General features: G+C 62.2%; 61 protein-coding genes (2 of these 61 only partly in view). 27 read left to right on the top strand and 34 right to left on the bottom strand.

Features of this window, described 5'->3' with window-relative positions; all coding sequences use genetic code 11:
* The 11 genes from era to folK all read right to left on the bottom strand — a co-directional run.
* On the bottom strand, positions 1–726 hold the 5' portion of the coding sequence (gene era, locus ACU0FH_RS05185; RefSeq protein WP_446193658.1) for a GTPase Era. Its footprint begins 180 nt before the window's first position; 726 of the gene's 906 nt are visible here — the first part of the coding sequence; the start codon lies at positions 724–726; its stop codon lies beyond the left edge, outside the window.
* A 64-nt stretch (positions 727–790) separates the two neighbouring features.
* On the bottom strand, positions 791–1,561 hold the full coding sequence (locus tag ACU0FH_RS05180) for an enoyl-CoA hydratase-related protein (RefSeq protein WP_446193657.1): 771 nt from the start codon (positions 1,559–1,561) through the stop codon (positions 791–793).
* Between the two features lie 94 nt (positions 1,562–1,655).
* A complete protein-coding gene (gene rnc, locus ACU0FH_RS05175) occupies positions 1,656–2,339 on the bottom strand; it encodes a ribonuclease III (protein WP_446193656.1) in 684 nt (227 codons plus the stop codon).
* Positions 2,336–3,172, bottom strand: coding sequence for a signal peptidase I (gene lepB, locus ACU0FH_RS05170; protein WP_446193655.1), 837 nt, complete (start codon positions 3,170–3,172; stop codon positions 2,336–2,338). Before lepB ends, rnc begins: the two co-directional genes overlap by 4 nt.
* 166 nt (positions 3,173–3,338) lie before the next feature.
* Positions 3,339–3,755: a holo-ACP synthase gene (acpS, locus tag ACU0FH_RS05165; RefSeq protein WP_238371581.1), complete on the bottom strand. Its 417-nt coding sequence runs from the start codon at positions 3,753–3,755 to the stop codon at positions 3,339–3,341.
* Complete coding sequence (locus tag ACU0FH_RS05160; RefSeq protein ID WP_446193654.1) at positions 3,752–4,381, bottom strand: LysE family translocator; 630 nt, start codon at positions 4,379–4,381, stop codon at positions 3,752–3,754. Before ACU0FH_RS05160 ends, acpS begins: the two co-directional genes overlap by 4 nt.
* Entirely contained in the window at positions 4,374–5,123 is a 750-nt protein-coding gene (locus ACU0FH_RS05155; RefSeq protein ID WP_446193653.1) for a pyridoxine 5'-phosphate synthase, read from the bottom strand. The genes ACU0FH_RS05160 and ACU0FH_RS05155 overlap by 8 nt, the downstream gene beginning before the upstream one ends.
* 97 nt (positions 5,124–5,220) lie before the next feature.
* On the bottom strand, positions 5,221–5,880 hold the full coding sequence (locus ACU0FH_RS05150) for a DUF2062 domain-containing protein (RefSeq protein WP_446193652.1): 660 nt from the start codon (positions 5,878–5,880) through the stop codon (positions 5,221–5,223).
* Between the two features lie 30 nt (positions 5,881–5,910).
* Positions 5,911–8,043: a RelA/SpoT family protein gene (locus ACU0FH_RS05145; RefSeq protein WP_238371585.1), complete on the bottom strand. Its 2,133-nt coding sequence runs from the start codon at positions 8,041–8,043 to the stop codon at positions 5,911–5,913.
* 22 nt (positions 8,044–8,065) lie between these two features.
* Positions 8,066–8,419, bottom strand: a complete 354-nt coding sequence (gene rpoZ / locus ACU0FH_RS05140; protein WP_088633149.1) for a DNA-directed RNA polymerase subunit omega — start codon at positions 8,417–8,419, stop codon at positions 8,066–8,068.
* Positions 8,420–8,540: 121 nt separating this feature from the next.
* Positions 8,541–9,110, bottom strand: a complete 570-nt coding sequence (folK, locus tag ACU0FH_RS05135) for a 2-amino-4-hydroxy-6-hydroxymethyldihydropteridine diphosphokinase (RefSeq protein ID WP_446193651.1) — start codon at positions 9,108–9,110, stop codon at positions 8,541–8,543.
* A 134-nt stretch (positions 9,111–9,244) separates the two neighbouring features.
* On the opposite strand from folK, the gene ACU0FH_RS05130 reads away from it, so the two are divergent.
* From ACU0FH_RS05130 to rnhA, 5 genes are all read left to right on the top strand, one after another.
* Positions 9,245–9,820, top strand: coding sequence for a LabA-like NYN domain-containing protein (locus tag ACU0FH_RS05130; RefSeq protein WP_088633147.1), 576 nt, complete (start codon positions 9,245–9,247; stop codon positions 9,818–9,820).
* 207 nt (positions 9,821–10,027) lie between these two features.
* Entirely contained in the window at positions 10,028–10,978 is a 951-nt protein-coding gene (gene ispH, locus ACU0FH_RS05125) for a 4-hydroxy-3-methylbut-2-enyl diphosphate reductase (RefSeq protein ID WP_446193650.1), read from the top strand.
* Positions 10,975–11,427, top strand: a complete 453-nt coding sequence (locus ACU0FH_RS05120; RefSeq protein ID WP_238371588.1) for a DUF3429 domain-containing protein — start codon at positions 10,975–10,977, stop codon at positions 11,425–11,427. The genes ispH and ACU0FH_RS05120 overlap by 4 nt, the downstream gene beginning before the upstream one ends.
* The gene (locus ACU0FH_RS05115) at positions 11,424–12,011 is read left to right on the top strand and encodes a class I SAM-dependent methyltransferase (RefSeq protein ID WP_446193649.1); all 588 of its coding nucleotides are present in this window, start codon (positions 11,424–11,426) and stop codon (positions 12,009–12,011) included. Before ACU0FH_RS05120 ends, ACU0FH_RS05115 begins: the two co-directional genes overlap by 4 nt.
* Positions 12,004–12,456 (top strand): ribonuclease HI, encoded by a 453-nt coding sequence (rnhA, locus tag ACU0FH_RS05110; protein ID WP_446193648.1) that lies wholly within the window; start codon positions 12,004–12,006, stop codon positions 12,454–12,456. The genes ACU0FH_RS05115 and rnhA overlap by 8 nt, the downstream gene beginning before the upstream one ends.
* Positions 12,457–12,465: 9 nt before the next feature.
* Here rnhA and ACU0FH_RS05105 read toward each other — a convergent pair whose 3' ends face one another.
* The 5 genes from ACU0FH_RS05105 to def (ACU0FH_RS05085) all read right to left on the bottom strand — a co-directional run bounded on the left by ACU0FH_RS05105 (position 12,466) and on the right by def (ACU0FH_RS05085) (position 16,987).
* Positions 12,466–13,944 carry a caspase family protein gene (locus ACU0FH_RS05105; protein ID WP_446193647.1) on the bottom strand — a complete coding sequence of 493 codons (1,479 nt, stop codon included), beginning with the start codon at positions 13,942–13,944 and terminating at the stop codon, positions 12,466–12,468.
* 466 nt (positions 13,945–14,410) lie between these two features.
* Positions 14,411–15,337, bottom strand: a complete 927-nt coding sequence (gene fmt, locus ACU0FH_RS05100; RefSeq protein WP_446193646.1) for a methionyl-tRNA formyltransferase — start codon at positions 15,335–15,337, stop codon at positions 14,411–14,413.
* Between the two features lie 140 nt (positions 15,338–15,477).
* Positions 15,478–15,972 carry a peptide deformylase gene (gene def / locus ACU0FH_RS05095; RefSeq protein ID WP_446193645.1) on the bottom strand — a complete coding sequence of 165 codons (495 nt, stop codon included), beginning with the start codon at positions 15,970–15,972 and terminating at the stop codon, positions 15,478–15,480.
* On the bottom strand, positions 15,969–16,469 hold the full coding sequence (gene def / locus ACU0FH_RS05090) for a peptide deformylase (RefSeq protein ID WP_446193644.1): 501 nt from the start codon (positions 16,467–16,469) through the stop codon (positions 15,969–15,971). Before def (ACU0FH_RS05090) ends, def (ACU0FH_RS05095) begins: the two co-directional genes overlap by 4 nt.
* Positions 16,469–16,987, bottom strand: coding sequence for a peptide deformylase (gene def / locus ACU0FH_RS05085; RefSeq protein ID WP_446193643.1), 519 nt, complete (start codon positions 16,985–16,987; stop codon positions 16,469–16,471). Before def (ACU0FH_RS05085) ends, def (ACU0FH_RS05090) begins: the two co-directional genes overlap by 1 nt.
* A 93-nt stretch (positions 16,988–17,080) precedes the next feature.
* Here def (ACU0FH_RS05085) and ACU0FH_RS05080 point away from each other — a divergent pair, with 93 nt between their 5' ends.
* Positions 17,081–18,271: a MalY/PatB family protein gene (locus ACU0FH_RS05080; RefSeq protein ID WP_446193642.1), complete on the top strand. Its 1,191-nt coding sequence runs from the start codon at positions 17,081–17,083 to the stop codon at positions 18,269–18,271.
* An 18-nt stretch (positions 18,272–18,289) separates the two neighbouring features.
* Here the strand turns inward: ACU0FH_RS05080 and ACU0FH_RS05075 are convergent, their stop codons facing one another.
* Positions 18,290–18,640 carry a hypothetical protein gene (locus tag ACU0FH_RS05075; RefSeq protein ID WP_446193641.1) on the bottom strand — a complete coding sequence of 117 codons (351 nt, stop codon included), beginning with the start codon at positions 18,638–18,640 and terminating at the stop codon, positions 18,290–18,292.
* 215 nt (positions 18,641–18,855) lie between these two features.
* Here ACU0FH_RS05075 and ACU0FH_RS05070 point away from each other — a divergent pair, with 215 nt between their 5' ends.
* Complete coding sequence (locus ACU0FH_RS05070) at positions 18,856–19,833, top strand: glutathione S-transferase family protein (RefSeq protein WP_446193640.1); 978 nt, start codon at positions 18,856–18,858, stop codon at positions 19,831–19,833.
* Here the strand turns inward: ACU0FH_RS05070 and ACU0FH_RS05065 are convergent.
* Complete coding sequence (locus ACU0FH_RS05065) at positions 19,830–20,192, bottom strand: response regulator transcription factor (protein WP_446193639.1); 363 nt, start codon at positions 20,190–20,192, stop codon at positions 19,830–19,832. The genes ACU0FH_RS05070 and ACU0FH_RS05065 overlap by 4 nt on opposite strands.
* 189 nt (positions 20,193–20,381) lie before the next feature.
* Here ACU0FH_RS05065 and ACU0FH_RS05060 point away from each other — a divergent pair, with 189 nt between their 5' ends.
* From ACU0FH_RS05060 to ACU0FH_RS05045, 4 genes are all read left to right on the top strand, one after another.
* Positions 20,382–21,344 carry a threonine-phosphate decarboxylase gene (locus tag ACU0FH_RS05060; RefSeq protein WP_446193638.1) on the top strand — a complete coding sequence of 321 codons (963 nt, stop codon included), beginning with the start codon at positions 20,382–20,384 and terminating at the stop codon, positions 21,342–21,344.
* Positions 21,341–22,264: an adenosylcobinamide-phosphate synthase CbiB gene (gene cbiB / locus ACU0FH_RS05055; protein WP_446193637.1), complete on the top strand. Its 924-nt coding sequence runs from the start codon at positions 21,341–21,343 to the stop codon at positions 22,262–22,264. The genes ACU0FH_RS05060 and cbiB overlap by 4 nt, the downstream gene beginning before the upstream one ends.
* 28 nt (positions 22,265–22,292) lie before the next feature.
* Positions 22,293–23,462: a lytic murein transglycosylase gene (locus tag ACU0FH_RS05050; protein ID WP_446193636.1), complete on the top strand. Its 1,170-nt coding sequence runs from the start codon at positions 22,293–22,295 to the stop codon at positions 23,460–23,462.
* 102 nt (positions 23,463–23,564) lie between these two features.
* Positions 23,565–24,044 carry a VOC family protein gene (locus ACU0FH_RS05045; RefSeq protein WP_446193635.1) on the top strand — a complete coding sequence of 160 codons (480 nt, stop codon included), beginning with the start codon at positions 23,565–23,567 and terminating at the stop codon, positions 24,042–24,044.
* A gap of 6 nt (positions 24,045–24,050) precedes the next feature.
* Here the strand turns inward: ACU0FH_RS05045 and smc are convergent, their stop codons facing one another.
* Positions 24,051–27,506, bottom strand: a complete 3,456-nt coding sequence (gene smc, locus ACU0FH_RS05040) for a chromosome segregation protein SMC (RefSeq protein ID WP_446193634.1) — start codon at positions 27,504–27,506, stop codon at positions 24,051–24,053.
* Positions 27,507–27,640: 134 nt separating this feature from the next.
* Positions 27,641–28,030, bottom strand: a complete 390-nt coding sequence (locus ACU0FH_RS05035; RefSeq protein WP_446193633.1) for a hypothetical protein — start codon at positions 28,028–28,030, stop codon at positions 27,641–27,643.
* Between the two features lie 206 nt (positions 28,031–28,236).
* Here ACU0FH_RS05035 and ACU0FH_RS05030 point away from each other — a divergent pair, with 206 nt between their 5' ends.
* Positions 28,237–29,007, top strand: coding sequence for a FadR/GntR family transcriptional regulator (locus ACU0FH_RS05030; RefSeq protein WP_446193632.1), 771 nt, complete (start codon positions 28,237–28,239; stop codon positions 29,005–29,007).
* Between the two features lie 64 nt (positions 29,008–29,071).
* Here the strand turns inward: ACU0FH_RS05030 and ACU0FH_RS05025 are convergent, their stop codons facing one another.
* The 5 genes from ACU0FH_RS05025 to ACU0FH_RS05005 all read right to left on the bottom strand — a co-directional run bounded on the left by ACU0FH_RS05025 (position 29,072) and on the right by ACU0FH_RS05005 (position 31,702).
* Complete coding sequence (locus tag ACU0FH_RS05025) at positions 29,072–29,632, bottom strand: F0F1 ATP synthase subunit B (protein ID WP_238371607.1); 561 nt, start codon at positions 29,630–29,632, stop codon at positions 29,072–29,074.
* A 5-nt stretch (positions 29,633–29,637) separates the two neighbouring features.
* Entirely contained in the window at positions 29,638–30,207 is a 570-nt protein-coding gene (locus ACU0FH_RS05020; RefSeq protein WP_446193631.1) for a F0F1 ATP synthase subunit B', read from the bottom strand.
* Positions 30,208–30,287: 80 nt separating this feature from the next.
* Positions 30,288–30,524: a F0F1 ATP synthase subunit C gene (locus ACU0FH_RS05015; RefSeq protein WP_088633125.1), complete on the bottom strand. Its 237-nt coding sequence runs from the start codon at positions 30,522–30,524 to the stop codon at positions 30,288–30,290.
* An 85-nt stretch (positions 30,525–30,609) separates the two neighbouring features.
* On the bottom strand, positions 30,610–31,368 hold the full coding sequence (locus ACU0FH_RS05010) for a F0F1 ATP synthase subunit A (RefSeq protein WP_446193630.1): 759 nt from the start codon (positions 31,366–31,368) through the stop codon (positions 30,610–30,612).
* Between the two features lie 4 nt (positions 31,369–31,372).
* The gene (locus tag ACU0FH_RS05005) at positions 31,373–31,702 is read right to left on the bottom strand and encodes an AtpZ/AtpI family protein (protein ID WP_238371610.1); all 330 of its coding nucleotides are present in this window, start codon (positions 31,700–31,702) and stop codon (positions 31,373–31,375) included.
* Between the two features lie 229 nt (positions 31,703–31,931).
* Between ACU0FH_RS05005 and ACU0FH_RS05000 the strand changes: the two genes are divergently transcribed.
* Entirely contained in the window at positions 31,932–32,261 is a 330-nt protein-coding gene (locus ACU0FH_RS05000) for an ArsR/SmtB family transcription factor (protein WP_446193629.1), read from the top strand.
* Between the two features lie 123 nt (positions 32,262–32,384).
* On the opposite strand, the gene ACU0FH_RS04995 is transcribed toward ACU0FH_RS05000, so the two are convergent.
* A complete protein-coding gene (locus ACU0FH_RS04995; protein ID WP_446193628.1) occupies positions 32,385–33,332 on the bottom strand; it encodes a DMT family transporter in 948 nt (315 codons plus the stop codon).
* Entirely contained in the window at positions 33,320–34,198 is an 879-nt protein-coding gene (locus tag ACU0FH_RS04990) for a LysR family transcriptional regulator (RefSeq protein WP_446193682.1), read from the bottom strand. The genes ACU0FH_RS04995 and ACU0FH_RS04990 overlap by 13 nt, the downstream gene beginning before the upstream one ends.
* 190 nt (positions 34,199–34,388) lie before the next feature.
* Between ACU0FH_RS04990 and ACU0FH_RS04985 the strand changes: the two genes are divergently transcribed.
* From ACU0FH_RS04985 to trmD, 10 genes are all read left to right on the top strand, one after another.
* On the top strand, positions 34,389–34,973 hold the full coding sequence (locus ACU0FH_RS04985; protein ID WP_446193627.1) for an FMN-dependent NADH-azoreductase: 585 nt from the start codon (positions 34,389–34,391) through the stop codon (positions 34,971–34,973).
* A 269-nt stretch (positions 34,974–35,242) separates the two neighbouring features.
* Complete coding sequence (gene ffh, locus ACU0FH_RS04980) at positions 35,243–36,763, top strand: signal recognition particle protein (protein WP_446193626.1); 1,521 nt, start codon at positions 35,243–35,245, stop codon at positions 36,761–36,763.
* Between the two features lie 85 nt (positions 36,764–36,848).
* Complete coding sequence (locus ACU0FH_RS04975; protein WP_088633120.1) at positions 36,849–37,388, top strand: GNAT family N-acetyltransferase; 540 nt, start codon at positions 36,849–36,851, stop codon at positions 37,386–37,388.
* Positions 37,385–37,915, top strand: a complete 531-nt coding sequence (locus ACU0FH_RS04970) for a GNAT family N-acetyltransferase (RefSeq protein ID WP_446193625.1) — start codon at positions 37,385–37,387, stop codon at positions 37,913–37,915. Before ACU0FH_RS04975 ends, ACU0FH_RS04970 begins: the two co-directional genes overlap by 4 nt.
* Positions 37,912–38,511 (top strand): GNAT family N-acetyltransferase, encoded by a 600-nt coding sequence (locus ACU0FH_RS04965; protein ID WP_446193624.1) that lies wholly within the window; start codon positions 37,912–37,914, stop codon positions 38,509–38,511. Before ACU0FH_RS04970 ends, ACU0FH_RS04965 begins: the two co-directional genes overlap by 4 nt.
* Positions 38,512–38,643: 132 nt before the next feature.
* Positions 38,644–38,943 carry a chorismate mutase gene (locus tag ACU0FH_RS04960; protein ID WP_238371617.1) on the top strand — a complete coding sequence of 100 codons (300 nt, stop codon included), beginning with the start codon at positions 38,644–38,646 and terminating at the stop codon, positions 38,941–38,943.
* 43 nt (positions 38,944–38,986) lie between these two features.
* On the top strand, positions 38,987–39,373 hold the full coding sequence (gene rpsP, locus ACU0FH_RS04955) for a 30S ribosomal protein S16 (RefSeq protein WP_238371618.1): 387 nt from the start codon (positions 38,987–38,989) through the stop codon (positions 39,371–39,373).
* A gap of 66 nt (positions 39,374–39,439) precedes the next feature.
* Entirely contained in the window at positions 39,440–39,970 is a 531-nt protein-coding gene (gene rimM, locus ACU0FH_RS04950) for a ribosome maturation factor RimM (RefSeq protein WP_446193623.1), read from the top strand.
* Positions 39,970–40,785, top strand: a complete 816-nt coding sequence (locus ACU0FH_RS04945; protein WP_446193622.1) for a hypothetical protein — start codon at positions 39,970–39,972, stop codon at positions 40,783–40,785. Before rimM ends, ACU0FH_RS04945 begins: the two co-directional genes overlap by 1 nt.
* On the top strand, positions 40,769–41,581 hold the full coding sequence (gene trmD / locus ACU0FH_RS04940) for a tRNA (guanosine(37)-N1)-methyltransferase TrmD (protein WP_446193621.1): 813 nt from the start codon (positions 40,769–40,771) through the stop codon (positions 41,579–41,581). The genes ACU0FH_RS04945 and trmD overlap by 17 nt, the downstream gene beginning before the upstream one ends.
* A gap of 4 nt (positions 41,582–41,585) precedes the next feature.
* Here the strand turns inward: trmD and ACU0FH_RS04935 are convergent, their stop codons facing one another.
* A complete protein-coding gene (locus ACU0FH_RS04935; protein WP_446193620.1) occupies positions 41,586–44,081 on the bottom strand; it encodes a pre-peptidase C-terminal domain-containing protein in 2,496 nt (831 codons plus the stop codon).
* A gap of 419 nt (positions 44,082–44,500) precedes the next feature.
* Between ACU0FH_RS04935 and rplS the strand changes: the two genes are divergently transcribed.
* The 4 genes from rplS to ACU0FH_RS04915 all read left to right on the top strand — a co-directional run bounded on the left by rplS (position 44,501) and on the right by ACU0FH_RS04915 (position 47,777).
* The gene (rplS, locus tag ACU0FH_RS04930) at positions 44,501–44,884 is read left to right on the top strand and encodes a 50S ribosomal protein L19 (RefSeq protein WP_446193619.1); all 384 of its coding nucleotides are present in this window, start codon (positions 44,501–44,503) and stop codon (positions 44,882–44,884) included.
* An 11-nt stretch (positions 44,885–44,895) separates the two neighbouring features.
* The gene (gene rpmE / locus ACU0FH_RS04925) at positions 44,896–45,117 is read left to right on the top strand and encodes a 50S ribosomal protein L31 (RefSeq protein WP_088633110.1); all 222 of its coding nucleotides are present in this window, start codon (positions 44,896–44,898) and stop codon (positions 45,115–45,117) included.
* Positions 45,118–45,238: 121 nt separating this feature from the next.
* Positions 45,239–46,843: a sulfotransferase gene (locus tag ACU0FH_RS04920; RefSeq protein ID WP_446193618.1), complete on the top strand. Its 1,605-nt coding sequence runs from the start codon at positions 45,239–45,241 to the stop codon at positions 46,841–46,843.
* A 124-nt stretch (positions 46,844–46,967) separates the two neighbouring features.
* Positions 46,968–47,777: a division plane positioning ATPase MipZ gene (locus tag ACU0FH_RS04915; protein WP_446193617.1), complete on the top strand. Its 810-nt coding sequence runs from the start codon at positions 46,968–46,970 to the stop codon at positions 47,775–47,777.
* Positions 47,778–47,786: 9 nt separating this feature from the next.
* Here ACU0FH_RS04915 and ACU0FH_RS04910 read toward each other — a convergent pair whose 3' ends face one another.
* The 6 genes from ACU0FH_RS04910 to ACU0FH_RS04885 all read right to left on the bottom strand — a co-directional run.
* The gene (locus tag ACU0FH_RS04910; RefSeq protein ID WP_238371627.1) at positions 47,787–48,488 is read right to left on the bottom strand and encodes an ABC transporter ATP-binding protein; all 702 of its coding nucleotides are present in this window, start codon (positions 48,486–48,488) and stop codon (positions 47,787–47,789) included.
* 3 nt (positions 48,489–48,491) lie between these two features.
* Positions 48,492–49,235 (bottom strand): ABC transporter ATP-binding protein, encoded by a 744-nt coding sequence (locus ACU0FH_RS04905; RefSeq protein WP_446193616.1) that lies wholly within the window; start codon positions 49,233–49,235, stop codon positions 48,492–48,494.
* Position 49,236: 1 nt separating this feature from the next.
* Complete coding sequence (locus ACU0FH_RS04900) at positions 49,237–50,196, bottom strand: branched-chain amino acid ABC transporter permease (protein ID WP_446193615.1); 960 nt, start codon at positions 50,194–50,196, stop codon at positions 49,237–49,239.
* Positions 50,197–51,120: a branched-chain amino acid ABC transporter permease gene (locus tag ACU0FH_RS04895; protein ID WP_446193614.1), complete on the bottom strand. Its 924-nt coding sequence runs from the start codon at positions 51,118–51,120 to the stop codon at positions 50,197–50,199.
* A 67-nt stretch (positions 51,121–51,187) separates the two neighbouring features.
* Positions 51,188–52,369 carry an ABC transporter substrate-binding protein gene (locus ACU0FH_RS04890; RefSeq protein WP_446193613.1) on the bottom strand — a complete coding sequence of 394 codons (1,182 nt, stop codon included), beginning with the start codon at positions 52,367–52,369 and terminating at the stop codon, positions 51,188–51,190.
* A 108-nt stretch (positions 52,370–52,477) separates the two neighbouring features.
* Positions 52,478–54,327 carry the 3' portion of a benzoate-CoA ligase family protein gene (locus tag ACU0FH_RS04885; RefSeq protein WP_446193612.1) on the bottom strand. Its footprint extends 874 nt past the window's final position, so only the last 1,850 of its 2,724 coding nucleotides appear in the window; its start codon lies off the right edge, out of view — the gene reads right to left on this strand; it ends in the stop codon at positions 52,478–52,480.

The following is a 54,327-nucleotide window of genomic DNA, read 5'->3' as shown; positions in this document are numbered from 1 at the left end:
GCCCTTGTGGCCGTCGCGGACGACGTAAATGACCTGATCGATTTTTGCGCTGCCGTCCTTGCGGTCTTCCCAGTTCTCGGTTTCCACCGTCATCTGGTAGGGCAGTTCCTGATGCAGGCGCAAGGTGAGCTTTTCACGGGTCATTTCGGCGGCGATCATCCGCATGGGCAGATCGGCGATCTGGTCTTCGGGGTAAAGCCACGGGCCTTCGGGAAGCTGCTGCGCGAGCCATTGGCGCAGGGCATCGACGCCGTGGCCCTTTTCCGCCGAGATCATGAAGGTTTCGGCGAATGCGTAGCGGTCGTTCAGGGCTTTGGTCAGGCCGAGCAGGGTTTCGGACGCCACCCGGTCGATCTTGTTGATGGCAAGCGCGACGGTACGGCCCTGACCGATGTCGGCAAGGCCTTCGAGAATGCTCTCGACGCCCTCGGTGATACCTCGATGTGCCTCGACCATGAGGACGACAACGTCGGCATCGGCGGCCCCGCCCCAGGCGGCGGCGACCATCGCGCGGTCGAGCCTGCGGCGCGGTTTGAAGAGGCCCGGCGTGTCGACGAACACGATCTGCGTGTCGCCCTCCATGGCGACGCCGCGAATACGGGCGCGGGTCGTCTGCACCTTATGGGTGACAATGGAAACCTTGGCCCCGACCATGCGATTGAGCAGAGTGGACTTGCCCGCGTTGGGCTCTCCGATCAGGGCGACAAATCCCGCGCGTGTGCTCATCATGTGATCCTTTTCTCTCGAAGCGTCGGCGTTACCGGAGAAACACGTGCTACGCCAGCGCCTTCTACCGCTTGGGTTCCTTCTCGATCCGTTCCGGATCCATGAAATGGTCGATCATCACCGAAGTCGCATGCACATAGGCCAGTTCCAGCGGCATTTCGAGCTGGCGGTGGAGCGTCTGCTTGCCCGCCGCGATAGCGGGCTGATGGCGGGTGGCGAGCCGGGCAGCGAAGTCGTTGACAAAAGGCAGAAGCTCATCGGCCGGCATCGAGCGGTTGATCAGCCCCGTGGCGCGGGCCCAGTCGGCATCGAACATCTCGCCCGAAAGCGCCATTTCCATCACCTGTTTGCGCCCGATCACCCGCGCGACCGCAACGGCCGGGGTCGTGCAAAAACCGCCGTTGTTGACGCCCGGCAGGCAGTAACGCGAGGCGTCCGATGCAAAGGCGAGGTCGCAGGCCGCGACCAACTGCAAACCGCCCGCCGTCGCAACTCCTTCGACCGCCGCGATGGTGGGTTTCGGGCAGAGCGTGACGGCCTTCATCATCGCACCGCAGCTGTTGAAAAGCTGTTCGAGATAGGCGCGTCCCTTGTCACCATCCTCACGGTGGCGGGCGATTTCCTTGAGATCATGACCGGCGCAGAAGATGGAACCCGGTCCGTGGATCACGACGACCCGGACCGACGTGTCCTCTGAGGCGCGGTGGATGCTGCGGTGCAAGGCCGCAATCATGCCGAGAGACAGCGGGTGGGCCTTACCGCCCCCGAGAGTCAGCGTCAGCACACCATCGGCCAGCGACTCGGAGACGAGATCGGGCGGGGACATCTGGTTCATCGCAACATACTTTCCTTGGGCAATCCACCGGAATGGTCAGCGCATCCGGCTGACCCCAGATTGCCCGCATTCCCCGGCCACTGGCAAGCCTTGCTCAGCCCTTGTCGAGCTTGGTCATCAGTGCGGCGGCGGCGGCCTGCTCGGCCTGCCGCTTGGATCCGGCGCTGGCGCGGGCCTCGGTGCCGTCGCTAAGCCGCGCAGCAATGGTAAAAACCGGGGCATGATCGGGGCCGTCGCGCGAGATCTGCGTGTAGGTTGGCGGGGTATCGCCCCGCGCCTGTGCCCATTCCTGCAAAGAGGTCTTGGCGTCGCGGGCGTCTTCCTCGACATTTGTGATGCGATTGCCCCAGAGCCGCAGGATCATGTCCCGCGCCGCATCGAAACCCGCATCGCGATAGACCGCCGCAATCACCGCCTCGATGGCATCGCCCAGCAGTGCCTGTTTGCGTCGACCACCGGAAAGCATCTCCGATCGGCCCAGTTTCAGCACCTCGCCAAGGCCCACCTCACGCGCCACATCGGCGCAGGTTTCCTTGCGCACCAGCGCGTTAAAACGCGGGGCCAGCTGGCCTTCGGTCGCGCCCTTGTCATGTTCGAGCAGGGCGCTGGCCATGACCAGCCCGAGCACGCGGTCGCCTAGGAATTCCAGACGCTGGTTATCCTCACGCGTGGGGGAAGAGACCGAACCGTGAGTCAGTGCCCGTATCAGCAAGTCGGGCTTGGTGAACCGATGCCCGATCCGCCCCTCAAAGGCACGCAGTTCGGCCGAAAGTTTCACTCGATCCCCTTGAAGAACCGGTCACCCCGCCATGTCCAAAAGAACAGCATCGACCGTCCGGCAGAGGAGAACATGATCCGGTCGGCGCGACCGATCAGGTTTTCATAAGGTACGTAGCCGACGCCTCCCGCGGTCTGCGGTACACGGCTGTCGGTGGAGTTGTCACGGTTGTCACCCATGAAGAAGTAATGGCCTTCGGGCACCGTATAGATGCCAGTGTTGTCCAGCCCCATGTTGCCGACATTCAGGATCGGGTGGCTGACACCGTTGGGCAGGGTTTCGATCTGGCGCGACTTGGTGCAGACAGCGCCCATGCCGACCGGCGCGTTTTCGCAGCGCGGGGGCGAGCCTTCGGGACCCTGACGTTCCATGATCTCTTCGAAATCACCGTCAGCCTTCAGCTCGACCGGGGTATCGTTGATAATCAGCACGCCATCTTTCACCTGGATCCGGTCGCCGGGCAGCCCGACCAGGCGCTTGATGAAATCGCTGCCGTTGACCGGGTGACGGAACACGACCACGTCTCCCCGTTCGGGTTCGCCACCGAAGATGCGGTCATTGTCGCCCTTCATCCAGCCGCAGATATCCTCGGCGTCAATGTTGATCCCGATCTGGGGGATCTTCACGCTCGGACAGGAGGCATAGGAATAGCCATAGGCCATCTTGTTCACGAAGAGGAAATCGCCGATCAGCAATGTCTCTTTCATCGACCCTGACGGAATCCAGAACGGCTGGAAGAACAGGGTACGGAAAATCCCGGCGATGAGCAGCGCATAGACGATGGTCTTGATCGTCTCGATGACGGAATTTCCTGACTTCTCTTTGCTGGCCATTCGGCTCTCCGGGGCTCGATAAGGTTCGCGGGCTACATGCGGCTGCGCCCCGCCGGTGTCAAGGCAAAGCCCGTCCCTGCGTTACATGGTAGCGCCGGGAACGGGCCGGAAACGCCGGGGGGTACCGATGTCTGCCCTTTGATCCGGACAAGGCGGACAGGTATGCTCAAGATCCGGCCTTTTCCGGCAGGGGCCTTGCTTCGATTACCACCATCGCCTGCGCCCAAGGGTGATCGTCGGTCAGCGTGACATGGATGATGGCCTCGTGCCCTGGCGGGGTCAGTTCCTCAAGCCGCGACTTGGCCCAGCCTGTTACCTCCATCACCGGCTGGCCGGTGCGCAGGTTCTTGACCGACATGTCCTTCCACGCGATGCCCATGCGCAGCCCGGTGCCCAGCGCCTTGGAACAGGCTTCTTTCGCCGCCCAGCGTTTCGCATAGGTGCCGGGCGTATCCGCGCGACGTTCCGCCTTGGCCTGCTCGATATCGGTAAAGACGCGGTTGCGGAACCGGTCGCCGAACCGCTCGAGCGTGGCCGAGATTCGGTCGATATTGGCAAGATCCGTGCCGATTCCGATGATCATGTCAGACGCGCCGTCAGGATCTTGAAGCTTGCCGCGCCGAAAAGCACCGCGAATGTCAGTTCAAACCAGCGTTTGGCCCGCGCATAGCCCAGAGCCACCGGACGCCATGAAAAGACCAGCGCATAGCCAAGGAACACCACCGACGAGGCCGAAACCAGCGACAGGAACAGCCGCCAGACCGACGCCGTTCCCGCATCCGGTGCCAGCGCGATGGCATAGATCGCGCCCCAGCTCAGGATCGCTTTGGGATTAGTCAGGTGCAGCAGCAACCCCTTGTATAAGAGAGACTTCTGTCGCCCGGGCGTCACCGGCACAACCGGGTCGCCGCGCCATGCCGAACGCAAGGATTTCACCGCCAGATACATAAGATACGCGGCCCCTGCATATCGCAGCACTTCGAAGAGCCACGCGTTCGCGACCATCACCGCCGAAAACCCGAGCGCCGCCGCGATGCCCCATGTGGCCGAGCCCATCAGTACGCCCAGCGCGATGGTCACCCCTGCCCTGCGGCCGAGTTGCATGGAGGTGCCCGAGATCGCCAGCGTTGCCGGACCGGGGCTGCCGCCCGCCACCATCCAGCCGGTCAGCACCGCCGAAAGCGGCAGGATCAGCGCCGGGTCAGCCATCGCGCGCTTCGTCCATCAGGCGGCGCATCTCGGTAATGGCGGGTTCCAGCCCGCGAAAGATCGCCTCGCCGATCAGGAAATGCCCGATGTTCAGCTCGCGCACCTCGGGGAAAGCGGCGATCGGTTTGACGGTGTCATAGGTCAGACCATGTCCCGCGTGCACCTCAAGGCCCAATGAGTGCGCAAAGGCGGACATCTCGCGCAACGCTTCAAGTTCACGGTCGCGGTGCTCGATCCGGCCCTCGGCATCCGCGTCGCAATAGGCGCCGGTATGCAGTTCGATCACCTCGGCCCCGATGCGATGCGCCGCCTCGATCTGGCGCTTATCAGCGGCGATAAAGATCGACACGCGGCACCCGGCCTCGCGCAGCGGCGCAATGAAATGCGCCAGCCGGTTTTCCTCACGGGCGACTTCCAGCCCACCCTCGGTCGTCCGTTCCTCGCGTTTTTCCGGCACGATGCAGACCGCATGCGGCTTGTGTCGCAGGGCAATCGCCTGCATCTCGGGCGTGGCGGCCATCTCAAAGTTCAGCGGCACGCTCAGCGTCGCCATCAGCCCGTCAATATCCGCATCGCTGATGTGACGCCTGTCTTCGCGCAGGTGTGCGGTAATTCCGTCGGCCCCGGCGGCTTCCGCGATACGCGCAGCGCGCAGCGGATCAGGATAGGCACCGCCCCTTGCATTCCGCACTGTCGCAACATGGTCGATATTCACCCCGAGGCGCAGCTTTTCCCGCGTCATGGCCGACTCCTTCATGGTCATTTCGCGGCCAAACTAGTGAGTCATGCGCAGAAGGTGAACACCTCTTCACAAGCGCGGCAAGCATAGGTGAACCGGCTTACTCGACGCCCTGCCCGCGCGGATCATGCTGTGCGGCAGCCTTTTTCTTGATCGCCTCGAACTTGGCCTTGATCGCGCCCTTGCGGCGCTTCTTGTAGGCCCGGATCAGCGGTAGCGACAGGTAGGCCGCCACCAGCCCGGCCACGATCCCCGGTAGCAGCCCGCCAATCAGGTAGGGAAAGAAGACCTCGTGGTAGAACACGCTCAGCCCGTGCCAGTCAGCGGTACGCTCGGTGAACAGGGCAAAAAAGTTGTCCTTTAGGTCATCCGCCGCGTCGACGAACTTGCCACCAAAGGAACGATGTGCCCGGTCGTCAAAGTTCGTCCCCAGGATGAAATGCCCCATCTTCAGCGAGATCAGACCAATCGGCACATAGGTCAGCGGGTTGCCGAAAAACGTGCCCATAAGCGCGGCAAGAATGTTGCCCCGGCACAGCTTGGCCACGATGGCCGCCACGATAAAATGCATCCCGTAAAACGGCGTGAAAGTCGTGAAGACGCCCGCGCCGATGCCCCTTGCGATGCGCTCTGGCGTGTCTGGCAGACGGCGGACCCGGTGCTTGACGTAAAGAGCGGCACGGGTCCAGCCCCCACGCGGATACAGAAAGTCCGAGGTCGCGCGCAAAACGGAGCGTCGGTCACGGCGTCTGAATACCAAGGGGACGTCCTTCTTGATCCCGAGTTAAAATTATCCGGCCCTGGCCGGTACCTGGGCTTTCTCGCGGTAACGTTCAACCGCAGCGACATCGCTATCCGCTTCGAGTGTCAGCATTAAGGAGTGAAGTTGTTCAGCGTCCCTTAATTCCACGTCGATCATAAGGCGATAAAAGTCGGGCTTTCGATCTACAAACACAAGATTCGAGATATTTGCCTTCTTTTCCCCAATCAATGTGCAGATGCGGCCCAAAACACCAGCATCATTGCCGATGGTAAGATCAATGGTCGCACCATAAACCGCCGGATGCGTGCCGCCCTGCCACTGCAGATCGACCCAGCGTTCCGGCTGGTTTTCGTACTCGCTCAACCTGTCGCAGTAAATCGCATGGACGACCACACCTCTGCCGCGAAAAGTGATTCCCACGATCCGTTCGCCGGGCAGCGGTTGACAGCAGGTGGCGCGTTCAAACGATTGCCCCGGCTCAAGACCGACGACCGCGCGGCGCGGTGAAATCTGATCGTCCTCAGAGCGGATCAGGTCGGGATAAACCGCCTGCACCACGTCGTGCGAGGTCAGCTCGGCGCTACCCAGCCGCGCCAGCAGCTCGCGCCGCCCGTCGATGCGCAGGTGTTTCGACGCGGTCTCAAGCACCTTGTCCGTCGCCTTGCGCCCCACATGTTCGAAAGCCGCGCGCGCAAGTTCCTTGCCGAGCTTCACGAACCGGTCGCGGTCGACCTCGCGCAACGCACGTCGGATCGCCGTCCGCGCCTTGCCGGTCGTGGCGATCTCAAGCCAGCTGACCTGCGGCACCTGCCCCTCGGCGGTAATGATCTCGACCGACTGCCCGTTCTTGAGCCTTGTCCAGAGCGGCACGCGGATACCGTCCACCTTGGCCCCGACGCAGGCCGAGCCGATCCGGGTATGAATCGCATAGGCGTAATCAATCGGCGTCGCCCCGCGCGGCAGCTTGATCACATCGCCCTTGGGCGTGAAACAGAACACCTGGTCGGAATACATCTCGAGCTTGACCGCCTCGAGGAAATCCTCGTGATTCTCCTCGGCATCGAATTGCTCGGTCAGCGACGAAATCCAGCGCGCCGGATCGACGGCAAAGGGGTTCTCGCTGCGCACCCCGTCACGGTAGGACCAGTGCGCCGCCACCCCGGTTTCGGCCACGTCATGCATCTGCCGGGTGCGGATCTGCACCTCGACCCGCTTGCCGTCCCGGCCCGACACGGTGGTGTGGATCGAGCGATAGCCGTTGCTTTTCGGCTGGCTGATGTAATCCTTGAACCGTCCCGGCACCGCGCGCCAGCGCTGATGGATCGCGCCCAGCGCGCGATAGGCGTCTTCCTCGTCCAGCGTGATGATCCGGAACCCGTAGATGTCCGAGAGCCGGGAAAACCCCTGCTTCTTTTCCTGCATCTTGCGCCAGATCGAATAGGGCTTTTTCGCGCGACCGAACACTTCGGCTTCGATCCCTGCCTTCTCCAGCTCGTTGCGCATATCGCGGGTGATACGGGGAATTACGTCACCGGATTCCCGCTGCAAGGTGATGAACCGGCGGATGATCGATTGCCGCCCTTCCGGATTCAGCACCCTGAACGACAGATCCTCAAGCTCTTCGCGCATCCACTGCATCCCCATGCGCCCGGCCAGCGGGGCGAAAATGTCCATGGTTTCGCGCGCCTTTTGCAGCTGCTTGTCGGGGCGCATCGACTTGATCGTGCGCATGTTGTGCAACCGGTCGGCCAGCTTGACGAGGATGACCCGCAGGTCCTTGGACATCGCCATGAAAAGCTTGCGGAAATTCTCGGCCTGCTTGGTCTCGACGCTCGAAAGCTGCAGGTTCGTCAGCTTGGTGACGCCATCGACCAGTCCGGCCACCTCGTCGCCGAATTTCTGCGCGACCTCGCCATAGGACGCCTTGGTGTCCTCGATCGTGTCATGAAGCAGTGCGGTGATGATCGTCGCATCATCCAGCCGCTGTTCCGTCAGGATCGCGGCAACCGAAACAGGATGGCTGAAATAGGGCTCGCCCGAATGCCGGAACTGCCCTTCGTGCATGGACGCCCCATAGGCATAGGCGTCCCGCAGCCGTTGTACGTTTGTCTTGGGATTGTAGTTGCGGACCAGCTCGATCAGATCGTCTGCTGAAATCATCTGCCCCGCATCCTAACGCCGCTCAGCCCTGGCCTTGCGCTTCCATAAGAGCCCGAAGCAGTTTTTCCTCGGACATATCGTCATCCGCCGGCTTGTCGGCCTCGGCCCCCATCAGCAACGCCATCGAATCCTCTTCGGGTTCGTCGACCTCGATCTGGCTCTGGTTGCTTTCGATCAGGCGCTCGCGCAGGTCGTCTGCACGCTGGGTTTCATCCGCGATTTCACGCAGGGACACGACAGGGTTCTTGTCGTTGTCACGATCCACGGTCACGGCGGACCCTGCCGAGATCTCACGCGCCCGATGGGCTGCGAGCATCACCAGTTCGAACCGGTTCGGAACCTTGTCTACGCAGTCTTCAACCGTCACGCGGGCCATTGTATAATCTCCAGCTTCGCAATTTGTCTGTACAGAGATAGCGTATCTAGGACGGAACGCGCTGGAACACAAGGCGATAAGCTTCACGAATGCGGGTTCTCCGCTGCCCGCACGCTTGGTTTTAAAGGGGCCGGACGGCCTCGCGATCCGCTTCCGGCAGGTCAGCCGCCATCTCGCGCACGGTGGCGTCGAGGACGGGATGGCGCCAGTCCGGACAGAGATCCATCATGGGAACAAGGACAAAGGCCCGGTCCTGCATCCTTGGATGCGGCAGGATCAGTTGATCAGGCGCGTTTTTTTGCTGCATTTCCAAAGGGAGATCCCGCCACACCTGATGCGATTTCACGTCAGGCGCGACATTCTGCCCCACGAACAGCAGATCAAGGTCGACAGTTCGAGCGCCCCAGCGGTCCCGCCTTTCGCGACGAAAGTCGTTTTCCACCGCATGTAATTGATTCAACAATCCTTCTGCCGGAAACTTAGATTCAATAAGAATAACAGCGTTAACAAAATCTGGCCCCGCGCCAGCCGGAAAACACGGCGTCGCGAAAAACCTGCTTACTGCGCGAATCATTACGCCTCGATTGGCCAGCCGCTCGACCGCGCTGACCAGCGTCATCGAGGGATTCATTTCCCCAAATGGCAGGTTGCCGCCGAGCGCAACGCAGGAAACTGACCGGAATCCGTTCATTTCTGTCACCCGTTCATGATGTCTTTACCCTTGCGGTCAGACATAGTTTTCTTATTTTATTAGGACCGCTTCGCCGATTTTAGCACTCACTCACGGAACTCCAAGGTGGGGCGGATTACCGGAAGGACAACTTGATGTTTTACAAAGACGAACGGCTCGCGCTGTTCATCGATGGTTCGAATCTTTACGCAGCGGCCAAGGCTCTGGGTTTTGATATCGACTATAAATTGCTTCGTCAGGAATTTATGCGGCGAGGCAAAATGCTGCGTGCGTTTTATTATACCGCACTGCTCGAGAACGATGAATATTCCCCGATCCGCCCCCTTGTCGACTGGTTGCATTACAATGGTTTTTCCATGGTGACAAAACCGGCCAAGGAATACACCGACAGCCTCGGACGCCGTAAGGTCAAAGGCAACATGGATATCGAACTGGCAGTCGACGCGATGGAACTCGCACCGCGGGTCGACCATATCGTGCTCTTCTCCGGCGATGGCGACTTCCGTCCGCTGGTCGAAAGCCTCCAGCGTCAGGGCGTGCGCGTCTCCGTGGTTTCCACGATCCGCAGCCAGCCCCCGATGATTTCCGATGACCTGCGTCGTCAGGCCGACAACTTCATCGAACTCGAAGAGCTGCGCGATGTCATAGGACGTCCGCCGCGCGAAACGCCCGAAGAAGCGACCCGTGTCGCAGCCGCAGGCGCAAAGTAAGTAAAGGTCTGGCCACCCCGGAACCGGCAACTCACCCGGCACCGTATCAGCCACGCCATATCCATAGCCCGTCGCAGCCAGAATGGCAGCGTTTCGCGTTGAACCCCGGTTCGACGCGAAACGGGTTTGGGGACACCAATTATTCTCCGACGCAGGTGGTGGACGACGCCGCTCTGCCGGTTTACCCCTGTTGCCAAGGAGAACCCGATGACGAAACCGCCTCTCACTCTCTATCTTGCTGCTCCCCGTGGCTTTTGCGCCGGGGTCGATCGCGCCATCAAGATCGTCGAGATGGCCATCGACAAATGGGGTGCCCCTGTCTACGTCCGGCACGAAATCGTCCATAACAAATACGTGGTCGACGATCTCAAGGCCAAGGGCGCGGTTTTTGTCGAGGAACTCGAAGACTGCCCCGACGACCGCCCGGTGATCTTTTCCGCCCATGGTGTCCCGAGGGCCGTTCCGGCCGAAGCCGCCCGGCGCGAGATGATCTACGTGGACGCCACCTGCCCGCTGGTCTCCAAGGTTCATATCGAGGCCCAGCGCCACGCCGAGAACGGGCTCCAGATGATCATGATCGGCCATGAGGGCCACCCCGAAACCATCGGCACCATGGGCCAGCTCCCCGCGGGTGACGTGTTGCTTGTCGAAACAGTGGACGATGTGGCCCGCGTCGAGGTGCGCGATCCCGAACAGATCGCCTATGTCACCCAGACCACGCTCAGCATCGACGATACCGCCGAAATCGTCGCCGCGCTCAAGGCCCGGTTCCCGTCCATCGTCGGCCCGCACAAGGAAGACATCTGCTACGCGACCACCAACCGGCAGGAAGCGGTCAAGGCCATCGCCCCGCGTGCCGAGGCGATGCTGGTGGTCGGTGCCCCGAACTCCTCCAATTCCAAGCGTCTGGTCGAAGTCGCCGCCCGCAACGGCTGCGGCTATTCGCAGCTTGTCCAGCGCGCCACGGACATCGACTGGCGCGCCATCGAGGGCATCTCGACCCTTGGCCTGACCGCCGGCGCCTCGGCCCCCGAAACCTTGGTCAACGAGGTGATCGACGCGCTCGGTACCCGGTTCGACGTAACCGTGGAAATGGTTGAAACCGCCATCGAAAACGTGGAATTCAAAGTTCCCCGCGTGCTCCGCGTCCCGGCATGAGAAACGTTCCCACGACCGCCCTGCTGCTTGGCCTTGCCGGGCTGATCCCCTTTGTCTGGGGCGCGCTGACCTATCTGAATGCCGGTCTTGCCAACTGGGGCGCCTCGGCGCTGGGGCCGCGATTTGTCGGGCCATACATCCAGCTCGCCTATGGCGCGGTTATCCTCAGCTTCATGTCCGGAGTGCTCTGGGGCTTTGCCTCCAAGACCAGCGGCGCCCGTGCTGCCATTGGCTATGTGCTGTCGGTGATCCCCGCACTCTGGGCCTTTTTCATGACCGGCGGCGGCCCTGTCAGCGCCGGACTCAACCTGATTTTCGGCTTTGCCGGGTTGCTGCTGCTCGACATGGCCTTTGCCTCGTGGGGTCTGGCCCCGCGCTGGTGGATGCCCCTGCGCCTGCTGCTTACGGCCGTCGTCATCGCCTGCCTCGCTGTTGGAGTATTTCTATGAGCGATCAAAGAACCCTCGACGTCTATGCGCGCAAGGCGTCCGATTACAGTGCCATGACCAACGAATACGAAGCCCCGCAGCTTGCCGGTTTCATGGCCGACCTTCCCCCGGGCGGGCATGTGCTCGACCTTGGTTGCGGCCCCGGCAAGGAAGCCGCGGCAATGGCGCGAGCGGGCTTCAAGGTCACGGCAGTGGACGCGGTGCCGGAAATGGTCGAACTCGCCAGCGCCTACTCCGGAGTCGAGGCGCGCTGCGAAACCTTCGACGATCTCTCGGACGAAGACATCTACGACGGCGTCTGGGCCAATTTCAGCCTGCTCCACGCCGCGCGTGAGGATATGCCGCGCCACCTCGCCGCGATCCACCGCGCGCTGAAAACCGGCGGGCGTTTTCACATCGCCGTCAAGACCGGGACCGAAGCGAAACGCGACCGGCTCGACCGGCTCTATACCTATTTCACCGGCCCCGAGCTGACCGGGCTTCTCGAATTCGCGGGGTTCACCTGCACCGCCTCCGAAGCGGGCCGCTCCAAGGGGCTCGACGAAACCTATGCCGGATGGATCGCGATCTCTGCCCATGCCTGAACTTTTTGCCTATACAGACGGGGCCTGCTCCGGAAATCCCGGTCCGGGCGGCTGGGGTGTTCTCATGCGCGCGATGGACGGTGACCAGATCGTCAAGGAACGCGAGCTCAAGGGCGGCGAGGCCGCGACCACCAACAACCGCATGGAACTGTTGGCCGCGATCAACGCGCTCGAGGTGCTCGAAAGGCCCAGCCAGCTAACCATCGTGACCGACAGCAACTACGTCAAGAACGGCATCACCAGTTGGATTCACGGCTGGAAAAAGAATGGCTGGAAGAACGCGGCGAAAAAGCCGGTGGCCAACGCCGAGCTGTGGCAGAGGCTCGATACCGCGCAGGCCCGGCACAAGGTCACGTGGAAATGGGTCAAGGGCCATGCCGGTCACCCGGAAAACGAGCGGGCCGATGAACTGGCCCGCTCGGGAATGAAACCCTTCAAATCATAAGCCGCTGCCTCAAGGGCACTGGTAGAACTTGGCCCGGTTTCCCCGGCATTCCGCCAGATTGGTGCCCGCTTCCGGCAGCAGCTTCGTGCGGCGCGGCTCGATACTGCCGTCCGGCAGGGCCGGCTGGCGCGGCGAGGTCCTCGGCGCGGGGTCCTGCACCAGCGGCTCGGGCTTCGGCGGCTTGGGCGTGGTCCTCGGCGGGGTGTGGCGCACAACCACGGGCGCCGGGCAGTCCACATCCGGGTTTTCCTCGACACGGGCCAGCGCCTCTTTCAGGGCATCTTCGCTGGTCCCCGGGTCGCGCGGCACGTCGACACCCGATTGCTCGATAAAGCGATCGATCGCCGCCTTCGATCCACGCCCGATGATCCCGTCGATTGCCCCGCGATAGCACCCCGCATCGCCCAGCAGCCGCTGCAACCGGCGCGCCGCCTCGTCACGGCTCAGGATGGACTGGACTGGCACGATGACCAGCGTCCGCGACTCGCCCTCCTGCTCGGGCAGGGCCGCGATCTCGCTGCTTTCCTCGGGATCGGTCGCCGGGGTGAAATAGGCATCCGCCTCGCGCAGGGCCTCGCGCTTTTCCAGTGCAAAGGCATAAAGCGGGTGATCCGCCTGATCCTGATAACGCACGAGGAATTCGTTCCAGTCTTCAAAGGTGCCGTCCCGGTCGATGCGGACGAAATCCTCGCTGATGCCCGGCGTGGCTGGGGCAGCCTGAACCGGTGCGCGATCGCTGTTCGGGTTGATGACAAACTCACCTCCCCCAAGCAAGGCATAGACAAAGGGCGCCGCATCTGGGACTGACTTGCGCATCTTGTCCCGCACCCGGCCCAGCAGCCGGCGCACATCGGTCGGCGGCTCCTGCATCGCGGCAAGAAAGGCAGTGGTAAAGGGAGAATTCTCACCGGCGACGCCATCCGGGGTAATACCGCCCGCCGCCGCCGCATAGGCGATCAGCGTATCGGACTGCGCCGTCTCGACCCGGCCAAGCCCGCTTGAAACGCTGCGCCCCCCGGTCGAAGACTGCATCCGCGTGACAAAGGGGTTGTTCCGGCAGGCGTCCAGCACCACCATCCGCAGTTTGCCCGCGCCGGATATCTGGCCCAGCACAAGGTCGAGATCGACCATCTCAAGCTCCGCGTCGCGAGCGTCTTCAAGCCGGGCATCCACCGGGATCAGGTAGTTGCGACCGCCGACCTCGATACCGTGCCCCGCGTAATAGACCAGCGCCATCTCGGCAGCATCCGCGCGCTGGCGAAAATCGCGCAGCGCATCGCGCATCTCGTTGCGGGTCAGGTCTGTGGCTGCGATCACGTCGAACCCCTGACGGGCCAGCGCCTGCGCCACATCCCGGGCATCGTTATGAGGATTATCCAGCCGCGCCACCGCGCTGTACTCGGCATTGCCGATCACCAGCGCCACCTTGGAGGCCGCGGCGGAAAGAGGAACGATCAGAAGGAAAAGGACAATCAGAAAATGTTTCATGGCTCTCATGAACCGAAAAGCGGTCCAAGCCTCTCGTGGGTTGGGAAGGGTCTGAATTGTACCCCGATTACATCATGAGTGGTCGCAACTGTCTGTGAACCGGGTCACCCAGTCAAATTGCTGTTTTGAGGTGCGCTCTTATGGGGAAGCTCAGGTAAACGTTTGATGGGCGCAAACCGGCTCTCAGTTACGCGACCGTTCGGGCGCCGCAAGTTCAGGAGGAGCGACAAAACCTGTACTGTGGCGGCCGAAACTTTGACCAGCCTCTACAATTAAGCAAAGCAGGCTATTTGCAACCTCGGCGGCTCAAACAGCAAATTTCCGCTTCGCCGCACTCGGGGTTCTTCTCAGGTCTTGCAAAGCTTACTCGAACCAGCCCCCAAATTCGGGAAAATCACAGTGAAGATCAGATATTGCCCTGCGGCGAATGCCGCCGTCGAGAACCCTCGGGCATAACGGCCAACTATCAGCTCTCGCCCAACTGGCTCCCCACCGGAACTGGACGACCGCGCAGAAACGTCTCTTCGTCCTGCGCGCCTTTGCCCGCGCGTTGCAGGCGTTTCAGGTGTAGAAGTCCCGTGCCGCAAGCGACGGTAAGACCCGGCCCGACGACCTCACCGGTCCCCGCGCCTGTGGGAGGTTCCTGCGGCAGGACCTCGGAATCGAGCAGTTTGATCCGTTCGCCATCGATCAGGCACCAGGCCCCGGGAAAGGGCGAGAGACCGCGAATCTGCCGGTCGATTGCGACCGCGTCACCGCTCCAGTCGACCCGCGCCTCGGCCTTGTCGATCTTGGCGGCGTAGGTCACGCCCTCTTCCGGCTGCGGCACGGGCGTCAGGCCATCGATATCATCCAGCGCGCGCAGGATCAGACTGGCCCCCATCGCGCTGAGGCGGTCATGCAGCTTTGCGGTGGTATCATCGGCGGTGATTTCCGTCGCCTCGCGGAGCAGCACCGGACCGGTATCCAGCCCCGCTTCCATCTGCATGATGCAAACTCCGGTTTCGGCGTCGCCCGCCATGATCGCCCGATGGATCGGCGCGGCCCCGCGCCAGCGCGGCAAGAGCGAGGCGTGGATATTGAGGCACCCGTGCCGGGGCGCGTCCAGCACCGCCTGCGGCAGGAGCAGACCATAGGCGACGACAACCGCGATCTCGGCATTGAGCGCGGCAAGCGCGTCTTGCTCTTCGGCTGATTTCAGCGAAACCGGGTGGCGTACTGTCAGACCCAGTTCCTCGGCGCGCTGCTGCACCGGGGAGGGACGGTCTTTTTTGCCGCGCCCGGCGGGCCTCGGAGGCCGGCAATAGACGGCGGCGACGTCGTGGCCTGCCTCGACCAGCGCATCAAGCACCGGGACCGAGAAATCGGGGGTTCCCATGAATATCAACCGCATCGTCCCAGCTCCTGCCTGTTCGGGGCGGGATGTAGCAGGGCGCGCGTTCGGATGCTACCGTTGGAAAAAAATGCGCCCCTGCGGGGCCCATGCCTCCGGCGGGGATATTTTGAGACCCAAAGAAGGGGGAGGTCGCGTGTTCAGCCGAGCTTGCGCGCCTTACGCAGGAGCATGTCGCGTTTGACCTTGCTGAGATTTTCGAAATACATCCGCCCCTGCAGATGGTCGATCTGGTGCTGGACGCTGGTGGCGTCGAGCGCGACGAAGTCCCGTTCGGTCGTGGCGCCGGTTTCGTCCATGTAGCGGACCGTCACGGCACGGGGACGCTTTATCTTGGCCGATACCCCGGGCAGGTTGGGGCTTGCCTCTTCGTGTTCGCGCAACTCGACGGAGCGGTGCAGGATCTCGGGGTTGGCAAGGCGGATCGCGCCGCCGCGCTCGCGAGAGGTATCCACCACCGCAAGTTGCAGCATCACGCCGATCTGCGGCGCGGCAAGGCCGACGCCGGGCATCGCCTCCATCGTGTCGATCATGTCCTGCCAGATCGCGCGGATCTCATCGGTGATGGCTTCGACCGGTTCTGCGGCGGTGCGCAGGCGCTTGTCTGGCCAGGGCAGGCAGCGGCGGGCGGTCATGCGCGGGACTTTTCGTAAGCCGCGCGGGCGAGATCGGCTTCGCTATCCGGCAGCCGGTCGAAGGTGACCGTCCCGTTCAGGTGGTCAAGTTCGTGCTGCACGCAGGCGGCGGCAAAGCCCTGGAACCGCTGCTGCCGTGCGGCGCCGTTCGGATCTGTCCAAGCCAGCTCCACCCATTCGGGGCGGGAAACGTCGACGAGGATACCGGGGATCGAGAGGCAGCCCTCCTGCCCGCTGGCGAGCGTCTCGGAGTGATCGGTGATTTTTGGGTTTATAAAGGCCATCGGCGTGGGCTTGTCTTCCTTCCACGTGGTATCGGTCACGAAGATCCGTTTCGTCACGCCGATCTGCGGCGCGGCGAGGCCGCGGCCCGGCGCGGCATACATGGTCTCGAACATATCCGCAATCAGGTCGGAGAGGTCCTCTTCCGCGCCGACTGGGGTGCTTGTTTCCGACAGGACCGGATCGGGCCAAAGGCGGATCTTGCGCAAACCCATCAGCCGCGCGCCTTTTCGCGCTTCAGCTTGACCATCTTGCGGGTGATCATCTGGCGTTTCATCGGTTTGAGGTAGTCGATGAACAGCTTGCCGTTCAGGTGGTCGATTTCGTGCTGCACGCAGGTGGCCCAGAGACCATCGAAACCAGCCTTTTGCAGCTTGCCGTCGCGATCCAGCCAGCTCACCTCGACCTCGGCGGGGCGAGTCACCTCGGCATATTGCTCGGGAATAGACAGGCAGCCTTCCTCGTAGACCGAGGTTTCCTCGGAAGAGGCAGTCACCTCGGGGTTGAACATCACCATCGGTCGGGGCGCTTCGCCCTCTTCCTTGACGCAGTCCAGCACGATCAGGCGCGAGAGCACGCCGATCTGCGGCGCGGCCAGCCCGATACCCGGCGCGTCATACATGGTTTCCAGCATGTCATCCGCCAGCTTGCGCAACTCGTCAGACATATCGTCGACGGGGGCGCAGACCTTTTTCAGGCGGGGATCGGGATGGATCAGGATATCTCGCTTCATGCAGGCGATTTAGGCGATTGCCCCGGTCTTCGCAACGCCCCTTGCGTCTGGCGCAGGGCGGGATAGCTTGTCCGTCAAATCGCAGGAGCCCTTATGACTACGCAAGACCCGTCCGTATTTGACGAGATTATCGAACGCCGCGGCACTGACAGTGCCAAATGGGACCGCATGGAGAAGGTCTATGGCGTGCCTTCCGATACCGGCCTGCCCATGTGGGTGGCCGATACCGATTTCCGCGCGCCGCAGGTGGTGCTCGACCGGTTGCAAGAGGCGGTCAGCCACGGGATCTTCGGCTATGCGGACAATTCGGATGAATTCAACGCCGCGATCCAGTGGTGGATGAAGAACCGGCACGGCTGGGAGGTCGAGGCCGACTGGATTTTTGCCACGACCGGGATCGTGAATGCCGTTGGCATGTGCCTAGACGCCTTTACCGCCCCCGGCGACGGGATCGTCTTGTTCACGCCTGTTTACCATGCCTTTGCCAAGGTCATCAATGCGGCCGGGCGTCGGGTGGTCGAACTCCCGATGATCGAGGAAAATGGCCGTCACAAGATGGATTTCGCCGCCTATGACGCCTTGCTGGACGGCTCGGAAAAGATGGTGATCCTCTGCTCGCCTCATAACCCGGGCGGCACCGTCTGGACCCGCGAAGAGCTTTGCCAGCTGGGCGATTTCGCGAAACGGCATGACCTGCTGCTGGTCTCGGACGAAATCCACCATGATCTGATCTATCCCGGCGAAAAGCACCTGCCGATGCCGGTGGCCGATCCTTCGGTCATCGACCGGCTTCTGATGCTGACCGCGCCCTCGAAAACGTTCAACGTCGCGGGACTGCACACCGGCAATGTCATCATTCAGGACGAAACTCTGCGCGATACCTTTGCCGCACGCATGCGGGCCATCAACCTGTCCGGCAACTCGCTTGGCAACTTTGCGCTGGCCGCTGCCTATTCGCCCGAGGGCGCTGAATGGGTTGATGCGCAGATGGCCTATCTCGACGAGAACCGCAAAATCTTCGACGAAACGATCAACAGCATTCCCGGGCTGAAATCCATGCCGCTGCAGGCGACCTACCTGTCATGGGTGGATTACGCCGATACCGGGATGAGCGCCGAGGAGTTCTATCGCCGGGTGGAACAGGATGCACAGATCGCGGTGAACCACGGCGACACCTTCGGAACCGGCGGTGAAACCTGCGCGCGGTTCAACATCGGCACCCAGCGGGCGCGGATCGAAGACGCCTGCACGCGGCTGAAAAAGGCCTTTGCCGACCTTCAGTAAGATACGGCTGCCGCGTCCCTATTCCCCCGGCAGGTACGCCACCGGGGTCTTGGGGTCGCGGTAGAAATCCAGCGGCGCGGTATCATGCGCCAGTGTCGAGCGTTTGAACTCGTAGCGCATTTCGCCCAGATCGGCCTCGGAGGCCACAATCAGGCACTGGTAGAGATGCTCGGCCCCGTCATAAAGGTCGACCAGCCCGCGCAGCGGCGGTACCGTCGCCTCTTCGACCGAAAATCCGTCACGCCAGAGATGCAGCACGGGATAAATCTTGTCCCCCACATGCACCCTCAGACGCGATTTGCGGCGCATCCCGGCAAGGCGCGCGGCATTCATTTCGTCCTGAATGGTTTTTGGCACAAAGTTTTCCATGGCACGACACTCCCCAGATCGACGCTATAAGGATGCGCCGAAGTCAGAATAAATCAACTGTTCACTTAACGATTGTCTGTTTCCGAAACATGACAACCGCGGAGTTTTCCGACCCGCATGTGCATGCGCGCAACCTGTCTGCGCGCTCACCGACAGTGGGGTTTTGGCCCGGACGCTCTATTTATCTGGCCAAAGCTGATCTCAAGGAGGAAGACATGGGCGTTCTGGTCGATGGAAAATGGCAGGACAAATGGTACGATACGGAATCAACGGGCGGCGAATTCAAACGCGAAGAATCCAGTTTTCGCAACTGGGTCACCGCGGATGGCAGCGCCGGTCCCGCCGGCGAGGGCGGCTTCAAGGCCGAATCGGGCCGCTACCATCTCTATGTCAGTTTCGCCTGTCCCTGGGCGCACCGGACGCTGATCTTCCGCAAGCTGAAACAGCTTGAAGATCACATCGACATTTCCGTGGTGCACCCGGACATGCTCGAAAAGGGCTGGACTTTTTCCACCGATTTTCCCGGCGCGACGGGCGACAAGCAGTTCGATCTCGACTACCTGCACGAGGTCTACATCAAGGCCGTGCCCGACGTGAACGGCCGCGCCACCGTGCCGGTGCTCTGGGACAAGAAGACCGGCCAGATCGTGTCGAACGAAAGCTCGGAAATCATCCGCATGTTCAACTCGGCCTTTAACGAGGTCACCGGCAATACCGACGACTATTGGCCCGAGGACCTGCGCGAGGCCATCGAACCGGTGAACGACCGGATCTACAACACGGTAAACAACGGGGTCTACAAGGCCGGGTTCGCCACCACACAAGACGCCTACGAAAAGCCGGTGCATGAACTGTTCGACAGTCTCGACTGGCTCGAAGAGCGCCTGTCCGAAAACCGCTACCTCATGGGCGACAAGATCACCGAGGCCGACTGGCGGCTGTTCCCGACCCTGATCCGTTTCGATCCGGTCTACCACCTGCATTTCAAATGCAACCGGCGCCGGGTGATCGATTATCCCAACCTCTGGGCCTACACGCGCGAGCTTTACCAGTGGCCGGGCGTGTCAGACACCGTGGTCTTCGATCATTTCGTGCGCCACTACCACTACAGCCACGACACGATTAACCCGAACCGGATCATCCCGATTAACCCGGTTCTGGATTACAACGAACCCCACGGTCGCGGCGATTAACGCTCCGAGGCGTAATGCTCGACCATCGCCGCCAGATCCTCTGGCGGCGTTTCGCTCTGCACATAGGCGCAGGCGTTGCAGCTATGGGCAAAGATCGACCCGTCCGAGAAAAAGCTGGTGTTGGTGACAAAGATCACCCGTGCCTCCGGTCGCCGGTAGCTGGCGAAATCCGAAATCGCCAGCGCGCTGCCATTTTCCAACACAAGGTCCAGTACCATGATGTCGAAATCCGATTTTTGCAACTCGAAGATCGCATCCTCCTGACTGTGAACCAATGTCACCTCCGCCCCCTGGCGGACCAGGTGACCGCGCCACAGCTTGCCAAGCTCGGCATTGGATTCGACGATCAGAACCTTCATAACCCGATCACGTACCTGTCTGGTTCAATTGTGATGGCGCTCAAGCCACGCCTTTGGTGATCTGCCCATACCGTTAACAATTGCTTAATGGTGAACACATAGGGCAATTTTCTTAACCAAGCCTTGTCATTCCGGCGGGTTTCCGCTTTCAAAACCCGACATTCTCCTATTCACGAAAAGGAAGATAGCATGGGTGGTCCGATAAAGACACTCGGAAAGCCCCAGCGCGATCACGGCGGCAGAATCGATGCGTCGCGCGCGATCTATGGGGGAGACGTTAACGACTGGCTCGACCTTTCCACGGGCATCAATCCCCGCCCTTATCCGGTATCCGGCTTTCCCGCCCGTGACTGGACCGCCCTGCCCGATCATAATGCGCAAACCCGTCTGCTAAAGGCCGCGCGGCGTTTCTGGCAAGTGCCCGAAACGGCCGATATTCTTGCCGCGCCCGGTGCCTCCGCGCTGATCGCTCGCATACCCGCACTCGCCCCCACGGGCCGAGTCCGCATACCCCAGCCCACCTATAACGAACACGCCGCCGCCTTTGCCGCGCAGGGCTGGGAGGTTACCGATGCCGGTCCTGCCGATGCGCAGGTCGTCGTTCACCCCAACAACCCCGATGGCCGCCTCTGGGCCGCAGATAATTTCGACACGCCTCTGACCATCATCGACGAAAGCTTTTGTGACGTCACGCCCGGGCAAACCCTCGTGAATCTGGCCGACCGCCCCGGCACCGTGATCCTCAAGAGCTTTGGCAAATTCTGGGGCCTCGCCGGTCTGCGGCTGGGTTTTGCCATCGCCCGCCCCGAGGTCATCGCCCGCCTTTCCGATCTGACCGGCCCATGGGCGGTCTCCGGTCCGGCGCTGCGCATCGGTGCTAATGCACTCGAAAACCCCGCCTGGGCCGATGACACCCGCAAGCGGCTTGCCAGCGACGCCGCCCGGCTCGATCGCCTGATGACCGGCAGCGGGGCCGAGATCGCGGGCGGCACCGACCTCTTCCGCCTCTATAAGGTCGATGATGCCGCCAAGTGGCAGGACCGGCTGGCGCGCTCCTATATCTGGACACGGATCTTTCCCTATTCCCCGCATTTCCTTCGGCTTGGCCTGCCGGACGGCGATGGCTGGGCGCAGCTGCAAGACGCTCTGTGAGCACCGCTGCCCTTCTATCGCTAGCGCTGCTGCTCGACGGCGCATTGGGAGAGCCGCAATGGCTATGGTCCCGCCTGCCGCACCCCGCCGTGCTGATGGGCCGCGCCGTGGGCTGGCTCGACCGAACCCTTAACAGCGGCAACGCCAAACGCGCCAAAGGCATCCTAGCCCTCTCCGCGCTCGTAACCGGCGCAATCCTCCTTGGCCTCGCGCTTTCGGGCCTCGGCGACATCATCACCGTTCTCATCGCCGCCATCCTGCTTGCCCAGCGCTCGCTCTGCGACCATGTGGCGGATGTGGCCCGTGGCCTGCGGATTTCACTGGCCGAGGGCCGCTCCATGGTGGCGCGCATCGTCAGCCGCGATACCTCGGGCATGGACGCGCCCCGCATCGCCCGCTCTGCCATTGAAAGCGGGGCCGAGAACCTCTCGGACGGGGTCATCGCCCCCGCCTTCTGGTTCCTGATCGCGGGCCTGCCCGGACTGCTCGCTTACAAGATCGTGAATACCGCCGACAGCATGATCGGCTACCGCAATCCACGCTATGAATCCTTCGGCTGGGCCGCCGCCCGTTTCGACGACCTGATGAACTGGATCCCCGCCCGCCTAACCGGCTTTATCATCGCCGCCCTCTCTGGCGGCCTTGGCGACTGGTCCGACATCACCCGCGACGCGCACCAGCACCGTTCCCCTAACGCAGGCTGGCCCGAATCCGCGATGGCCCGCGCCCTGAATGTCGCCCTTGCCGGTCCGCGCAGTTATGACGGCGTGATGCGCGACCTTCCGTGGGTCAATGGCGAGGGTCGCCGCGACATCGGCGCGTCCGACGTTGACGACAGCGTGAAAATGCTCTGGAAGGTCTGGCGCGTTGTGGTGATCTTTACCATCCTCGCCGCATGTGTGATGTCACTGACGACCTGAGAACAAATCATTGAACCGGATCAAATATATGCGCCTTTTGCCCACCGTCCTCGCCGCGATCACGGCCGCCTCCCCGCTCTTTGCCCAATGCGGCGGCTCGTTTAGCAGCTTTGTCAAAGGACTCGAGGAAGAGGCCATCTCGCGCGGACATGACCCGGCAACGGTAAATGCTTTTTTCGATTCTGCCCGGCAGGACGACAAGGTACTGCGCGCCGACCGCGCGCAGGGCGTGTTCCAGAAACCCTTTATTGAATTTTCCCGCCGCCTGATCTCGCAGGACCGGATCAATCGCGGCCAGAGTAACGCGCAGAAATACGATGCCATCTTCAACAAGATCGAACGCGACTATGGCGTCTCCCGTGGCGTGCTCCTTGCCTTCTGGGCGTTCGAAACCGACTACGGCGCGTTTCAGGGCGATTTCAACACGCTGAACGCGCTGGTCACGCTCTCGCATGACTGCCGCCGCCCGGAACTCTTCCGCCCGCAGATCTTTGCCGCGCTCGAGCTTTACAAGCACGGCGATTTCGATCCGCGCAACACCACCGGCGCATGGGCGGGCGAAATCGGCATGGTCCAGATGCTGCCCGAGGATATCCTGGAAAACGGCGTCGATGGCGATGGCGACGGTCACGTGATGCTGAAAACCTCCGCCCCCGATGCGCTTATGTCGGGCGGCAAGATGCTGTCGTCCCTCGGCTGGCGTCCGGGTGAGCCCTGGATTCAAGAGGTCACGCTGCCGGCCAACATGGACTGGTCGCTGACCGGGCTGGAAGAAAGCCGCACGGTCCAGCAATGGGCGCAGATGGGCGTTCTGCCCCGCACCGGATCGCTGCCCAATGCGAACATGCAGGCTTCGATCCTGCTGCCACAGGGGCACAAGGGCCCCGCCTTTATCGCCTACCCCAATTTCCGCGTCTATTTTGAGTGGAATCAAAGCTTTACCTACGTGATGACTGCCGCCTATTTCGCCACAAGGCTCGAAGGTGCGCCGGTCTATGACCCGGGCAATCCCGATCCGGGCCTCAGCGGTGGCCAGATGAAGCAATTGCAAACCAAGCTACAGGCGCGAGGCCATGACGTAGGCGCGGTCGATGGCATCCTCGGCGCGAACACCCGCGCCGCCGTCCGCGTGGAACAGGCGCGGCTTGGCCTTCCGGTCGACGGCTGGCCCACCCCGGCGCTGCTCGGGCGCCTCTGAACAAGCCGCCACTAGCCGCAACGCCCCCTTTCGCCTACAATCGCCGCACCACACGGTGCGGACGCAAGCCGCCGCTCTCCATTCCCAGTGAGGCGCAAGGCAATGACGATACCCAAGAACTCGATCTGCCTCTGGTATGACCGCGAGGCCGAAGCCGCGGCCACCTTCTACGCGGCCACCTTCCCCGACAGCGAGGTCCGCTCGGTCCAGACCGCCCCCGCCGATTTTCCAAGCGGCAGCAAGGGCGACACGCTGCTCGTCATGTTCACCGTTCTGGGAATCCCCTGCATCGGCCTGAACGGCGGCCCGGCCTTTATCCAGAGCGAGGCCTTCTCGTTCCAGATCGCCACCGACACGCAGGAAGAAACCGATCACTACTGGTACGCGATCACCCGCAACGGCGGGCTGGAAAGCGTCTGCGGCTGGTGTAAGGATCGCTGGGGCATCTCGTGGCAGATCACGCCCCGCGTGCTGACCGAGGCACTTGCGACCGGCGGCCCGACAGCCACCCGCGCCTTTAACGCAATGATGGATATGGACAGGATTGACATCGCCGGGATCGAGGCCGCGATCCGGGGCTGACCCGGATCAGGCCACCATCTGCTCGGCTTTTTTCAGATCGACCGAGACAAGCTGGCTCACGCCCTGTTCCTGCATCGTCACCCCGAACAGACGGTCCATCCGGCTCATCGTCACCGCGTGGTGCGTGATGATCAGGAAACGGGTTTCGGTCCGGCGGCACATTTCATCCAGCAGATCGCAGAACCGGGTCACGTTCGCATCATCCAGCGGCGCATCCACCTCGTCGAGCACGCAGATCGGCGCCGGGTTCGCAAGGAACACAGCAAAGATCAGCGCCATCGCCGTCAGCGTCTGCTCGCCCCCGGACAACAGAGACAGGGTCGAGAGCTTCTTGCCCGGCGGCTGGCACATGATTTCCAGCCCGGCTTCCAGCGGATCGTCGCTTTCGACCATGACCAGATTGGCCTCGCCACCGCCGAACAGGTGTTTAAAGAGCATCGCGAAATTGCTGTTCACCTGCTCAAAGGCGGTCAGCAGACGTTCGCGGCCCTCGCGGTTAAGGCTGGCAATGCCGGACCGCAGCGTCTTGATCGCCTCTTCCAGATCAGCCTTTTCGTGCAAGAGCGTGTCATGCTCCTCCTGCACCTCGCGCGCATCTTCCTCGGCCCGCAGGTTCACCGCCCCCAGCGCATCGCGCTGGCGCTTGCAACGGTTTACCTCGTTTTCCAGATCGTCCACCGTCGGAATCTGGTTCGGGGCCACGTCCAGCCGGGTCAGCAACTGGTTCGGCGTCATCTGCTGGCTCTCGGCAATGCGCTCCGCCGCCTGCGCCACACTTTCCCGCGCCGCCTCGCTGCGCGCCTCTGCCGCCGCCCGCGCCTCGCGCGCCTCGGAGGCCGCCCGTTCCGCGTCCCGCTCCGCCTGCGCCGCCTCGCGCAGCGCCGCTTCGCCCAAGGACAGCGCCTCGCTCGAGGCTGCCTTGCGCTTTTCCGCCCGAGCGATCTCGATCGACACCGCGTCGCGTTCCTGCGCCAGCCGATCAGGGGCCGCGCTGGCCTCGGCCAACTCGCCCTCGCTCGCTTCCTTGCGCTCGACCAGTTCCGCGATGCGCTTGCCCGCCGTCTCCAGCCGGTGCCGCCAGCCCGAGACTTCCTTGGTAATCTGCTGCGAGCGAGCAATCCGCGCCTCGCCCTCCCGGCGGATCTCGTCATGCGACGACCGGCGGGTCATCATGGTGATCCGCGCGGCCTCGACGCCCTGCTTGATCTCCTCGATCTGCGCCCGCGCCGTATCAAGGTCGCTCAGCCCTTCTAGCGCCGCTTCGGCCTCGCGCAGCTGGGTCCGTGCCGCCAGCGCGTCCTCGTTATGCCGCGTCACCGCGAGCGAGACGTTCTCAAGCCGCCCCTGCGCAAGGTTGCGCTCCGATTCCGCCCGGCTCAGCGCCCGAGCCGCATCGGCGACCGCCTGTTCCGCCTTGCGCCGCGCATCCCGCGCCGCCTTATCCGCCTCGGTCCGCTCCGCCAGCATCCGGCTCAGCGTCTCATGCGCCTGCCGCGCCCCGTCGGCGCGGGCGGTCACATGTTCCATTTCCTGCTTCAGTGCCTCAAGCCGGTTCAACTGCTCCAGCCGCAGCGCCGCCGCGCTTGGCGCATCCTCCGACCATGCCCGGTAACCATCCCAGCGCCAGAGATCGCCCTCAAGCGACACCAGTCGCTGTCCGGGGCGCAGATGCGATTGCAACCGTTCGCCCTCATCCGCATCGACCAGCCCGATCTGCGCGATCCGGCGCGACAGGGCGGCCGGCCCGGTCACGTGACCGGCCAGCGGCTCGGCCTCTTGCGGCAGCGGCTGATGGCGCTCGTACACCGGCACCGTCACCCAGCCCGAGGGGCCGTCCTTATCCACCAGCGGCGCGCGCAGATCATCGGCCAGCGCCGCCCCCAGCGCCTTTTCATAGCCCGGCGCAACTTTCATCTCGTCCAGAACCTGACCGCCCTCGGCGGTGTCCCGCGCCAGCAGCTTGGCCAGCGCCGTGACCTCGGCCCGCAGCGCACCCTGCTCGCCCTCGGCTTCGGAGCGTTGGGCGCGGGCTTCGGCCTCGCGGGTCTGGGTTTCGGCCCGGGCCTCCTCCGCCGCCGTCACCGCCTGTTCGGCGGCCTTAGCGGCCACCTGTGCCTCCGCCTCGGCCTTGCCCGCCGCTTCGAAATCGACCGAGGACCGGCCTAGTGCCGCCCGCGCCTCTTCGACCGCACGGCGGGCTTTTTCCGCTTCGCTCTCGGCGCGATCCAACGTCTTGCGGCTGTCTTCCAGCAGGCGCCGCCCGGACTGGTAGCGCGCCGCAAGCCGCGCCACGTCTTCCGTCTCCTGGCTCAGCAGCGCCTCGCGTTCCTGCAGCACCGAGGCCGCCTGTTTCGCCGCATCCGAGGCCTCGGCCAAACGCCCCTCATGCCCCTCGCCCGCCTTGGCAAGTTCGGCCGCCTCCCAGTCGAGCCGCTCAATGGTTTCGCCCGCATCCTTGTTCAGACCCGATTCCCGGTCGATATCGCGGGAAAGCTGTTCGATCCGACCGGTCAGCGTCTCGATTGTCTGGCGCGCGCGCTCCTCCTGATCGCGGATCGTGTCGCGCTGCACCATAAGCCGCTGCACCACCGCCGCCGCGATGGCCTCTTCCTCGCGCAGCGCGGGCAGCGCTTCTTCGGCGGCGGTTCTATGTTTGACCGACTCCTGCGTCGCCCGCTCGGCCTGCGAGGTCGCGAGCATCCGCTCGCGCAGCGCGACCTGCGCATCGGCACTGGCCGTGTCGGCCTCTTTCCAGCGGCGATAGAGCAACATGCCCTCGGCCTGCCGCAACTGTTCCCCGATCTCGCGATAGCGCGCCGCCTGCCGGGCCTGCCGTGCCAGCTGCGCAAGCTGCGCCGCCAACTGTTCGATCACGTCATCGACGCGCACAAGGTTCGCCTCGGCCCCGTTCAGTTTGAGCTCCGCTTCATGCCGCCGCTGGTACAACCCCGAAATACCCGCCGCTTCCTCAAGGATACGCCGCCGCGCGGTCGGCTTGGCGTTGATCAGCTCGGAAATCTGCCCCTGCCGCACCAGCGCCGGTGAATGCGAGCCGGTCGAAGCATCGGCAAACAGCATCTGCACGTCACGCGCCCGCACATCCTTGGAATTGGCCTTATAGGCGCTGCCCACGTCGCGGGTGATCCGCCGCACGATCTCCAGCTGGTCGGAATCGTTGAACCCAGCCGGCGCCAGCCGGTCGCCATTGTCGAGCAACAGGGACACTTCGGCAAAGTTCCGCGCCGGGCGTGTCGCCGCCCCGGCAAAGATCACGTCCTCCATGCCACCGCCCCGCATCGCGGTTGGCCGGTTTTCCCCCATCACCCAACGCAGCGCCTCAAGCAGGTTCGACTTGCCACAGCCATTCGGCCCGACAACCCCGGTCAGCCCGTTGGCAATGATCAGGTCGGTCGGATCGACAAAGCTCTTGAAGCCAGTCAGCCGTAGCTTGGTGAATTGCAAAACGCGGGTTCCTGATTCCTCTGAGGGTTCAGAGTGGAATCCTCAAACCGCTCCCGTCAACGGTTTTACCCATCATCTCGCGTATCAGCTACGCTTATCCACAAGATATCGGAAAAACTGGCAGGTTTTTGCGATCAATAGGGCGTACATTCGTAGTCGACGTAGGGTGAACCCTCGCCATCCCGAACCCACCCGGCGAGTTCAAGACAGCTGTATGACAGCGGCACAGGCGGCAGGGCACGCGGCACGGGCTGACCCTTGCAGGCGAGGATCCCGGTCAACAGCGCCGGATCGCCACGGACCTCGCGCACCTTGCAGCCGCTGACCTCGGCCATGGCAAACGCCGCCCGTGCCCGGATCGGCCCCAGTCGCGGCGCATATTGCGGATTGATCCGCACCGCCTCGGCCAGCCGCCCCCGGACCCGGATGTCGAAAACGGAACCGTCGACCGTCACCCGGGTGGCTGGGACGTTTTCGAAATGGGTACCCGCCGTGTCACAGGCACCAAGAGCCAATAGGCACACCGCCCCTAGCCACCGACGCCAAAGAATTTTCGAAAAATTCTTCCAAATTTTTCTCAAAAATTTGTCTCCGCGGCAGAGGTTTCGCATCACGCCCCCACTCTCGCCCACTGATGGTTAACACCCGCTTTCCCACCCCCACCGCCATGCCCCCATTGTGAGCTTAACCCCACCCGCTTATGATCCCGGCAAAAATCAGGAAGCGCCCCATGCCGTTCACCAGGGTTGAACCGGAAAAGCTCTCGACCTCGGTCATTCGCCAGATCGAACAGTTGATCCTGCGCGGCATCCTGCGCCCCGGTGAACGGCTTCCCTCGGAACGCGAACTCTCCGAGAAACTCGGCGTGTCCCGTCCATCACTGCGCGACGCCATCGCCGACCTTCAGGAACGCGGCCTTGTGACGGCCCGTCCCGGCTCCGGCATCTACGTGGCCGAGGTGCTCGGGTCGGCCTTTTCCCCGGCCCTGCGCCAGCTCTTCGCAACCCATGACGAAGCACTCTTCGACTATGTTGCCTTCCGCCGCGATATCGAGGCGATGGCCGCCGAACGCGCCGCCCGGCTTGCCACCGATGCCGATCGCGCGGTGCTTCAGGAAATCTTCGACAAGATGGAGGCCAGCCATGACCGGCGCGACCCTGAACGCAATGCCCGGCTCGACGCGCAGTTCCACAGCGCCATCATCGAGGCCAGCCATAACGTCGTGATGCTGCACATGATGCGTTCCATGTACGAGTTGCTACGCGAGGGCGTGTTCTACAACCGGCAGGTCATGTTCGCGCAGCAGACCTCGCGCGCGGCCCTGCTCGACCAGCACCGCGCCATCAATGCGGCCATCCAGGCGCGCGACGCCGAGGCCGCGAGCGCCGCCGTGCGCACGCATCTCGGCTACGTGGAACAGGCCCTGCGCGATGATCGCCGCGCGCGTCACAACGCGGAAGTCGCCGAACAGCGCCTCGCCCGCGAACGCCGCCACCCCTGAACCCGGACATGAAAAAACCCGGCCACCGGGCCGGGTTCATTCGGTTCTCGCTAAGGTCGAAACCTCAGTGCAGCTTGGCATCCACCTGCTTGATCGAGTCGTTGATCAGCGCATTGGCACTTGCCGCGGTCATCTGCTTGGCCAGCACTTCGCGGGCCACTGCGACGGCGATATCAACCGCCCGGTCACGAACGTCGCGGACAGCTTTGTCCTGCGCCGATGCGATCTGCTCTTCGGCCGCCGCCATCCGGCGCTCGATCGATTTCTGCAGATCGACCTTGGCTTGCTCCGCCGCCTGCTCCGCTTCGTGCTTTGCGGTCTCGACGATACGGTTCGCCTGTTCCTGCACTTCGCGCTGCTTGCGCTCATAGCTGGCCAGCACGGTCTGGGCTTCTTCACGCAGGGCGCGTGCTTCGTCCAGCTCCGACTTGATGCCGTCGGCGCGCTTGTCGAGCATGCCCATCAGCAGGCTCGGCACTTTGAAATAGATCAGGACCGCGATGAACAGCAGGAAAGCCAGCAACACGATAAAGTTCGTGTTGCGCAGCGATACGAAAGGACCGGTGGCCGCAAAGGCCGGGCTCGCCATAACGATGCCCGCAAGAAAGGTAAGGGAGGTCTTCATCGCGCTTATCCTTTCACCCGTGCGGATACCGCACCGTCGATCGCCGCCGCGTCGGCGTTACCGCCCATGGCGGTGACCAGCTCGGCAGCCGTTTCCTTGGCCACGTCCTCGATCGCTTCCAGCGCACCGGCACGGATCTCGGCAATCGCCTTTTCCGATTCAGCCGACTTGGCCGCGATTTCAGCATCTGCCTTCTCGATAGCCACATCCAGATCGCTCTGTATATCGGCCTTGGCCGCGGCAACAATGCGCTGCGCTTCCGAGCGGGCGTCCGCCAGTGCCTTGTTATAGGCTTCTTCCGCTTCCAGCGCCTTGGCTTTCAGGTCTTCAGCCGCGGCGATGTCATTGGTGATCGTGCCCGCACGCTCGGCAAGGATTGCCGAAATGCGCGGCAGTGCCACGCGGGACAGGATCAGGTAGATCACCACCAGCGTCACGACCAGCCAGAACACCTGGTTCGGGAAGGTCCCGAAATCCAGCTGCGGCATGCCGGGCGCTGCGTCGGCGCTGTGCGAGGCTACGCCAGTCGCGTCAGCCAAGCCTTCGCCATTGGTTGCATGCGTCTCAGTTGCCATGTCGTTCTCCCTTGGAACTCGCCGTTACAACGGGCGGTACGTCTGCACCGCCCGACCGTAAGGAAATTGTCCAGTAGGGTTCAGACAGCAAACATCAGCAGCAGAGCGACGAGGAACGAGAAGATCCCCAGAGCTTCTGCGAACGCGATGCCGATGAAGAGAGTTGCCGTCTGCGAAGCAGCAGCAGAGGGGTTGCGCAGAGCGCCGGCCAGGTAGTTGCCTGCAACGTTGCCCACACCGACAGCCGCGCCGCCCATGCCGATCGATGCCAGACCTGCGCCGATGAATGCGCCCATTTGTACGATATCGCCTTCCATGATTTCTCTCCTTACGATGGAATTGGATGTTGTTGGTACGGTGGGCAACCTGCCCACCGGCAATTAGTTTCCGGGGGAAATCCCCTCAGTGATGCGGATGCAGCGCGTCTTTCAGGTACACGCAGGTGAGGATCGTGAACACGTAGGCCTGGATAAAGGCCACCAGCACTTCCAGCCCGTACATCGCGGTGATCGCGACAACCGACAGCGGCGAGATCGCTGCAATGGCGGCAAAGGCTGCGAAAACCTTGATCACGGCGTGACCGGCCATCATGTTACCGGCAAGACGAATGGAGTGGCTGACCGGACGCACGAAGTAGGAAATGATCTCGATCACGGCGAGCACCGGGCGCAGCGCCAGCGGCGCCGAGCTGACCCAGAACAGGCCAAGGAAGGATGCGCCGTTCTTGACGAAACCAAGCACCGTCACCGTCAGGAACACTGCCATCGCCAGCAGCGCGGTTACCGCGATGTGGCTGGTGGTGGTAAAGGCCATCGGCAACAAGCCAAGGAAGTTCGCCAGCACGATGAACATGAACAGGGTCATGATATAGGGGAAATACTTCAGCCCCTCTTTGCCGGTCACGTCCTCTACCATCTTGTAGATAAAGCCATAGGCCAGCTCGGCGACGGACTGGCCGCGCGACGGAACGATGGAACGGCGCGACGTCGACAGCACCAAAAGCGCGATCACGGCAAGAATGGTGATGGCCATCCAGAGGGTGACGTTGGTCGGCGTGTACCACGCGACCGGGCCATCCCCGAACAGGGGTTTCACGATGAACTGGTCCATCGGGTGAAAGACCAGACCACCCTCTTCAGCGCCATGTGCCTCGGTTGCCATGCGTTCAGTTCCTCTCGTCATCCGCGACCGTTTCGGCCTGCGCGTCGTTCTGTATCTCTCTGGCGCTGCGCAGCATGGTTTTGACCCCCGCCACTAGCCCCAGCATTGTAAACAGCAGCAGGAAAATCGGGATCGTCCCGAAAAGGCGATCCAGCCCGTACCCGATGCCAAACCCGATCCCAAGACCGGCAACCAGCTCGATCACCATCCGCCAGGCCAGATGCGCCTGAGAATAGTGCTCGTCATTGTGAGACTTCACCGGCTCGGCCTTTTTAGCCGCCGCGATCCGCGCCTCAAGCTGCGCCAGGCGCTGCTTTTGGTCCTCATCGCTCACCGTTTCACTCCTCACAAGTGTTGGCATGGTGCTAGGCAATGCCAAGGTCAGAGTCAATTACCTGTTGCACCGCACGCCGGACACAGCAACACCCTGTAAAATATAGAAGAATTTCAATTTCGGGAAAGCCGCACCCCGGGTCCTCGGCCCGTCATCCGGTGAAAACAGGCGAAAACCCATATTCAACCATCTGGTTGACGAACATCCGCCGCTGCGCCAAGGCTTTCCCATGTCCGAAACGCTCGACACCGTCTTTGCCGCGCTCGCCGATCCGACACGGCGCGAAATCCTCCGCATGTTGCTCGAGGATGACATGGCCGTGACCGATGTGGCAGAGCCGTTCGAGATGTCGCTGGCGGCCATCTCCAAGCATCTCGTGATCCTCACCCGCGCGGGGCTGATCAGTCAGGAAAAACGTGGCCGGGTAAAATGGTGCAAGCTGGAGCCTGATGCCCTGCGCGATGCCTCGGTCTGGATGCAGGGCTTTGGTCAGTTCGAACCCATCAACCTCGACGCGTTCGAACGGTTTCTGGCGTCAGAAATGCCGAAACAGGACTGACGCCATTTTGCTTAGATGGCGCCGAACGCAAAGCGCAGGACCAAAAGTACGATCACAACCAAGCCGATGATGTAGATGATGTTACGCATTCTACTGTCTCTCATTTTTTGATTTTAGTGAAAATCAACGCTCCAACGCAGCAGAAAGTTCCACGACCGGTTTCGTTTCATCGCGCAGAAGCAGCGCCAGCGCCAGAATGGTCAAGCCGATCCCGATCAATACCATGAAACCGGGCACCCCGTTGCCAAGAGCGATCTCCCACAGGATCACCCAGCTTGGCGTCAGATAGGTATAGGCCATGACCTTGGCCGAGGGCAGGCGCAGCGTCGCGAATTGCATCAGCACGAATGTCATCGCACTGGCGAAAATCGCCGTGTAGCCGATGGCGACCCAGACGATCACCGGCAGGTTGCCCCAGTCCGTCGCCCGGATGTCCGACCAGCCATAGGCGGTCAGCACGGCGAACCCGGCCAGCAACATGCCAAAGGTAAAGACGATCGCCGGCTCTCCCCGGTTCAGCTTGCGCACCATCGGCGTATAGGCCGCATGGGCGACACAGCCCCAGAAATAGATCACCTCGCCACGCCCGATCTCAAAGGCCCGGAACGCGGCCCAATCGGCGCGGAACACAACCCAGAGCGCACCGACACCGCCAATTGCCAGCGCCAGCGCCATGCGCGGCGTCGTGACCTGCCGCATCAGCAGCCAGCCGAACCCCGCCGCCATCAGCGGCACCAGCGTGAACACCGCCGCCGCACTCACCGGGCGCGCGGTTTTCAACCCTTCGAACATCAGCACGAAATAGATCGCGAACAACCCGCCCAGCACCAGATAGCGCCACGGCGCCTGCAACGCGCTTCGCGACACGCCCGTCGTGGCAAAAGCCGCCACCCCGATAACCACGGCGGCAATCGCGAACCGCACCGCGTTCAGCGCCGCCGGGGCGATCTCGTTCGCCGCCATCGACCCAAGCGAGAAGGATCCCGCCACCAGCGCCGAAAAGGCCAGCATCGCCAAATGCCCCTTCGCGGCGGGGGACAACCCCTCGCCGTCGCGGTTCAGCACACCCATTCCTGCGCCCGCTGTTTCAGGAAGGTCAGAAAGGCCTGCACCTTGTTGGTCCGGTGCAGGTCCACATGAGTCACCAGCCAGAGCGGTGCGGTCCATTCCTCACGCGGCGGCATCACCTCGATCAAGCCGGGAATCCGCTTGGCTTCGCTTTGCCCGATGAACCCGATACCGGCCCCCGCCATCACCGCCTCGCGGGCGGAATGCTCGCTGGTAACGCGGAAACTGATCCGATCCGGCGTGACCGCATCGCGCAGCCAGCGATAGAAAGGCGCCCGGCTGTCGGGATCCTCCGGACCGACGAACCAGTGTTGCGGGAAATCCGCCTCGCTTTCGGGCAGGCCGAAGGCGTCACGATAACTCTCGCTCGCATAAAGCGCGATATTCTGGCTCACGAAAGGCTGCACCACGTTATCCGGCTGGTCTGGAGAGCGTCCGGCCCGGATCGCCACATGCGCCTCGCCGTATTCCAGCCGAAGCAGCCGCCCGCTGGTCAGGTAGCGCACGTTTAACCCCGGATGCATCCGCTGGAAATCGACCATCACCGGCACCAGTACCGGCGCCATGCTCGACAGCGAGGTCACGACCAGCTCGCCCGCCACCTCGTCGCCCTGCCCCTTGAGCCGCGCGACAAGCTGGTTGAACTGGTCCTCGGTCGCCTGCGCCACCCGCAACAGGTCGCTGCCCGCTTCGGTCGCCGTATAGCCCCGCGCATGGCGCTGGAACAGCTTGACCCCGATCCGACCTTCAAGCGCATCGATATGGCGGATCACCGTTGCATGGTGAACGCCCAGCACATCCGCTGCGCCGCTCACAGTCCCCATCCGCGCGACCTGAAACGCCGTGCGCACCTCGTCCCAGTTCTCCATCGTCTGGCCCGCCTTGGCCGCAAACGGCTCTTCCGCGTAATTTTTCATGGCTCGCTCTGTGCAGAAACTCACATATCCTGTTCATAATCGGCCGTTGCGTTCGCCAGTGCAATAGCCAAATCAATCGGTATACGGCCAGCCTCCAAAAGGCCCTTCCGAACAGAAACACTCTCCTCACGAGGACACTGACATGACCACTTCCATTCTGCGCATCGATTCCTCCGCCTCGGGCGCGGGTTCCGTTACCCGCAAACTGACCGACAAGGTCATCGAGAAACTCGCCCCAGACACCGTCTCCATCCGCGACCTTGCTGCCGAGCCGCTGCCCCATATCGACCCGACATGGGTCGCCGCCCGCGTTACCCCTGCCGAAGACCGCGACGAAGCGGCAAAAGCCAGCCTCATCCTCTCCGACGCGCTGGTGGCCGAGATCCAGGCCGCCGACACGCTGGTGATCGGCGTGCCGATCTACAACTTCTCGGTGCCCTCCTCGCTCAAGGCATGGATCGACCTGATCGCCCGCGTCGGCGTCACCTTCCGTTACACGGAAAATGGCCCCGAAGGCCTGCTGACCGGCAAGAAGGCAATCCTCGCCGTCGCCTCGGGCGGCGTTCCGGTCGGCTCGCCTGTCGATCATGCGACGACCTACCTCAAGACGGTGCTTGGTTTCGTCGGCATCACCGATGTGACCATCGTCGCCGCCGACCAGCTCGCCATCGACGCCGACGCCAGCATGGCCAAGGCCGATTCCGAGATCGGCGCCCTCGCCGCCTGATCTGGACGCATTAACACAAGCCAGACGGCGGACCACCCCGGTCCGCCGTTTCGCGTTTAAGCAGGCGCCGAAAAGCCCACGACGCTTGACTCCCGCGCCCCAACCCCCTATCGCAGCGCCAATACCGGATAGCACCTGCCATCCGGTCCCGGTTAATTGCGCCGGGATCGCCCTCCGTCAGCGCGTTGCGCCCACGGGGGCGTTTGTGCATTTCGCGGTCCCTTCCTAAGTTAGGGGTCAAATATCAACGGTCGAAAAGGAACCGGCATATGTTTGAAAATCTCTCCGAACGCCTGTCCGGTGTCTTCGACCGGCTGACCAAGCAGGGCGCGCTCTCCGAGGATGACGTCAAAACCGCCCTGCGCGAGGTACGTGTCGCCCTGCTCGAGGCGGACGTCTCCCTCCCCGTCGCCCGCGATTTCGTCAAGAAAGTACAGGATCAGGCCACCGGTCAGGCGGTCACAAAATCCGTCACCCCCGGCCAGCAGGTCGTCAAGATCGTGCATGACGCCCTCGTCGACGTGCTCCGTGGCGAAGGCGACCCCGGCCAGCTGAAAATCGACAACCCGCCCGCGCCGATCCTGATGGTCGGCCTGCAGGGCTCGGGCAAGACCACCACCACCGCCAAGCTCGCAAAGCGGATGAAAGACCGCGACGGCAAGCGCGTTCTGATGGCCTCGCTCGACACCAACCGACCCGCCGCGATGGAACAGCTCGCGATCCTCGGCACCCAGATCGGCGTCGACACCCTGCCCATCGTCAAGGGCGAAGACCCGGTCGCCATCGCCAAGCGTGCCAAAACGCAGGCCGCGCTCGGGGGCTATGACGTCTACATGCTCGACACCGCCGGTCGCCTCCATATCGACCAGGAGCTGATCGCCCAGGCCGCCGCCGTGCGCGACGTGGCCAACCCGCGCGAAACCCTGCTGGTGGTCGATGGCCTCACCGGTCAGGACGCGGTCAACGTCGCCACCGAATTCGACGACAAGATTGGCGTCACCGGCGTCGTCCTCACCCGGATGGACGGCGACGGCCGTGGTGGCGCCGCCCTCTCGATGCGCGCCGTCACCGGCAAGCCGATCCGCTTCGTCGGCCTCGGCGAAAAGATGGACGCGATCGAAACTTTTGAGCCCGACCGGATCGCGGGCCGCATCCTCGGCATGGGCGACATCGTCTCCCTCGTCGAACGCGCACAGGAAACCATCGAGGCCGAACAGGCCGAAAAGATGATGAAGCGCATGATGAAAGGTCAGTTCAACATGAACGACCTGCGCATGCAGCTTGAACAGATGCTCAAGATGGGCGGCATGGAGGGCATGATGCAGATGATGCCCGGCATGGGTAAAATGGCCAAGCAGGTCGAACAGGCCGGTTTCGACGACAGGATCCTGAAACAGCAGATCGCCCTGATCCAGTCGATGACCAAGAAGGAACGCGCCGCCCCGCAGCTGCTGCAGGCCAGCCGCAAGAAACGCATCGCCGCCGGTGCCGGGATGGAGGTCTCCGACCTCAACAAGCTGCTCAAGATGCATCGCCAGATGGGCGACATGATGAAAAAGATGGGCAAGATGGGCAAGGGCGGCATGATGAAACAGGCCATGAAAGGCATGTTCGGCAAGGGCGGCATGCCCGACCCCTCGCAAATGGACCCCAAGGCGCTCGAAGCGGCGGCCAAGCAGATGGGCGGCAAGCTCCCTGGCGGCATGGGTGGCATGGGCGGCGGCGGTCTCCCCGGTCTCGGTGGCGGCGCCCTTCCCCCCGGGCTCAGCGGTTTCGGCAAGAAGAAATGACCATGACTTCTTTGGGTCTCAATAATCCCCGCCGGAGGCTCCTCCGGTCCCGGCCCGCCCTGCGGGTCGCGAGGATGCGCGGCTGATGCTGATCCCCACCCTCCATACCCCGCGCCTGACACTGCGCGCCCCGGTCGAAAGCGATTTCGCCCCCTTCGCGGCCTTCTACGCCAGCGACAGGTCGAAATTCGTCGGCGGCCCGCTCGGGCGTGAGGCGTCCTGGCGCATGCTGGCGATGGAGGCGGGCCATTGGACCCTGCGTGGCTATGGCCGCTGGATCGTCGAGGAAACCGAAACCAAAACGCCGGTCGGCCTGATCGGGTTGTTCAACCCCGAAGGCTGGCCCGAGGCGGAAATCGGCTGGGATCTCTTCGAGGGGTTCGAGGGGCGCGGCTACGCGACCGAGGCCGGGGCCGCCGCGCGCAGCTTTGCCTATGATACGCTCGGCTGGACCACCGCGATCAGCCTCGTGAAACCCGACAATACCGGCTCGGCCCGCGTGGCCGAACGGCTCGGCTGCAGGCATGATGGCGACTTCACCCATGAACGCCACGGCTTCATGCATGTCTGGCGCCACCCCTCCCCCGAAGACCTTGCCGAGGGCGGGATGGAGGCCTACGCATGAGCGGCTTCTCCCTCCCCATTCCGGTCTTCGACACCGAAAACCTGATCCTGCGCGGCCCTCGCGAAAGCGATTTCGACGCTCTGGCCGAATTCGCCGCTTCCGAGCGCGCGGAATTCGTCGGCGGCCCGATGCCGCGCCGCGCCAGCTGGGGGTCTTTCCTTGCGACCTACGGGCACTGGGCGCTGCGCGGCTATGGCATGTGGATGCTCGAGGAACGCGCCAGCGGCAAAGCCGCCGGCCGCGTCGGCATGATCTTCAACGACGGCTGGGACGAGCCCGAACTCGGCTGGCACGTTTTCAACGGGTTCGAGGGCAAGGGCTATGCTTACGAGGCCGCGCTGGCCGCCCGTACCCATGCCGCCCGCCACCAGAACCTGCCGCGCCCGATCAGCTATATCCAGCCCGACAACACCCGCTCCATCGCGCTGGCCGAACGTCTTGGCGCGAAACTGGAACGCGAGATCACCTTTTTCGACAAGCCCTGCCATGTCTACCGCCACCCTCTCCCCGAGGAGGCCGCCGCATGAGCCAGATTCCCACCATCGAAACCACCCGTCTGTCCTTACGCGGTCCGGAACCGCAGGATTACCCGGATTTCAAGGCGACCTTCACCAGCTACCGCGCCCGGTTCATGGGCGGGCCACTGAACGCCTATGAATCATGGATGCTCTATGCCGCCGAAATCGGCCACTGGGACATTCGCGGCTTTGGCATGTGGATGGTGCATGACCGCGTGACCGACGAAACCTACGGTATGGTCGGCGGCTGGCAGCCCGCGAAATGGCCCGAGCGCGAAATCGCCTGGGTGATCTGGCCCGACAAGGCCGGGCGCGGCTACGCGCTCGAAGCGGCCCATGCGGCGCGAAGCTATTTCTACCGGCAGCAGAACTGGGAAACGGCGGTCAGCTATATCGACCCCAAGAACCTCGACAGCATCCGCCTTGCCGAACGGCTCGGCGCGAAACGCGACGATTCCGCCGCCAGCATCGACGGCAATGACGTGGTCTATCGCCACCCCTCGCCGGCGGCGCTGTCGGGCACGCAGCTCGCGCACGGGATCGAGATGGAGATCGGCCATTACGCCGATCCGCTCTTCAAACCGGAGGGCTGGGCCATTGACTGATCGTTTACCTTTCACCCCCCGCACGGCCGGAACACCGGCAAACCGGCGAATGCTGCGCTGCGGCGGTGTACAGGAGGTGTACGGCCTGTGTACGGCTGTCACCCCCCGAATTTCCCTTTTCCGGAGGCTTTCATGACCGACACCCACACCAGCCGCGCGGCCAGCCTTCTGAAAGAACACCGCGAAAGCATCGACCGCCTCGATGCCATTCTCGTCTACACGCTGGGCGAGCGGTTCAAACACACCCAGGCGGTCGGCCGTCTCAAGGCCGAGCACGACCTTCCCCCGTCCGATCCCGCGCGCGAAGCGCAGCAGATCGCACGTCTCGAAGACCTGGCGCTCAAGGCCGATCTCGACCCTGAATTCGCCAAGGCTTTCCTGAATTTCATCATTCAGGAAGTCATTCACCACCACGAGAAACACCAGCAATAACCGGGCATTCCCCGGATCACGCCATTCACAAGGAGAAACTCAAATGGCCATGAAAATTCGTCTCGCCCGCGGCGGCTCGAAAAAGCGTCCCTTCTACCGCATCGTTGCAGCGGATTCCCGCATGCCCCGCGATGGCCGCTTTATCGAAAAGCTCGGCACCTATAACCCGCTGCTCCCCAAAGACAGCGAAGACCGCGTGAAAATGGATGTCGAGCGCGTTCAGCACTGGCTCGATCAGGGCGCGCAGCCGACCGACCGGATCGCACGTATGCTCGAAGCTTCGGGCGTCCGCGCCAAGACCGAGCGTAGTAACCCGAAGAAAGGCACCCCGGGCAAGAAAGCTCAGGAACTGGCCGACGCCAAGGCAGCCAAGGCAGCAGAAGCCGCCGAAGCAGCAAACGCACCTGCCGAAGAAGCATCGGCGGAATAAGACCGGACCGGGCGGCGCGGGTTCTCTGCGCCGCCTGCCCTTCTCCCTTGGGTCGCGGAACATCCGATGCCAGAGAATGACAATCCAGAGCTGATCTGTGTCGGCGCGATCGCTGGCGCTTTCGGCGTCCGGGGCGAGGTGCGGTTGAAAAGCTTTTGCGCCCAGCCCGAAGATATCGAAACCTATTCGCCGCTCACCACCGAGGACGGCAGCCAGAGTTTCACGGTCTCGATCAACCGCCCTATCAATACCGGTTTCGCCGCGATCCTGAGCGGTGTGAAGACCAAGGAAGACGCCGATGCTCTGCGCGGCACAAGGCTCTTTGCCCCGCGCGATCGGCTGCCTTCGCTGCCGGATGACGAATTCTACCATGCCGACCTGATCGGCCTGACGGTTGTCGATACCGGCGGCGAAACGCTGGGCAAGGTGATCATGGTGCTGAACCACGGCGCCGGCGATCTGCTTGAGATCAAACCGGAAAATGGCGGTGAAACGGTTTTGCTGCCGTTTACGCTTGCCAATGTCCCTACCGTCGATCTGGGGGCGGGGCGCATTGTTGCCGACCCGCCCGAAGGGCTCTTCCAAGGCAAGCCCTGATGGCGGCAAGGGTCATCGTCCATGCCGGTTTTCACAAGACCGGCTCGACCACCATCCAGCGTTTCCTGCGCAACAACCGCAAAGAGCTGTCGCCCCGCGTGCAGCTGCTTTTGCCGTTCAGGCTTGGCAAGGGCGCGGCGCGTCTGGCCATGCGCTATTCCCGTTTCCGCACGCCGCAACTGCTTGAGGAATTCGCGGCGGAAATGCGCGAAACCCTTGCCCCGGTAGACCCGGCACGCGATCTCGTACTGAGCCATGAGAACCTTGCCGGACGGATGCCCGGACGGGATGGTCAGAAAGGCTATGACTGCGCGCCAGAGCTGATGGCGCAGCTTGCGGTGATCCTGCGTGAGCATTTCGGGCCGGATGCCGATATCCGCTTTTGTTTCCTGACCCGTGCGCCGGAAAGCTGGCTGAATTCGCTCTGGCTGCACAACCTTCGTGTCAGCCGGTTGCAGCAGGACTTGAAGGAATTTGGCGCGGAAATCACGCCGCTGGATACCATCCCCGAAACGCTTGGCAGGATCGAAGCCTCAATCGCCCCGGCCAGCCTGCACACCGTCGCGCTTGAACAATGTGCCGCGACCCGGCTTGGCCCCGCGCAACTGCTGATCGACCAGTTGGACCTGTCGCAAGAGATGCACGCTAAACTCGCGCCGGAACCCGCGCATAATATCGGACCGGCTCTGGATCTGGCCCCCGAGTTGCTGGCGCTGAACCGCAGCGCCCTTGATGACGAAACCCTGACCGCGCGCAAGGCCGCCCTGCTGGAGCGGGCCGCAATCGAAAGTCCCACCCATGTCCGACACGCCTGAAACCAAGCCCCGCTCGCACGGGCGCAAGACCATCCGCCCGACGCTGAAACCGCGCGAGCTGATTACCCCGACGCCCGATCTGGCCGGTGTCTGGAAGGCCAAGGTCATCACCCTGTTTCCGGCGGCGTTTCCCGGCGTGCTTGGCGAAAGCCTGACGGGCAAGGCGTTGCAGGACGGGCTCTGGCAGCTTGAGACGATCGAGCTGCGCCAGTTCGGCGAGGGCAAACACCGCAATGTCGACGACACCCCGGCGGGCGGTGGCGCGGGCATGGTGCTGCGCCCCGATGTGCTGGGCGCGGCGCTGGATGCGGCGCAGGAGGGCACTCACGGCCCCTGGCCATTGATCTACCTGTCGCCGCGCGGACGGCCGATGACGCAGAACCTCATGCGGCAGCTGGCCTCGGGGCCGGGCGTGACGCTGCTTTGCGGGCGGTTCGAGGGCATCGACGAACGGGTGATCGAGCACTACGGCATTCAAGAAGTGAGCCTTGGCGATTTCGTCATGACCGGCGGAGAGATTGCGGCGCAGGCGCTGATCGATGCCACGGTGCGGCTATTGCCGAACGTGCTGGGCAACGCGGCCTCGACCGAAGAAGAGAGCTTTTCCAATGGCTTGCTGGAACATCCGCAATACACCCGGCCCGCCGAATGGAACGGTCGCAAGATCCCCGATGTGCTCATGTCGGGCCATCATGGTGAAATCGCCAAGTGGCGGCGCGCGCAGTCAGAACGCCTGACGCGCGAACGCCGCCCCGACCTCTGGCAAGCGCATCAGGACAAGCCGGAGCAGGACTGAGCCGTCAGATAAGCACGATGTCTCCGGCCAGCCCGTCCAGTGAGGAAACCCCGGCAAGGCGGATCTGGGCGCCGCCGCCAAAATCGAATAGAACCTCGCCGCCGATCAGGTCGGCGAAATCATCGACCACCGAGTCTTCGTTCAGTTTCCCCTGCCAGAGCTTCTGCGAAAGGTGCAGCGCGTCACGCCCCGCCTCGAAGTCGGTTATGTCATTGCTGCCAAGCTTGCCTTTGAAAACAAAGACATCGCGCCCCTTGCCGCCGGTCAGGATATTGTCGCCAGAGCCGCCGTCGAGCGTGTCGGATTTGCCGCCGCCGAGCAGCCGGTCATCGCCGCCCTTGCCTTTCAGCGTGTCCTGACCTCCGGCCCCGTCCAGCCGGTCGGCACCGTTCTTGCCGTCAAGCACATCGCCACCACCCTTGCCGGAAATCACGTTGTCGCCGCCATTACCCAAGAGCTTGTTCGCGCCCTTGCTGCCGGACAGGTCGAGGTCGGTCTTGCCCTTGATCCGCGCGTTTTCGACCTGTTTGTAGTCCTTCAGGTCGATATCGAAATCGCGGGCGATCACCATGTCCGTGCCGCCCTTGCGGAATTCCGACACCACGTCATCGGACTGGCTGAGTACGTATTTATCGTTGCCCTTGCCGCCGATCATGATGTCCTTGCCGCCCCTGCCGTCCAGCAGGTTGGAAAAGCGGTTGCCGATCAGCGTATCCGCCGCGCCGCCACCAATCGCTATCTCGATCTTGACGCCGCTGGCGATGGTGTAGCCGCCGAAAACCCCACTTACGAAGGACACGAAACCGCCGCCGCCCGGTTCAGCCTTGAGCGTGGCGGCCCTCAGATCGATCGTGGCGCTGTCATTGCCGGGGTTGACGATGCTGTCCTTGCCACCGGTATCCCAGATCGTTTCATAGCCGGTGCCGGTCTGGTTCGCGGTCCAGAGCGCATATGAATCCTTGCCCGGGGCATAACTGTCGTTCGCGCCGTATTTCTTCTGGATCTGCGCGATATCGAAGGCCATCGGCGTCCGCGCGATCCCAAAGGCATTGGTGCCCGAGCCGCCATTTGGCCCGGTCTGCCAGCCCTTGTTATAGGACATGACGGTAAAGACCTCTTGGTTGAGATCGTTTTCCCCCTTGTCGCCGCTGCCGGTCACGCCGGCGAAGATGGCGGATGTCCCGCCGTTGTCATGCGGGTGGGACAGGCCAAGCCCGTGGCCGAATTCGTGGATGAAGTTGGAATAGCCATAGGCGCCTTTTTCCAGCAGGCCGCCTGCCTTGTCGCGCGACCAGACCGTGTTGCTGGTGTTGAACCAGCCGACACCTTCGTCCGGGGAATAATTCGGATCCTGCGGGATCATGCGCCCCGTGGTCGAGCCTTCCTCGAAATTCTTGACCATGAAGAAATCCGCGTCGGACGCATTGCTCACCTGCGTGAAACTGAGCTGCGAAAAACGGCTGTATTCGCCCAGTGCTGCCATCGCCTGTCCGGCTTCGTAGGTATTCCACGGCTGGTCGGTTGTTTCACCGCCAAAGGTCTCGCCCTGCGCGGCGAAATAGACCCTGATATCGGTCTTGTTAAACTTGACGCCCCAGTCCAGCGCGTCGATGGGCGACGGCGGTTCCGGCGGTGAAAACTCATCGGCCCTAAGGATGAAGTCACCGGTATTGCCCGGACCACCCAGCGCCTTGATGTAATAGACCCCGTCATTTTTCGCTTTGAAAGTCACGGCGGCATCCCGCGTGATGCCGTTGTCGTCGTTAAAGGCGATTTCGCTCAGGCTTTCGGTCACCACCGACAGACGGGGATTCGCCAGCGGGCTGGCATCGGGAAAGTAGATCGGGCTTTGGGTCCGGTTGGTTTCAAGCGTGACCCAGTAGCTTTTGCCCTTTTCAACGGTAATCGCGTACCAGTCCTCGTCGTCGCTGTAATCGATCCGGCCTTCAACCGTATCACCGGCGCTGATGCTGCCCGCAAGCTGCGGCAGGTCACCGACCGTGTCTTCGTCGAAATTGGCCTCGCCCAGCGTGATCTCGTAATTGCCGACGGTCTGTTCATCCTTGCCAAACCCGGTGGCCCCCGCAAAATAGACGCCGGTTCTGGTCGCCGTGAAGGTCAGCAGCGCGTTGTCGCCATCGCCCCTATCGTCATCCGAGATCAGGAAATTTCCTGTGTCGTCAAATAGATAGACCTTTGGGTCAGCCAGACCACCAGAGGACAGCGCCCGCAGGCTGATCTGGTAGGTCTGGCCTGCCTCAAGCTGCATGCCGAACCAGTCAGTGTCGCCCTGCACCGAGATCTGCGCGTTGATCCTCTGCCCGACGCTTAGCCCGACCGAGGTGCCCGTCCCCGACGGGATATCGTAGAAGGTGCCAAATTCCGTCTCACCCCGCCCGGTTTCCAGCGTCTCTGCCGCCCTTTGCGACCAATCGGCGAAATGATCGCCCTTTGCCTCCGATGCAAATCCCGCATCGCCTAATCCACACAGCCCGCACATGGCCTGACCCCCTGTTTTAAATCATAAACATCAATCAAATGCGGGCCCGCAATAATGCCCCGTTGCACCGCCCGCCGGGTTCAATTTTCGCCGCGGACCTTGTAAAAAGCCATTTGCATTTGGAAAACGCCCGACCCGGAAATCGGGGCCGGATCGGATCGTCCCAAAGCGGGGTTGATTGCACACCAGCTTTGCCCTATTGGAACGCTGATCCGGAATCGCTTTGGCGGTTCGCGGGTGGCTGGTCTGTGTTACGCCCCGCTTTCTTCGGCCAAGGGCATTTCCGCAGGGACCGGCAAACCAAGGAACCGACGACCTGAACTCTGGCGGGCTGCTTAGGCGGGACCCGGTTGAAGACCAAGAGCTCTGAGGCCGCGCAAATCTTCGTGGAAAAACCACGAGCATGTAGGAGAGATGCGATGGACATTATCGCACAACTTGAGGCGGAACAGATTTCCGACCTGGGGAAGACCATTCCCGACTTTAAAGCCGGCGACACCATTCGCGTCGGTTACAAGGTGACCGAAGGTACGCGCACCCGTGTGCAGAACTATGAAGGCGTCTGCATCAGCCGTAAGAACGGCAAGGGCATTGCCGGTTCGTTCACCGTTCGCAAGATTTCCTTTGGTGAAGGCGTGGAACGTGTATTCCCGCTCTATTCAACTAATATCGACAGCATCGAAGTGGTACGCCGCGGTAAAGTCCGTCGCGCCAAGCTGTACTACCTGCGCGCCCGCCGTGGCAAATCTGCCCGGATCGCAGAGGTTTCCAACTACAAGCCCCTCAGTGGCGCAAACGCGTAAGGAGCTGGACGATGAAAAAAGATCTCCACCCCGATTACCACTTCATCGACGTCAAGATGACCGATGGCACCGTGGTCAAGATGAAATCCACCTGGGGCAAGGAAGGCGACCAGCTGTCGCTTGATATCGACCCCTCCGTGCACCCCGCATGGACCGGTGGCGGCACCCGCCTGATGGATACCGGCGGTCGTGTTTCCAAGTTCAAGAAGAAATACGAAGGTCTCGGCTTCTAATAGCCCGATCCATTCGAATTCCGAACGCCGCCCCGTTTCGGGGCGGCGTTTTTCGTTTTGAGGTGACGAATTCGAAACCATATGCGGGGATGTTCTGTCCGTTCCCGTGAACGGATGTTCAATGCCTGCTGCCCTCTCTGTCGACCAATCCCTGAAACGCGCCCAACGCGCCCTGAAAAATGGCGACCGCCAAGAAGCCAAGACCGTGCTCACCGCGGTATTGCAACGGTTCCCCGCCAACCGGCGGGCACAGCAGGCGCTGGCACAGATCGACGATGTGCCGGTTGCCGAACTCGTGGCCGAGGCCCAGTGGCTGGAACGCACCCGCGCCTATGACTCGGCAGAACGTGTGTGGGAGCAGGCTTTCCAACGATCCGGAAAAGAGGCGCGCGCCGGGCTTGGCCTTGCTCTGTGCCGATTGACACTCGGACGCCCAGCGCGGGCGCTTGAGGCGTGCGAGGCGGTTCTTTCCATACGGCCGGGCCATCCGATGGCGCTCGACATAAAGGGGCGCGCCCTGCGTGACCTCGGGCGCCCCGATGAGGCTGAAGCCTGCCATAAATCAGCGCTGGGAAACGGGGTAATCGACGCGGGGCCGCTCAATCACCTTGGGATACTGGCGCAGGCCCGGGGGGACCGGCACACCGCCGCCGAATTCTATCGTCAAGCGCTTGTCCTCGCGCCGGACCAGCCCGACCTGCATCACAACCTGTCACGCGTTATCACCTATCACGCGCAGGAACCCCATCTGGCCAACCTGCACGCACAGATATCGAACGCCGCGCCGGATGACATCGACGCCGCGCCGCTGCATTTCGCCATGTTCAAGGCGCTGGATGATCTTGGAGAATACGACGCGGCTTTCGCCCATCTTGAAATTGGAAACAGGCTACGCAAGCAGGCGTTTACCTATGACATACGCCGGGACGCCGCGCGGTTTTCCTTTTGCAGGGCGCTGCTGGCCGATGCGCCAGTTTTGCAGAATCCGGACCCGGCGGCGATCCGACCGATCTTTGTAACGGGCTTACCGCGATCCGGGACAACGCTTGTCGAACAGATCCTGTCACAGGCGCCAGGCACGCAGGCGGGCGGGGAGCTTGCGGTCGTCGCCAATGCCGCTGCACGGGTGCTGCGCGCCATGCAGATCGGTAAACACAACCGGATCGACACCGATACGCTCGCCACCTTCCGGACCGAGGTGCTGGACGGGCTTCGGGACTTTTCGGACGGCGCACCGGTACTCATCGACAAGATGCCGCTGAACTTTCGGTGGATCGGGCTGATCTGCGCCGCCTTTCCAGAGGCGAAGATACTGCATCTTGAGCGCAACCCACTCGCCGTCGCGTGGTCGCTCTACCGGCACAAGTTCAGCGGCGGAGGGAACGGTTTTGCCTATGATATCGCCGATATCGCCACCTACCTTTTGTTGCATCGTGACTTGGTGAGCAGCTGGCAGCAGCTCTATCCCGGCCGGATCACCACCGTAGACTACGGCGCGCTGGTTCAAAATCCGGAGCCTGCCATTCGCAGTATTATATCGGCCTGCGACCTTGAATGGTCCGACGCCTGCCTTGCCCCCCAGAATTCCAGCCGGTCCGTCCTGACGGCAAGTGCCGCGCAGGTCCGTGAACCGATCCATGATGAGGCCGATCAGGGCTGGCGGCGCTATGAATCCCAGCTTGCCCCGCTTCGCGCGGCGCTTAGGGCAGCAAACATCCTGCCATAGTTGTGTCCGCAATGCCCTAAATCCCTGCTCTAGAGCCGGTCACGGCTTTCCATCGGCCAACACACAACATATAGTGGAATGAAAAAGCGGAATGGGTACGATCCGCAGGGCTGAGGGACCAAGAATGGCGCATATCATTGTCGTCGGCAACGAAAAGGGCGGCGCGGGAAAATCAACTGTTTCCATGCATGTGGCAACGGCACTGGCACGGATGGGGCACAAGGTCAGCACGCTTGATCTCGACCTGCGCCAACGTACCATGGGCCGCTATGCCGAGAACCGGAAGACCTTTCTCGCAAAGGCCGGGCTCAACCTGCCCAGCGCGGATTGCCATGACCTGCCCGATATCGACCCTTCAACGCTTAGCCCGGGCGAAAACATCTATGACCACCGCCTCTCTGCCGCGGTGGCATCGCTTGAGCCGCAAAGCGATTTCATCCTCATCGACTGCCCCGGGTCGCATACACGCCTGAGCCAGGTCGCGCACTCGCTGGCCGATACGCTGATCACGCCGTTGAACGACAGTTTCATCGATTTCGACCTGCTGGCCCATACGGATGCCAAGGGCGAAAAGATCACCGGCCCGTCGGTCTACTCCGAAATGGTCTGGAACGCCCGTCAGCTGCGCGCGCAGGCCGGGCTGAAGCCGATCGACTGGGTTGTCATGCGTAACCGCGTCGGCACCCAGCGCATGGTCAACAAGGAAAAGATGGAACGCGCGGTCAAGATGCTGGCCGAGCGGGTCGGGTTCCGCATCGTGCCTGGCTTCTCCGAACGCGTTGTTTTCCGTGAACTTTTCCCGCGCGGCCTGACATTGCTTGACCTCAAAGATATCGGCGTCAAGCAGCTTAACATCTCGAACGTGGCCGCACGGCAAGAGTTGCGCGACATGATGAAAGAACTGAAACTGCCCGGCGTCGACGTCAATTTTTAAGACGTCGCCTTAGAATTCGAGATAGCGCCGCCGGGTCGTTTCATCGGCCTGCAATTCGGCGCTCGACCCGGACCAGACAACCTCTCCGCGCTGCACAATGTAATGCCGGTCGGAAATCCGCATCAGGTCGGCAAGGTTCTTGTCGACCACTAGGATCGACATACCCGCCTTGCTGATTTCGCTGAGCGCGTCCCAGATCTTGCGGCGCACCAGCGGGGCGAGCCCTTCTGTCGCCTCATCGAGGATCAGCAGTTTGGGGTTGGTCATCAGCGCCCGGCCAATCGCCAGCATCTGCTGTTCGCCGCCAGAGAGCAGGTTGCCCATCGAGGATGTGCGCGTCTCCAGTTCCGGAAACAGAGCAAAGACCTTCTCCACCGTCCATGGGTCGCTGACGCCAAGGTGATTACTGGCCGTTGCGACAAGGTTTTCCATCATCGTGAGATTGGGAAATATCTGCCGACCCTCAGGAACCAGTCCGATGCCAAGGTTCGCCGTGCGAAAGCTGGCGCGGCCCACGAGTTCCTGCCCGTCGAAACGGATCGACCCGCCCGAGGCTTTCACGATGCCCATGATCGAGTTGATCGTGGTGGTCTTGCCCATGCCGTTGCGGCCCAGCAGCGTCGCAACCTGCCCGGCCTGAAGATCAAGGCTCATGCCGAAAAGCGCCTGGCTTGTGCCGTAATGCGCGGTGACGTCTTTCAATTCGAGCATGGCTTATTCCTCGCCCAGATAGGCGTGTTGCACGGCTTCGTTATCGCGGATTTCGGCCGGTGTGCCGGTGGCGATGATATGGCCATAGACCAGAACCGAGATCCGGTCAGCCAGCGCAAATACCGCATCCATGTCATGTTCGATCAGCAGTATCGTGTGACGCCCCTTGATGCCGCGCAGCAACTCGACCATCTGGTGGCTTTCATGGGTACCAAGCCCGGCCATGGGTTCATCCAGCAGCATCAGATCGGCCTCGGAGGCGAGCGCGATGGCAAGTTCCATCCGGCGGTGTTCGCCATGCGAAAGGGCAACGGTCTGATGATCCGCCTTTTCCGCGAGATCAACCTGTTTCAGCAGCTCAAGCGCGCGGTCCCGCAGATGCGAGATCGACCTCGCGGGCCGCAGGAAACGGAAAGAATGCCCGTCGCCCGCCTGCACCGCCAGCGCGATATTGTCGAGAACGCTCATCTCCATGATCAGCGAGGTGATCTGGAACGAACGCGTAATCCCGAGACTGGCGCGCTTGTGCGCCGGTTGCCCGGCGATGTTGCGACCCTTGAACAGGATTTTACCGGTATCGGGTTTCTGCCCGCCGGAAAGCTGGCTGATCAACGTGGTCTTGCCTGCGCCATTCGGGCCGATGATGGCGTGGAGCTCGCCCGTCTGCACGGAGAGGTTCAGATCGTCGGTGGCCTTGATGCCGCCAAAGCTTTTGTTGAGAGACTGGATTTGCAGAATATCGGTCATGTTACCGGCCCTTCCGCTTTGTCAGCATGCCGACGAACCCGCCGCGTGCGAACAGGACCACCGCCATCAGCATCAGCCCGAAAGGGAGATGCCAGTACACGGTGAAATGGGACAGGAATTCTTCGAGCACGATAAAGACCACCGCGCCGATGACCGGCCCCACCGAAGTCGACGCGCCACCCAGAATAACCATGAACATCAACTCGCCCGAACGGGACCAGTCCATCATCTCGGGGCTGATAAAGGTGGTAAAGTTGCCAAGCAGCGCGCCCGCATAGCCCGCCATCGCGCCGGAAATGACATAGGCGACAAGGCGGAAGGCATAGACGTTGAAACCGAGCGTCGCCATGCGCTCGGGGTTGCCCTTGGCGCCCTGAACCACCATGCCGAACCTCGAATTCACAATCATCCGCACGATGAGCATCGCGACCACAAGCGAAACATAGGCAAGGAAGAAGAGCTGAATCGGGTCGTCGAGGCTGATCCAGGTGAATTCCGACCGCGTGTCGATCACCAGCCCGTCATCTCCGCCGTATTCCTCGATCGAGAGGATCAGGTAGTAAGCCATCTGGGCAAAGGCCATCGTGATCATGATGAAATAGACGCCCGTGGTGCGCAGGCAGACCAGCCCTGTCAGCAGGGCGAAAAAGCCCGCGACGCCGACCGCCAGCGCGATCTGCACATAGCCCGAGGTCGTCGCGATGGCATCCATGCCGCCATAGAGCCAATGATGCGCCGGGATGCCGACTGCATAGGCCCCGATCCCGACGAAAGCCGCGTGGCCGAAAGATACCATTCCGCCATAGCCAAGGATCAGGTTGAGGCTGGTTGCCGCGATGGCAAGGATCACGAGCCGGGTGGCGAGGTCGAGGTAAAAGGCGTTTCCGGACCAGTAGAGCAGCGGCGGCAACAGGCCGACCAGCACCATGACCACGATTGTCAGGACAGTTCGACGGGTCATTCAGCGCACCTTTGGGGGAAACAGCCCTTGCGGGCGGAAGGCCAGAACGCAGGCCATGATGATGTAGATCAGCATCGCGGAAATCGCCGGAGCCGAGTTTTCGGCAGCGGTGGGCGACATGAAGAGCGTGAAGATGTCGTCAAGGAACGACCGGCCCAGCGTGTCGATCAGGCCGATGAGAAGGGCTGCGATAAAGGCGCCCTTGATCGAGCCGATACCGCCGACGATGATGACCACGAAAGCGGTAATGATGATGCCGTTGCCCATGCCGATGTTGGCCTCGGTGATCGGGGCGATCAGCATCCCTGCAAGCCCGGCAAGCGCCGCGCCCAGTGCAAAGACGAGACCAAAGAGCATCTCGATATCGATACCCAGCGCGGAAACCATCGTTCGGTTTGACGCGCCGGCCCGGATCAGCATGCCGAGACGGGTGTGGTTGACCAGCCAGAACAAACCTCCAGCGGCGGCAAGACCGGCGCCGATGATCATCAGCCGAAAGGTCGGGACGACCGTATCGCCCCAGAGTGTCACCTGCCCGCGCAGCCAGTCGGGCAGCGGCACGGCAAGACCTTCGGGACCCCAGATCATGTGGGTCAGTGTATCGATGACAAGGATCAGCCCGAATGTCGCAAGCACATGGTCGAGGTGATCGCGGGAATAGAGAGGCCGGGCGACAAAGCGTTCAACCAGATAGCCGACCAGCGCGGTAATCGGGAGCGAGATCAGCAGGGCAAGGATGAAACTGCCAAGCCAGATCGTCAGCGTCGCGCAAAAGAACGCGCCCAGCATGTAAAGCGAGCCATGCGCCAGATTGACGAAATCGAGAATGCCAAAGACCAGCGTAAGCCCGGAGGCCACAAGGAACAGCAGCAGGCCAAGCTGCAATCCGTTCAATGTCTGGATGACGAGAAGGGACGTATCCAAGTTTGTTCTCCGCGTTAAAAAACCGGCCGGGTGCGATGCCCCGGCCGGTTATCGAGACCGATAGGTCTCAGTTCATTTTGCATTCGGCCGCGTAGGTATCCACGTGGTCAGTATACACGGTCTCGACCACTTTCGTGGTCCAGACGCCGTCTTCATCCTCGACCACTTCGCGCAGGAAGAAATCCTCGACCGGCATGTTGTTGGTGCCAAACTTGAATTTGCCACGGACAGAGTCGAAATCCGCTTCTTTCAGCGCGGCGCGCAGGGCGTCCTTGTCGGACAGGTCACCACCAAGTTTTTCGACGGCGCTGGCGATCAGCATGATCGCGTCATAGGACTGCGCGCCGTAGTAGGACGGGTAATGGCCGTACTTCGCCTTGAAATCGGTGACGAACTTCTTGTTGGCCTCGTTGTCGAGCGAGGGGTCCCACTGCTGCGTGACCTTGGAGCCGAGCACATCGGTGAAACCGGCCTGCTGCAGTTTCGGCAGCGAGATCGCGTCGACCGTGAAGACCGAATAAAGCGGCAGCGTGTCTTTCAGGCCCGCCTGCTGGTACTGCTTGATGAAAGCACCGCCAGCCGCGCCGGGATAGAACACGAACAGCCCGTCCGCGCCGGAGGCCTTGGCCTTGGCCAGTTCCGCCGAGAAGTCGAGCTGCGCATCCGCGCCCCACTTGGTCAGATCCTTGCCGGCGATTTCGCCCTTGAAAGTCCGCTCGACACCGGCAGTCATGTCCTTGCCCGCCGCATAGTTCGGCGCCATCAGGTAGAGCGACTTGACGCCCTGCGTGTTCAGCACGTCACCCATCGCCATCGGCGTCTGGTCGTTCTGCCAAGAGGTCGAGAAGAAGTTCTTGTCGCAAAGCTTGCCCGCCATCTGGCTGGGACCCGCATTTGCCGAGATCAGGATCTTGTCCGCGTCCAGTACCGATTTACGCGAGGCGAGCAGAACGTGGGACCAGATGTACCCGGCGACGAAATCAACGTCGTCCTGTTTGACCAGTTTGTCGGTGGCCTGCTTGCCGGTTTCCGGGGCGAACCCGTCATCGGCGTAGATGACTTCAAGCTCTGTATCCCCGGCCTTGCCGCCAAGATGTTCCATCGCAAGATCGACCGCGTTGGTCATGTCCTGACCAATGACGGCGGCGCCCGTTGTCAGCGTCGTGACAAAACCGATCTTGACCGGTTCGGCAAAGGCTGCCGTGCTCAGAAGGCTGGCGGCCAGCGCCAGTGTTGTGACTTTTCGCATTTCAACTCCCTTTGGTATGATGCCGTTGCGTTGCCGGCTCTTCCCCCCGTTTTTCGAGGTCTTCCCGTGCATTTGTGCATATCCGCTATGATGTAGCAACATGATACTTTAAGCTTTAAGCAAATTGAGAATGGTTTGCCTGTCGATCTTCCCGGTTCCGGTTTTCGGCAGATCGGCTGCGAACAGGATGCGTCTGGGATATTTGTGGGGAAGCAGTGACTTCTTCACGAAATCCTGAAGATCACGGGTGAGATCCGCACATTCAGGCGTGTCTTTCCGCAAGGCCACCATCGCGCTGAGCGTTGTGCGGCGGTCGCCCATTTCATGAGCGATCACAGCGGATTCATGAACCGCAGGGTGTTCGTTCAGGCAACGCTCAACCTCAAGTGGCCAGACCCATTGTCCCGAGACCTTTACGAGATCATCGGAGCGGCCTTGGAAATAATAGAATCCGTCCTCTTCGATGAACCTGTCGCCGGTATAGATCCAGTCGCCGCGCATCGTGTCCGCCGTCTTGTCGGGCCGGTTCCAGTAGCATGGCGCGGAGGAATGCCCGCGCACGTACATGATGCCATCCTCGCCGGCCGCAACCGGTTTGCCCTCGGCATCGCAGAGCTTGATCTCATAACCCGGCACCGCCTTGCCCGCCGCGCCCAGCCGTTGTTCTTCGATGGTGTTCGAGAGGTAGACATGCAGCATCTCTGTCGAACCCAGCCCCTCGATCGGGGCCAGCCCGGTCAGGGATTTCCACTGGTTGAACACGTCCTCGGACAGGATTTCCGCCGCCGACATGCACTGGCGTAGCGAGGAGAGATCGCGCTGCCTGGCTGTCTCGTTCCGGCATAGCGCCGTGTAAAGCGTGGGCAGTCCGAAGAACACCGTGGGGCGGTAGGTCTCGATCAATTCGAGGATACGCGCCGGGTCGGGACGGCCGGGCATCAGCAGGGTTGTAGCGCCAGCCGCAAAGGGAAAGGTCACCGAGTTGCCGAATCCGTAGGCAAAGAACATCTTGGGCACAGAAAAGCAGATGTCATCGGCGTTCAGCTTTAGCGTATGTGCCCCGAAACTTTCCTGGCTATAAGCCATGTCGTGATGCAGGTGCACGATCCCCTTGGGCCGCCCGGTGCTGCCCGAGGAATACATCCAGAAAGCCATGTCATCCGGCCCGGTATCGGCGCAACCAAGCGTCTCAGACTGATCTAGCAGGAAATCCTCTGCCGTCGTCTGACCGGCGAGCCCGGCACCGTTGACCACGACCATTTTGCGCAAACGGGTGCCCTTGGTGACATCGGCGCTGAAACGTTCAGCGAATTCCGCATCGCAGATCGCGACCTCCGCCCCGGTATCGGCGAGATAGAAGTTCAGAAGGTCGGGCGTGGTGAGCGTATTGAGCAGGACCGGCACGAAACCGGCGCGCACCGCGCCGAAGAAGGCCGCCGGGTACTCGGGCGTGTCATCCATGAAAAGCGCGATGCGGTCGCCTTTCCGCAGGCCGGTTGATTTCAGCGCATTGCCCCAGCGCGCGGCTCTAGCACAGAGTTCGCCGTAACTCAGCGTACCGGCCGGGCCGATCACCGCGGCCTTGTCGGCGTTGTCCGGCAGGTTGTCCCAAAGGATCGCACTGCAGTTCTTTTGCGCGGCATGATCGAAACCGATATTGCGGCCACCGGGCGTATCGCCCACGGGGTCGGTAACCTCTGGGTTCTTGTAGGCCTCGTATTCGGCCATGAATTCCGGCGACAGCTTGCGCAGCCGGTCCATATCGATCCGGCCCGAGCGGGTCACATAGTCAAAGGCGAAATCGAGCGGCGGCTTGTCCATCTTGGACGCGAAATCTTCGTACCATGCGCTGGACGTATTGGCCGCATCGACGATTTTTTTCGCAATCGGCTGGCGTGCCGCCTGATAGGCCGGCAGCGCGACGGCAGGGTCGCGGCTGTCCTTCAGGGCGGCGACAA

Source organism: Heliomarina sp. (assembly GCF_052826185.1).
Note: the sequence above shows the minus strand (reverse complement) of the source record. Positions and strands in the feature narration are given on the sequence as shown.

What these genes read in the sequence shown, in the direction of transcription:
- ACU0FH_RS05180 (WP_446193657.1), bottom strand. Translation starts at nt 1,561, where the DNA reads ATGAACCAGATGTCCCCGCCCGATCTCGTCTCCGAGTCGCTGGCCGAT.
- lepB (WP_446193655.1), bottom strand. Translation starts at nt 3,172, where the DNA reads ATGGCCAGCAAAGAGAAGTCAGGAAATTCCGTCATCGAGACGATCAAG.
- acpS (WP_238371581.1), bottom strand. Translation starts at nt 3,755, where the DNA reads ATGATCATCGGAATCGGCACGGATCTTGCCAATATCGACCGAATCTCG.
- ACU0FH_RS05160 (WP_446193654.1), bottom strand. Translation starts at nt 4,381, where the DNA reads ATGGCTGACCCGGCGCTGATCCTGCCGCTTTCGGCGGTGCTGACCGGC.
- ACU0FH_RS05155 (WP_446193653.1), bottom strand. Translation starts at nt 5,123, where the DNA reads ATGACGCGGGAAAAGCTGCGCCTCGGGGTGAATATCGACCATGTTGCG.
- ACU0FH_RS05145 (WP_238371585.1), bottom strand. Translation starts at nt 8,043, where the DNA reads ATGATTTCAGCAGACGATCTGATCGAGCTGGTCCGCAACTACAATCCC.
- rpoZ (WP_088633149.1), bottom strand. Translation starts at nt 8,419, where the DNA reads ATGGCCCGCGTGACGGTTGAAGACTGCGTAGACAAGGTTCCGAACCGG.
- folK (WP_446193651.1), bottom strand. Translation starts at nt 9,110, where the DNA reads ATGAACGGATTCCGGTCAGTTTCCTGCGTTGCGCTCGGCGGCAACCTG.
- ACU0FH_RS05130 (WP_088633147.1), top strand. Translation starts at nt 9,245, where the DNA reads ATGTTTTACAAAGACGAACGGCTCGCGCTGTTCATCGATGGTTCGAAT.
- ispH (WP_446193650.1), top strand. Translation starts at nt 10,028, where the DNA reads ATGACGAAACCGCCTCTCACTCTCTATCTTGCTGCTCCCCGTGGCTTT.
- ACU0FH_RS05120 (WP_238371588.1), top strand. Translation starts at nt 10,975, where the DNA reads ATGAGAAACGTTCCCACGACCGCCCTGCTGCTTGGCCTTGCCGGGCTG.
- ACU0FH_RS05115 (WP_446193649.1), top strand. Translation starts at nt 11,424, where the DNA reads ATGAGCGATCAAAGAACCCTCGACGTCTATGCGCGCAAGGCGTCCGAT.
- rnhA (WP_446193648.1), top strand. Translation starts at nt 12,004, where the DNA reads ATGCCTGAACTTTTTGCCTATACAGACGGGGCCTGCTCCGGAAATCCC.
- ACU0FH_RS05105 (WP_446193647.1), bottom strand. Translation starts at nt 13,944, where the DNA reads ATGAAACATTTTCTGATTGTCCTTTTCCTTCTGATCGTTCCTCTTTCC.
- fmt (WP_446193646.1), bottom strand. Translation starts at nt 15,337, where the DNA reads ATGCGGTTGATATTCATGGGAACCCCCGATTTCTCGGTCCCGGTGCTT.
- def (WP_446193645.1), bottom strand. Translation starts at nt 15,972, where the DNA reads ATGACCGCCCGCCGCTGCCTGCCCTGGCCAGACAAGCGCCTGCGCACC.
- def (WP_446193644.1), bottom strand. Translation starts at nt 16,469, where the DNA reads ATGGGTTTGCGCAAGATCCGCCTTTGGCCCGATCCGGTCCTGTCGGAA.
- def (WP_446193643.1), bottom strand. Translation starts at nt 16,987, where the DNA reads ATGAAGCGAGATATCCTGATCCATCCCGATCCCCGCCTGAAAAAGGTC.
- ACU0FH_RS05080 (WP_446193642.1), top strand. Translation starts at nt 17,081, where the DNA reads ATGACTACGCAAGACCCGTCCGTATTTGACGAGATTATCGAACGCCGC.
- ACU0FH_RS05075 (WP_446193641.1), bottom strand. Translation starts at nt 18,640, where the DNA reads ATGGAAAACTTTGTGCCAAAAACCATTCAGGACGAAATGAATGCCGCG.
- ACU0FH_RS05070 (WP_446193640.1), top strand. Translation starts at nt 18,856, where the DNA reads ATGGGCGTTCTGGTCGATGGAAAATGGCAGGACAAATGGTACGATACG.
- ACU0FH_RS05065 (WP_446193639.1), bottom strand. Translation starts at nt 20,192, where the DNA reads ATGAAGGTTCTGATCGTCGAATCCAATGCCGAGCTTGGCAAGCTGTGG.
- ACU0FH_RS05060 (WP_446193638.1), top strand. Translation starts at nt 20,382, where the DNA reads ATGGGTGGTCCGATAAAGACACTCGGAAAGCCCCAGCGCGATCACGGC.
- ACU0FH_RS05050 (WP_446193636.1), top strand. Translation starts at nt 22,293, where the DNA reads ATGCGCCTTTTGCCCACCGTCCTCGCCGCGATCACGGCCGCCTCCCCG.
- ACU0FH_RS05045 (WP_446193635.1), top strand. Translation starts at nt 23,565, where the DNA reads ATGACGATACCCAAGAACTCGATCTGCCTCTGGTATGACCGCGAGGCC.
- ACU0FH_RS05030 (WP_446193632.1), top strand. Translation starts at nt 28,237, where the DNA reads ATGCCGTTCACCAGGGTTGAACCGGAAAAGCTCTCGACCTCGGTCATT.
- ACU0FH_RS05025 (WP_238371607.1), bottom strand. Translation starts at nt 29,632, where the DNA reads ATGAAGACCTCCCTTACCTTTCTTGCGGGCATCGTTATGGCGAGCCCG.
- ACU0FH_RS05020 (WP_446193631.1), bottom strand. Translation starts at nt 30,207, where the DNA reads ATGGCAACTGAGACGCATGCAACCAATGGCGAAGGCTTGGCTGACGCG.
- ACU0FH_RS05015 (WP_088633125.1), bottom strand. Translation starts at nt 30,524, where the DNA reads ATGGAAGGCGATATCGTACAAATGGGCGCATTCATCGGCGCAGGTCTG.
- ACU0FH_RS05010 (WP_446193630.1), bottom strand. Translation starts at nt 31,368, where the DNA reads ATGGCAACCGAGGCACATGGCGCTGAAGAGGGTGGTCTGGTCTTTCAC.
- ACU0FH_RS05000 (WP_446193629.1), top strand. Translation starts at nt 31,932, where the DNA reads ATGTCCGAAACGCTCGACACCGTCTTTGCCGCGCTCGCCGATCCGACA.
- ACU0FH_RS04995 (WP_446193628.1), bottom strand. Translation starts at nt 33,332, where the DNA reads ATGGGTGTGCTGAACCGCGACGGCGAGGGGTTGTCCCCCGCCGCGAAG.
- ACU0FH_RS04990 (WP_446193682.1), bottom strand. Translation starts at nt 34,198, where the DNA reads ATGGAGAACTGGGACGAGGTGCGCACGGCGTTTCAGGTCGCGCGGATG.
- ACU0FH_RS04985 (WP_446193627.1), top strand. Translation starts at nt 34,389, where the DNA reads ATGACCACTTCCATTCTGCGCATCGATTCCTCCGCCTCGGGCGCGGGT.
- ffh (WP_446193626.1), top strand. Translation starts at nt 35,243, where the DNA reads ATGTTTGAAAATCTCTCCGAACGCCTGTCCGGTGTCTTCGACCGGCTG.
- ACU0FH_RS04975 (WP_088633120.1), top strand. Translation starts at nt 36,849, where the DNA reads ATGCTGATCCCCACCCTCCATACCCCGCGCCTGACACTGCGCGCCCCG.
- ACU0FH_RS04970 (WP_446193625.1), top strand. Translation starts at nt 37,385, where the DNA reads ATGAGCGGCTTCTCCCTCCCCATTCCGGTCTTCGACACCGAAAACCTG.
- ACU0FH_RS04965 (WP_446193624.1), top strand. Translation starts at nt 37,912, where the DNA reads ATGAGCCAGATTCCCACCATCGAAACCACCCGTCTGTCCTTACGCGGT.
- ACU0FH_RS04960 (WP_238371617.1), top strand. Translation starts at nt 38,644, where the DNA reads ATGACCGACACCCACACCAGCCGCGCGGCCAGCCTTCTGAAAGAACAC.
- rpsP (WP_238371618.1), top strand. Translation starts at nt 38,987, where the DNA reads ATGGCCATGAAAATTCGTCTCGCCCGCGGCGGCTCGAAAAAGCGTCCC.
- rimM (WP_446193623.1), top strand. Translation starts at nt 39,440, where the DNA reads ATGCCAGAGAATGACAATCCAGAGCTGATCTGTGTCGGCGCGATCGCT.
- ACU0FH_RS04945 (WP_446193622.1), top strand. Translation starts at nt 39,970, where the DNA reads ATGGCGGCAAGGGTCATCGTCCATGCCGGTTTTCACAAGACCGGCTCG.
- trmD (WP_446193621.1), top strand. Translation starts at nt 40,769, where the DNA reads ATGTCCGACACGCCTGAAACCAAGCCCCGCTCGCACGGGCGCAAGACC.
- ACU0FH_RS04935 (WP_446193620.1), bottom strand. Translation starts at nt 44,081, where the DNA reads ATGTGCGGGCTGTGTGGATTAGGCGATGCGGGATTTGCATCGGAGGCA.
- rplS (WP_446193619.1), top strand. Translation starts at nt 44,501, where the DNA reads ATGGACATTATCGCACAACTTGAGGCGGAACAGATTTCCGACCTGGGG.
- rpmE (WP_088633110.1), top strand. Translation starts at nt 44,896, where the DNA reads ATGAAAAAAGATCTCCACCCCGATTACCACTTCATCGACGTCAAGATG.
- ACU0FH_RS04920 (WP_446193618.1), top strand. Translation starts at nt 45,239, where the DNA reads ATGCCTGCTGCCCTCTCTGTCGACCAATCCCTGAAACGCGCCCAACGC.
- ACU0FH_RS04915 (WP_446193617.1), top strand. Translation starts at nt 46,968, where the DNA reads ATGGCGCATATCATTGTCGTCGGCAACGAAAAGGGCGGCGCGGGAAAA.
- ACU0FH_RS04910 (WP_238371627.1), bottom strand. Translation starts at nt 48,488, where the DNA reads ATGCTCGAATTGAAAGACGTCACCGCGCATTACGGCACAAGCCAGGCG.
- ACU0FH_RS04905 (WP_446193616.1), bottom strand. Translation starts at nt 49,235, where the DNA reads ATGACCGATATTCTGCAAATCCAGTCTCTCAACAAAAGCTTTGGCGGC.
- ACU0FH_RS04900 (WP_446193615.1), bottom strand. Translation starts at nt 50,196, where the DNA reads ATGACCCGTCGAACTGTCCTGACAATCGTGGTCATGGTGCTGGTCGGC.
- ACU0FH_RS04890 (WP_446193613.1), bottom strand. Translation starts at nt 52,369, where the DNA reads ATGCGAAAAGTCACAACACTGGCGCTGGCCGCCAGCCTTCTGAGCACG.